The following is a 57,671-nucleotide window of genomic DNA, read 5'->3' as shown; positions in this document are numbered from 1 at the left end:
AAAGATAAGTTTGGGTGAAGATATAGACGAAAGTGCCTTTGAGCAGATTTTGGAGTTTATCCGACTCAGAGTAACAGATGTTTATGCTTACCCACCGGAGATAGTACAAGTAGATGGTATTACCATTGCTACGCTAGGAAACTTCAGTGCATCGACCGGAAAACCGAAGAGCAAGAAAACTTTCAACGTGTCGGCTATTGTGGCTTCTGCACTGTCTGGTGAAGAGGTGCTACGCTACAAGGCAATTTTACCGAAAGAAAAGCATAAAGTTCTATATGTAGATACAGAACAGAGCAAGTGTCATTGTCACAAGGTATTGGAACGGATACTGACTTTGGCCGGAATGCCTACTGATCGTGAGAATGAACGACTGGAGTTTTTTATGTTACGAGAGTATTCACCCAAACACAGAAGGCAGATCATTAACCTTGCACTGGATACAGACCCAAATATCGGGTTCGTGGTGATTGATGGGATTCGTGATCTCATGTACGACATCAACAATCCCAGTGAGTCGGTAGAACTTATCAATGACCTGATGCGGTGGTCTAGTATGCATGACTTGCATATCCATACGGTGCTGCATCTTAATAAAGGTGATGATAATACCCGTGGGCACATAGGAACAGAACTGAATAATAAGGCTGAAACAATACTCCAAGTTACGAAAAGTCCATTTGACAGCAGTATAAGTCAAGTAAAGGCCATGCATATCCGGGAGAAAGAATTTACTCCGTTCGCATTTAAAATCAATAGTGAAGCATTGCCGGAATTAGTAGATAATTATGCGTTTGAGACGGAACGCAAACCTCTCTTTGAAGTATTGACGGAAGAGCAGCATGTGAGTGCATTGGAAAGTGTGTTTTCGGAAGGGGTAATTGTCGGGTATGAGAATATGCTCAAAGCTCTGCAAAAAGGTTATGAGACTATTGGTTATAAACGAGGACGGAATGTGTGCGTGGAGCTGAACAAATTCCTGATGGGGAAAGGGGTAATAACCAAAAAGGATAAGACTTACTCTTACGACCCTAAAGCCTTTGAGAATGAGGGGTGAATATCGAATAGAAACAAGTTTAGTTTACTCCGGGGCTATATATGATAAATCAATGTCGAACCGCTTAAATTCCAAAGGAAGATATGAATATCGCTCAAATAAAACAGATTGACCTGGTGGACTATCTGAGAGCCATTGGCTTTTCATCCACAAAAGAGTCGGCTAAGTCGGCATGGTATCATGCCCCTTATCGGGAAGACAGAACACCGTCATTCAAAGTCAATAAAGATAAAAATCTATGGTATGACTTTGGAACGGCTCAAAGTGGTGATATCATTGATTTGGCAGAACTGCTCTACAAATCAAAAGATGTGTCCCGGCTGCTCAAACTTATAGAGAATGCGGCGCCGGCACTGGCTCCCCGTATACGAACACCAATATCTCAGTATGGAGAACGGCTAACAGATCAGTTCAGAAATGTAAAAGTGGTGGACTTGAATCATGGAGCATTGAAATCATACCTGCAATCTCGCAGTATCAATCTGGATATTGGAGAACGCGAATGTAAGGAAATCCATTATACCTGTAATAAAAAAGGATATTTTGCTGTTGCTTTTCCGAATATAGCCGGTGGCTATGAAATCCGTAATCCTTATTTTAAAGGATGTATTGCACCCAAAGATATATCCATCATCCGAAAATTGGAGAGGTCAAGAGGTGGCTATTGTTGCCTGTTTGAAGGTTTTATGGATTATCTTTCCTATCTGACTTTAGTAAAACTGGGAAGAATAGCTGAAGGCAGCGAATCTATGGATTATATAGTTCTGAACTCGGTAAGCAATGTCAGCAGGGTCATCGAACCAATCAAAAAATATGAAGTCATTCATTGTTATCTTGATAATGATGATGCCGGAAGACGGGTTGTGGATACTTTGCAGGAATTGTTGGGTGGTAAAGTATGCGATATATTTGCAGCGTATCCGCTCTATAAGGATCTGAATGACTTCTTACGGGATAAGAAGAAATTTCCATAATAGTAGTAATATATGGATATTATTTATTTAATTTGCAATTAAATAGTAATATTATACCATATATGAATAATACAAACTATATTACCAACCAAGATATTATGCTACTTTTAGCGAAACGCATAAAGGAGTACAGGCTTGCTGCGCGGATGAGCCAAAAGGAAATGGCGGAGAAATCCGGTGTGAGCCTTGCTACAATAAGCCATTTTGAACAGGGTGTCAATCAGAACATGACCCTGAATAATTTCATATCACTGTTGCGGATAATCGGCATGGAGCAACGTATAAGTGATTTACTGCCTGAGTTGCCCATGCCGCCAATGGCACTAAAAAAAATAAACAAACTCATTCCCAAAAGAGTAAGGAGGAACGATAATGATACAAAATCTTGATGTGTTTTTATGGAATCGGAAAGTGGGTACATTAGTAGCCTATAAGGAGAGATATACAGAAAAGGTAAGCTTCTATTTCGACAGTGACTTTATAAAGGGTGGTTATGATATCGCTCCATTGAAAGCCCCAATAAATGGTGTATCCGCTCAACATGGGCTGCCTGTTTATGGAGAGGATGATAAAATCTTTGGTGGTTTGCCCTCTTTTATAGCCGATTCACTACCTGATCATTGGGGAAATAGAGTATTCAATGAATGGGCCAAAGTGCATCATATAAAATCTCGTGACCTGTCATCACTTGACCGCCTGGCATACATCGGTAGGCGAGGAATGGGGGCTCTGGAGTTTATACCTCCTGCCGCTGAAGAAATGGAGAAGCCGTTCAAAGTAGAGATTGCCGACTTGTACAGGCTTGCCTGTGCCGCCTTGAACGAGGCTAAGGATTTTAAGGCAGAGATGCAACCTGACTTGATGATTGAAAGCCTGTTCAAGGTGGGGACATCTGCCGGCGGTCGTAGGGCAAAAGCGATCATTCATGTGAATACGGAAACTAATGAGTGTTATTCGGGACAGGTAAGTGCCCCCGCACCTGGTTTTACCCCGATGATTATCAAGTTTGATGAGCATCTTGATCTGCCGACAACACGTATTGAATACAGTTATTATCTGATGGCCCAGGACGCAGGGGTGAAAATGATGCCATCGATGCTTGTTGAGGGTGAAAAGGAAGTACATTTTCTTACCGAGCGGTTTGACCGTAAGGGAAATGAGAAAATTCATATCCAGACTTTGGCAGCAATGAAACCGACAGCGGACAGTTATGAGTCTCTGTTTGACACTGCTGGTCGTATCGGCATCGTACCGGCGGAAATGCAGCAGTTATTCCTGTCCATGGCCATGAATGTGCTTGGAGGGAATGTGGATGACCACAATAAAAATTTCAGCTTTATGATGGGGCAAGACGGAGTATGGCATATTACTCCCACGTATGATTTCACATTTTCGGTCGATCCGTCTGCACCGGGATATGTAAACCGTCATTGCATGACCATAAACAACAAAAACTCTAGTATTGAACGTGGTGATTTGCTTGAGGTAGCTAAAAAATACAATATAAAAAGTGCCGATTCCCTCATAGAAAAGGCAATCAGTGTTGTCAGCGACTACCCGCGATATGCACAACTGGCGGGGATTGATGGCTATTGGAGCCACCAAATAAAAGAGGAAGTAAATTATCGCATTGAGGTATTATCAGGAATGTCGTGACAGAGATACCATCGATGAAGTTCCTTAGCAAATAAAGGGTAAAATACGGCGGCCAGCCAATTTATTGAACAAGACCAACTACTTTTATGGAAAAAAATCGGAATAATTTTCACGTGTTTTTTAATTGTTCAAAGAGAAGTGCTATTTCTTTAGTGAAATAATTCAATATAAGCTTGATATAGATTAGAATGCAATAATATATTGCACCATCAATTTGTGGTTTTCATTAATAGATGAATTAAAAAAATGAGAGAACTATCTATCGTAAAAGATATTTCTGTAATTTTGGAACTAGATAGACCGTGTATTATCGAATTCAAATAAAATGTAATGATTGGTTTAGTAAGTTTAGTAGTATCTGTAGTCGCAATTTTATTCATATATTTCATACGAAAGCCTGAGATCTTTGAAGAAAAGTCTCCATGGATATGGAAAAATATTGGCAAACCGATATTTAACTATTTATTTGTCATCAGTGTACGCAAAGTGACACTTGCTTTTCTTGGTGTCATTGCTACAATTTGTGCAGGTTGGCCAATCACTAAATTAACAGTTGGTCTATCAAAAGAAGATAAAGACAGTGGTTTATGGACTGCATTGGAGTTCGAATACGGAGCTTTGGATTGGTTTGTCGTTTCGTTGGTGGTGCTTATTGTGCTTATGTACGCCTTATATATGCGGTATGAAGGTAAACTGCTGAATCCAAGTAGCGAGCAGCTGAGGGAAATTAGTGATACTACTGAAAGGACTGATAAAAAACTGGATGTAGTTTTGAAACGTATGACAAATAAGGACACGATAGACATTGTCAAAGAACTAGCACCTGCAATCAATAGTCTACACGTAAATACAGCTTATAGATTACTGGAAAAATTAAGGGTTGTTGTTACAAAAGAGAGCTATCCTGACCTTCCTTTGCTTGCTACTATTGATTATTTTATGGGTAACTGTAAGCGTTATGTTGATAGTAAGAAAGCACTGGAACATTATGAGATAGCTTACCAAGCCGCAGAAAGAGCAAACTATTTTGATTGTGATATTGTTGCAGGTCAGATTTATGTTTATTGCAAAAATAGGAATAAAGACAAGGCTTTGGAATTAGCTGAGAGTATTAAACTAAGGGATTCTAATAATGTTTGGGTGTGGGTCCCTACACTCGTTTTTGCGATTGATATAAATGAATCTTTGCAGAATGTACCAGAGAATGTAAAATCTGGAGACAATCTTATTGCTATAGTCAGTATGCTTGACAATGATATATTTAAGGAAATGCCCGTTAATCCAGATACTCATCCTATTAAAATATTGGACAATCTTACGATTGATAATATTCCTGTGTGGGTTTTCTACTTGAGCATCTCGTTGACACGTTTTCTAAAGCAATGGGTTTATAAACCTGCTGGCATCAATAATACTCCATTTAAGGAATCAGAGGATTTGTATGCCATGTCAGAAAAATATTATGAACTGCTTCATAAAACTGAATTGAATGATGTGCTTCCAGATTTGAGGTTTACTCATGCACTGGTGGCATATATCCATGATAATTCTATTTCATGGATTAATGAAATCAAAAACTGTACTTATACACCAGGCCAGAAAGATTTCTATTATCTGGCAGTTGCATCTATGCTAATGAGTGCCAACAGGGAACCTGAGGCTATAACATTTCTTGCTGCTTATGGTGCAGATGTCAGTGCATCTGTACTTCAACAGAGGTTTTCTTTAGCGTTAAAAGCGCAAAATAGCGATGATTTTATGGCAATTTTTCAAGACGCTTGCCAATACAATGTTGCATTCGACGATGATAACTTGAATTATGTACTTTCCTCAATTCAGTATTTTACTGAAGTTGCATCACCACACATTTCTCAGTTGAATATTGTAAATGTTGTGACTAAAAATGTGGTTTTGGAAATACTGGCTTTCTTTGAAGGCAAGCAGATCGATATCGAATACATTAAAATTCATGAGGGTGAACTTCATGATATTTTAAAGCCTTATGTCTCGCTTATCTATGAAAAATACATAGGCATTGATGATGCTATTAGAGTGATAGAGCCCATTGTTGATATGAATTATTATGATATAAGAACTCATGTTTATGTTCAATTGTTGCGAAAGGATAAAAAAAATGGAAGTAAATTATATGATTTTTGTAAACAATTACGTTTGAACAAAATTGAGACATCTGATACACTGAACATAGAACTTGGAATGGCAGAATCATTGCAAGATTTTGAACGTGCATTGCAGATTACAACGCTTTGTATTGATAAAAACCCTAAAAATGGCATTCTGATAGAGCATCATTTAATGGCATTGTATAGATGCAAAAAATATGATGATGTGGAGAAGTTCTTTGACAGACTTAAAGATGTAGATTTCCCCGAAACAGCTATTAGTAATATTACCAATACTTATCACTTCATCAATCGACCAGACCTGGCTGTTGAGTTCCTATATCAACAAATTCACAGGAATCCTACACAGCCTCTGCATGACCTTTTTTATCAATTTTCCGTTCAGAAATCATTAGGTGATATCATTCATCAACAATACGATGTCGTTACCCTAAATAGTTATGTGATGCTAGATGTGGATGGTCAAGAACAATATGATGATATCCTCTTAGGTTCTTATCTTGAAGATTTAGTTGGTAAGCATCCTGGTGAGACTATAGAACTGCACCATTTTCGTCGTATTAGTATTGTGACCGTAAAAGCCATTTTCAACAAGTACCATAAGTTGTGGATGGATTGTATGAAGGAAATCTCAGAGAATAGGAGTAAGACGATTAAGTCATTCACGATTGATGATCTAACTGGTGGTGATGGGATATTTGCTAACCTCAAAGAATTGTCGGGTCAACGTGATGGTTATGTTTCCGAAATGGAAGAAGCTAAAATCAATTATCAGAATGGTTCTATAACATTGTATAATTTTATTGGAGAGCATCAAATAATGAGTGATTTGTATGATAAATTATTTGGTGATTTCACAATCTGTATGATTCCACGGAAGGTTGTTGCTCAGCACATTGCCGCATGCAATTACAATATGAAAGATGTACAACCTGTACTTGAGCTAAGTTCATTGTTGATGATGCATGAGATTCATAAACAGTTCAATCTTTCGTTCACTAAACGCTTTATCTTAGCGAAGAGCATTGCGGTAGCGATTGATGATTCAATAATGAAGGAGTTAAAAGGTATGCCCACTTTTTTTAGTCAGAAACTATATGATATACTTGTGATAGAACAACATGAAGAAGAACCTGAGATTTCTCCTTTGGTTGCAAAACTCAAGATGGTGAAGCAGTGGATTGCTGACTATTGTGATATAGAGAATTGTGAGGAAATACTGAATCAAGATTTGTCGAAAATTGGTACGCAGTTACAGCGAATGTTTTTAGAGTCTACAATGATAGCCAATCAACCAAATCGTATTCTGATTACGGAGGATTGGACCATTTCGATGATTAATTTCAATGCATATAAGGCAGTAAGTTGCAATAACTGGCTATACTTTATGGATTACGAGGAAATGGAAAAAATTGATGTATTCTTTGCAGATTTAAACTATTTTGGTTGTGAAATGACAGCAGAATACATATGTGATCAATACCACAAGAACAGCCGTAAAGAACCAAATCATCTGCAGAACTGTTATCTGAACATAGAGAAGAATAAGTTGAATACCTACAATGTATTAAATGCAGGTCTTAGACTTCTCGACGGAATTACAGAACCAGGAGTGAACATATTTACCATGAACTTGTTTTCGCTCATGTTTAAGAATATGAATTATACTCAGGCACAGAGAGTTCTCTCCATGGCTTTTCGTATATCTAATGATACAGTATATAGACAATGTCTAGTGGATGCATATAAGATAACACATCCGTTGATAATGTAAAATTCGAATTATTCATCGACAAACTAATGTATATGTTTTCTTTACAGTAATCACGAACTTCATCTTAATCAGCTATGTATAGATGTTTTTTGCCGTTTTATTTAATTTCTTGCTGTTTGCAAGATTTTTGAAAACAATTAATCCGGCTATCAGACAATTACCTTACCATATCTTTTTCCGGAATGGACCATAAAAGAAGCCGAGCGGAAAAATCCGTCTCGTGCTTATGTTCCTGTTTCCTCGTTTTTTATATCCCATTGAGAAATATACCAAGTGTCATAGTATTTGTCTCCTAATAAGCTGAACCTGCCTGTCTGCCCTGTTTGATCTGCGTATTGTTTCGCTTCCAAGATAGAGGAAAACTCTCCTAACTTTTTGAAACCGATAAATAGCTTGTATTTATCACTGTTTTCCCTGTGATTTTTTACTTCTTCCTGTAACATTACATGTAATTTTTGATAATTATCTTTCTTTTCTTCTAACTTGCTGTATGCTTTTTGTAATTGCTCATCCGTTTCTATATTGAAAAACAGATTATTGCACTTATTATAGTCGATATATCGGGCAATAGCTCTTTCGACTTTGGTTATCTGTGCCTTTGCCGAAGCGACTTTTCCCAATATAAAGTCAAAACCCGTATGTAAGCCTGTTCGCTTGTCGTAATAGCAAAACAATAGGTCTATGTTCTTTCGTGGGTGCTTGCATATTAACTTAGCCTTTCGCCAGTTGACCAGCCACCGCCAACGGTCTAACATGTCACGGGGTATATCTATCGTATGAAGAACTTCCCGACTTCTGTCGGGGTTGCGGATTTCAAAGGAGATATATACCCAATGCTCAATTTTCAGTTCCCGTTCTGCTTTTGCAAGGTCTTTCGCATACTGCATCCAATCGTCCATTCTTTCCTGTGCCATGATGTTATCTATTAACCATTGTAAATTTGTTGTGTTTCGCTACCGTCATTCTTGCTGCATTGAAGATTTTATGCGAGAATAGATTAGCAACGATATTGTTTCGTATTGATATTTCTGTTCTTGTTTTCATAATCACGACCTTTTTTTATGCGGTGAATGAGTTGAGCGACTGACTTGTTTCGTGAGCTTTGCAAAGTAGAGGCGTTTTGCAGGAGCAATTTTTTTGGAAGAATACTACCCAAAGGCGTGGAGATTGTGATATGAAAAATTTGTTCAGATCAGCAAAACCCGATTTTACCTTTGCGCACGCAACAAGTTCGCCAGCTGCATCAACTTATTCTACTTTTTCGCATGAAGGGAGTGACGGCTATTGGAAACAGGATAAAGAAATAGGAACAGATGTTATGCTTCTAACTTCTAAAACAAACTTTCCTCCGAAGGGCTTGTTGCTACGCTAAGGAGAAGGCAGCGACTATTTTAATATCATTAGATACTAAAAAAGCGGATTGCTCCGCTTTAAAAAAAAGTTTCCGGTTCATTTATGAGTTCAGGAATACGTAACCATCATCGAACCAATAGTCGGTTATAAACAAATCTCGGGCGAACTTTTCATAGTCGAAGTAGGTTTTCGCAAATTCCGGCAGGTCGTAGCATTCTTCAACGACTTCATACGCATAATCTTCTTCATCCTTGTATGCGCCCTGAAAGTCATCTTCGAAAGAGGAAATCAGGTCATTTATGTCTTTAGAGCTAAGATCGTAGCTTTCGTGGTTAAGCCAGACCTCGAATGGTGCTTTTTTATCTTCGTCCATATCTTCTATGGCTTCGATAATTTCAAATATGTTATCGGACAGCCAGCTTTCACCAATCAGCCTGGAAGGTATATATTCCCAATCCTGAAACATCAATTCAGGGTCTTGTTCGTCCTTGTGTAACTCGCGGCAGGCCTCGTAAAATTCTTCTTTATCGGAATAATCTGAAAGGTCTAACCACTTACCGAAGATTGAACCTTCATTATACTTAGCGTAAGTTCCTACATAAATCCGTGCTTCTGATATATTTTCCATAACCTTAATTTTTAATCGGCATCTGCCGGGTTGATTTTTTATTCAGGTGCATTTCCGGTGTAGGGATTAGGTTTGTCAAGTATTCACGGACAAAATACTACCCTGAATTTATACGGAGTGGAGATTTTTTCGGGAACCTGCAAGGCTTGTGCTTTACTACCCGTGAAGATTCCGTAAACACCTTTGCACCATGATAGAAAATAACCAGTCAGGCAGTTGTCGTATGTGTTAAGGAGGAAAATTTAAAATGCTGGATTTTTAATGCTTACGCCTATTAGTGAAGGTGTTTATTTTATGAGTGGTTGCCTGTAGTAACTGGTAAGGAAGGTAAAGAGTGCTTCCCCTTCAACCGGGCGAAAGGAAGAATCGTTAATCGTATAAGATTGGAAATACCACCCGGCTTATGAGAATAATGCCGCTAATTATTGTAAATACGAATTTTATATAGGGACGAAAAGCTTATCTTTCCAGGCAATAAATGAATTGATATGGAAATCAAATTAAGATTGGGCGATGTATAAAACTAAACGGTCGTTTATATACTTATGGTCGAAATCTCTAAATCTGTCAATATCAGACTTGAATTACTTCTCATTTTCAATCGTAGCATTGCGATGATACCCGTGTCGAATAAAAGAATCTACGAAAATGAGCTCCTTATACCATTCACCCATTTCATTTTTTTTATTCTGTAGCCTAAAGAAACCTCTAACAAAAATATCATTATCATTGACTATTTTTCTAAACCATCGGGAATCCATGATGATCACTTCCTGCCCACTTTCATTTTTGATTTTTTCTTTAACCTTATATCCATGAACAGTATCATCAATCTTAGTAATCGTCCCAGTTGGCACAACTATCGTTTCAACCTTTACGTATTTCTTAACGGCCAGGAAAATCATTAGTTTGTTCGCTAGTGTGGCATACATTTCTTTTCTCCCCTCTTTATCGCCAGCGAAAAGCTGGTCATCATCTGTCAGGGTTGGCCATGTGAAAATTTTCCGTGTATTATCCTCTGCTGACTCTACATAAAAATACATATTTAATTTGCTTTCCCCTCTATCTTGCCTAAACAGCCAAACATATAATGTGTCCTTTCCGAAACCATACACTATGGTTCCGCAATCCTTCGATAGAAGAATACCACATACATTGTTGTTGTAGAACTCCTGAAAAAGCTGATGGTCAATAGTGAAAAATGACTTTGCACTTTTCTCCATAACCTTCTCAAATGAAGGCATAATCAGTTCAGGCAAACCCCAAGCAGGATTGCTTTTACGAACATCTGTAAGAACACCCATGCCATTGGCCAGATACTCGAAGTGTACTTTGTTATCTACCATTGGCACGCCCAATTTATTCTCATCCAAGACGCTATTTCTATCTAATAGCCATGATATTACAGGCTGTTTACGAATTATCATGATTTCAATATAGGGGTATTCGGTTTGACTATTTTAAACAAATTTCGGAAATAAAAGTAGGATATTTTTTTATCATATCAAAATGATAGCAGACGTTTTCTGGAACCTGTGTTAACAGCCCATTTTCTTAAGCCAGTTGGATAGATTTGGGGGTTGTCTTTTGTTTGAGTATGATTTTAGGTATGATTATTACTTGAAATTAGAATACAGGTTAAAAATGAAAGCTTTCCAAATAGATTCTGATTTTCCTGCCATTTTTCATCATTCATTTGCACCCGAAATCAAACAAAAACAGATTAATAACATGAGTCCATTTGTAATATTTGCCATTGTGCTGACCATAGCATACATCATCTACTATGGCGTAAACATCAGTCGGGACCTGTACGGTAAAAAGGGACAGGAGAATGAAACGGAAGAGATTTTCGATGTGAGTAATATGGCGCAGATTGAAGAACCAATTCCTGTAACAGAAGACGGGGACGGATTTGTCATAGGAACACCAACGAGCCTTGAAAATCTCTCGGAAGCGAATCAGATCAGGGAACACGGAGGAGAGGAAAAGGGGAATGATGATTTTTACAAGAGTGGAACAGCCACCCAAAGTGGAATGACTGAGAAAAGTAAAACTGAAGAGCAGGTTGATACTATCCGCCGGAATATGCTTGAAGGGGATATTCAGAGTGAAGTCGTCATGGATGAAAAACAGTTCGAGGACTATCTTATCAATCAGCAAGTTATCCTGTTCGATAACCAACGTCAGAACAAGGGGCTTAAAGAAGTGAAGGCTCCGGATAATAGGAAGTCTGAAAACAACGAATCGGAGATTAGAGATGCTATCTAAAATACTTAGGTCTTCTTTTGTTTTCATTGGCTTGTTTTCGGCTCAGTTCGCACTCGCCAAAAGTGGTGGTGTGGATTATAGCTGGGGGGCCGATGCATTGGCTTTGATGCACGATTATGTGGTAACGATGATGCTCTACGTGCTTTACTTAGGTTATGCTATAGCTGCCATCGTAGTGGTAATAGCAAGTTTTCAAATATACATAAAAATGAATATCGGGGAAGAAGGAGTAACGAAAGAAATACTCTTTCTGGTAGGTGCCTGTATCTTCATGATTAGTGCCTCCATCCTATTTCCTTCCTTCTTCGGATATCAGATATAAGAAACCGTTTCTAAAAAACACTCGACTGCGCAGAAGAGTAAAAACCGTGTATTAATTATTAATGTAAACAAATGATTCAGAAATTCAAGAAATTTATGAAGGGTATTTGCTCTTCCGAGAGAATCAAGATGATGTCTCTCATGTTGCTTGTCGGAACGGCAGCAGCGGTGGCTCAGAATTCGGCAGGCGACTATTCTGCGGGTACTACAGCCCTTGGGACTGTGACCACGGAGATAGCCAAGTATGTGCCGTATGTGGTCAAGCTTTGTTATGCTATTGCAGGCGTTGTGGCCGTGGTTGGGGCTATTTCTGTATATATCAAGATGAACAACGAAGAGCAGGATGTCAAGAAGTCTATCATGATGATTGTGGGAGCTTGTATCTTCCTTGTGGCAGCTGCACAAGCATTGCCGTTGTTCTTTGGTGTAAGTAGTTAAATCGTAATGGGCACTGACTCTAACTCTAACTCTGATGACCGGTATGCAGAATACCCGTTGTTCAAGGGGCTGCAAAAACCTCTTGAGTTCATGGGAGTCCAGGGCCGCTACATCTATTGGGCAGCAGGCGCTATCGGTGGAGCCATTATTGGCTTCATCGTGGCCTACTGTCTGATAGGATTTCTTGCGGGTCTGATTGTATTGGTTCTTGCGCTGGGTACAGGTGCAGCTTTTATCTTCATCAAACAGAAAAAAGGGTTGCATAGCAAGAAAAACAACAAGGGGGTATTTATTTACGCCTATTCAAAAAGAGTATGACAAAATTTAAAAGCCAAGATGCAGTATCTATTTATTTTAATCGGAACAATCTTGTTGTCATCCTGTGGCAAAAAGACATCAACGGAACATTTACTGGAAGCCCAACAGACAGCGGAAAAGACAAGAGAAAATTGGGATAACGCCAAACGCTCTTTTGAGATAAATATCGAAGGCTTGTCAACGCAGGAAATGGAAACGTTGCCCTCTATCGGGATTTATACGAATCCGAAGGATGCCACGGAGGAAGAATCGGCAGCTTTTCTGGGGACAGCATTTATAAAGAATGAGAAAGGAAGCTATCAGACAAGCGACCGGAATGCGGTGGCTACGGATTCGACAGCACAGCTATCCGTCTGTTATCCCCACCGCAAAGGGTTAAAAGAGAATGACAGCATTCTGCTGAATGCCCCTTTTGGGGAAAATCTGTACGGGAGGGAAGTGCAACGAGAATATGGTCGCACAGTTTCAATAAAGGTGAATATGGTTAGTGCGATGGCTTTACTTCGCATTACCTGTGGCAGCAACGATGTACAGGATTGGCTCGGAGGGTTGACTATCACCGGTGAAAGAATTTATACAAGGGTTATGTATTTGCCCTATCAAGGAAAGTGGTTTGGCATGACTGCGGATGGTCCCGTCAATGTTCAGCAAGCGGATTGCCTGCTGAACAATGGCAGATCGTTTGACTATTACCTGATTCCGACAGAAACAGCAGGTACGGTTGCCATTCATGCCAAAATAAACCATCAAAATTATACGGTAAAGACTACACTACCGCCTTTGCGTGCAGGGAGTCTGACCCAAATCAATCTTCAAAGGACGTCTGACGGACTGGCTGTAAGTAGCAGTTGGGTAGATACACGTCATGCAGTCCTTGGTAATAACAGGGTTACGGAGGTTGATACCGTGAAAGTTGGCTATTACCTGCAAAAGGGTGGATACATCAGCAGTAAGCGGGATACTTCATCTGTAGCAATTGTCATTCAGACAGACGGGAAGCGTGGTAAAGCGGTAGCATTAGAAGACTGCGAAGGGAAGTTCTGTTTTGGCAGCGGCTTCTTGACCAGTGGGAAGGTGTTCGCTACCATTGACGGAAAACGGAAGGAAGGAATTGTCAATCCTAAACAGGTTCAGGAAGTCGGTGATGCAGAGAAAATCATCTTCAAACCCGGCATTCCATACGGTACGGATTGTGCGCTTGGTTTTACAAACGGTGCGGAACTGACCACGTTGTTGATTGGAAAATCACAGCTGAAAGATGCGGGTGATAAGATGATTGATGAAACGCAAAGGCATCCGGGAAGCTATGTACCCTCTCTTGCTGAAATGACAGCGTTGTATTATCAACTTCGTTGTTCTGAAAGGGATGTTCCATGGAAACAGTTTACCATTCCAAGCGGTGAATACCTGACCAGCAGTGAATCTAGCAGCCAGTCATTCTATATGATGGATATGGAGAACGGTATCATTACCGGGACATTATCCAAACAGTACGCAAAGATGCAGTTGCGTCTTTTCTATCTATTTTAAATAGATAAATAAATAACTATTGCAGTCACTAAATAAATAAAATGCAGTAATGACAATCTATGTAATCCTTTTCTTCGTGGCATTGCTTATAGGCATGGCCGTATCGGTTTATGCTTTCGGTACGGGAGGTAAGCGCCAGCATATCTTTCAGGATATCTATTTTTCTGTGGAAGACACGAATGGGATTGGTGTTATCTATACCAAAACGGGAGAATATTCGGCGGTGCTGAAACTGGATAATCCGGTACAAAAGTATTCGGCGAACATTGACAGTTATTATGAGTTCACTCATCTATTCACCGCTATTGTACAGACATTAGGTGAAGGATATGCCCTGCACAAACAGGACATCTTCACACGAAACCGTTTCGGATTTGCAGGTACAGAGAACAAAGAGTTTCTTTCGAAATCCTATTTTGAATATTTCAAAGGTAGACAATACACGGATAGTTGTACTTATCTCACTATCACGCAGGAAGCCCGGAAGAGTAGCCTGTTCTCGTTCGACAATAAGAAATGGAAGGACTTCCTTGTAAAAATTCGTAAGGTGCAAGACCAGTTGCGTGACGCAGGCGTGCATTCGGAGTTTCTGGATAAAAATGCCGTGAATGAACTGGTAGACCGATGTTTCTCCATGAATTTTACGGACAAGAATACCTCCATGAGTAATTTCAAGGTAGATGAAGAAAGCATCGGGATGGGCGATCATAAATGCAAGGTATATAGCCTTGTGGATGTGGATAGTACCAATCTTCCCGGACTGATACGTCCCTATACCAACATTGAGGTGAATAACACCAGTATGCCGGTAGACTTGCTTTCTATGATAGACAGCATACCCGATGCGCAGACTGTGATCTATAACCAGATGATATTCATTCCCAACCAAAAACGGGAACTGGCCATGTTGGACAAAAAGAAGAACCGGCATGCGAGCATTCCTAACCCCTCCAATGAGATGGCGGTGGAAGACATCAAGCGTGTGCAGGAGACGGTGGCCAGAGAAAGCAAGCAGCTGGTTTATACCCATTTTAACCTGGTGGTATGCTGCGACAAGCAGGCGGACTTGCAGAAGCCGACGAACCATCTGGAGAATTGCTTCGGACGTATAGGCATCCATATCAGTAAAAGAGCCTATAACCAGCTGGAACTCTTTGTGAATTCATTCCCCGGAAATTGCTACGGTATGAATACAGATTATGACCGCTTCCTTACACTTAGCGATGCCGCCACCTGCTTGATGTACAAGGAACGCATCCAGCACAATGAGGAAACGCCTCTCAAAATCTACTATACGGATAGGCAAGGTGTACCGGTCGCGATTGATATAACGGGAAAGGAAGGGCACAACAAGCTGACGGATAATTCTAATTTCTTTTGCCTTGGTCCTTCCGGAAGCGGTAAGAGTTTTCACATGAACAGTGTGGTCAGACAGCTCCATGAACAGAATACCGATGTGGTAATGGTGGATACGGGAAATTCCTACGAAGGGCTTTGCGAGTACCTGAACGGCAGGTATATCAGCTATACGGAAGAGAAACCTATCACCATGAACCCGTTCAACATCCAGCGTACAGAGCTGAATATAGAGAAAGTCAATTTCTTGAAGAACCTGATTCTCCAGATATGGAAAGGCTCGGATGCTACGGCTACCGACCTTGAAATCCGTATTGCCGAACAGATGATTAGCGAGTATTACGAAGTCTGCTTCAACGGTTCCGGCGGTTATGATCCCGCACGCAGGGATGCTGTGACTAAAAAACTCGTAAACGGGGCGAAACGCAAGGCTGCCATACTGGGTGTGGATGTGGAAACCTTACTCGCTAAAGTGCCCGGAACGGTATCCATGCTGGAAGAGAGGCGCAGGGCACTGAAGGTGAAGGAACTTTCGTTTAACAGCTTTTACGAGTTCTCGATTGAGTTGCTTGACATCATCTGTATGGAGAACAACATCACCGAGATAGACTATGATAAATATGCCTATATGATTCAGCCTTTTTACAAAGGAGGGAAATATGAAAAGACGCTTAACGAGCAGGTGGACACCACGTTGTTCAACGAGAGCTTCATCGTATTCGAGGTGGATGCGATCAAAGATAGTAAGGAATTATTCCCGATAGTTACGCTCATTATAATGGACGTGTTTTTACAAAAAATGCGTCTGAAAACGAACAGGAAAGTCCTTGTAATCGAGGAAGCATGGAAAGCGATCGCCTCTCCGCTAATGGCGGAATATATTAAATTTATGTACAAAACCGCTCGTAAATTCTGGGCAAGCGTGGGTGTGGTGACACAGGAGATACAGGACATTATTGATAGCCCGGTGGTAAAAGAAGCCATTATCAATAACTCGGATGTAGTGATGCTGCTCGACCAAAGCAAGTTCAGAGAGCGGTTTGACAACATACAATCCATTCTTGGTCTGACAGACGTGGACTGTAAGAAGATATTCACCATCAATCGCCTTGAGAATAAGGAAAGCCGCTCATTCTTTAAAGAAGTGTTTATCCGCAGAGGATCGACCAGCGGAGTCTATGGGGTGGAAGAATCCAAAGAATGCTACATGACCTACACCACGGAGCGAGCGGAGAAAGAAGCCTTGAAACTTTATAAACGGGAGTTGAGATGCAGTCATCAGGAAGCCATTGAAGCCTATTGCCGGGACTGGAACCTGTCCGGGATTGAAAAATCACTGCCGTTTGCACAAAAAGTGAATCAGGCAGGACATGTACTTAATCTCGCACAAAAGAAACTGAAAGGATAAATAAAGGATTTGATAACAATGAAAAAAACTCTGTTCATACTCATAGCGATCTGTGCCTTTGCCATTCAGGTGAAAGCGCAGTATGTGCGTGTCAACTATGACAAAAAGACGATTGCAGCCATGGCGGGAGCATACGGAACAGAGACGGTTGCCGAAGTCTACTACAACGAGCAGGTACAGAAAATTCTGGATAAGTATAGTGCAGCAGAGGTAGCCACAGCGGGTATCTTTCTGTCCAAATACATGGATCGGAAAGGGTTGACCGAACTTGGTATACTTGCCAGCAGTACAGAGAATTATTATTACCGCCGCATCTACAATCTTGTCAGTGCGAAAATCATGCCTAAAATATGGACCGTGGCAGGGTTGATGCTCCGCTCTCCACAGACCGCTCTCTACTGGGGCAGCTATCTAATGAAAATCTGCACCGAGACGAAAAGCCTCTGTATGCAGTTTGAATCGGTAGTGACGAACAGTGAACTGTCGTTCAAGGACATTGCCTTTCTGGAACTTGATCCAAGAATCGCTGCCCTCTTCAAACTCTCCGAGTCCGGAGATATTGACTGGCAAACGATGTTTGATGATTTCGGTAATATCTCCAGTAATTTCACCAAAGAGAACCTTCAGGAAGATATAGACAAACTGTATAACATGGGAGTTGATTTGGCTACGACCGGAGGTGATAACCTGTCGGAGCGGATATTGGGTAGTAGCAGTTTCGACGAACTTCTTCAGGGAAAGACTAAAACGGTGATTAATGCCGCGAAAGGAAGCTATAAACTTTATGAGCAGATGGATAAATCCATCGGAGGCACGTTGCTGTCGTTGGTTGGTGTACAGGACAATGTAAGTAACCTGTTCAAGATGAGTGACTATAACCTGACCTCATGGATGACGGATTATCTGCATGAAGCAGTGGGACAATATTATACCCAAAGGTGGTATATCTATCGACGGGATGCCGGAAGTGAGACTCTTTGCAACTACAATCCGCCCACAGATGATAACAGTGTCATCAATGGCGGCGAATGGGTACGTTTTGAAACGGGTGATGCCGGTTTCTATCCCAATGCGGCACAAGTGGAACAGATATTGAGTAATTCGGAAAGATATGCCGGATGGTCGAGAACCAAGGTGAACGGGCTGAATAACGGCAATGACGGCTATACCTATTCAATCAACTACTGGCGTAACGGCTATGTCATTTCAAGAAACGGAAAGCAGACAAAGAAAGCATACGCTTACAGTATCTCCGTAACAAAGAACTGGAACCATACGGAAGTCATTTATGAGGATTTATTTGATTCCTACACCATGGACTTGAGTGCGTTCAAGGCACAACTGACCGCAAGGCTGTCGGAATACAACGACAACGAAGAGGGTTATACCTATTATATAGGTAGCGATGCCAAGAAATACTATCAGGCAACGGATGCCGCTAAGCTGAAAGGTTGCGAAAGTGTAATTATCAGCGTGACCTGTAGTGATGGTGCCACGCTTAACTCCGGTACCACTTCCTATAAATGTCGCACGTGTGGAGGTAGCCTGAATGCCCACACCAAAGAGTGTGTGATGCAAACCTCTCTTTCGGGAAACGAAAGTCTGGATTTGTCCGAACTAGATGAAAAAGAAAGAGAATACCAAGAGAAGATCGGTCTATTACAAAGTCAGATCGACCAACTGGAAAAGGAGAATGCCGACCTGATAAAGAAGATAGCGTCTGCCAGTGTGGAAGATGCAGCCAAATACAGGCAGCAATATAACCAGAATAAGAGCCAGATAACACAGTTGCAAACGGAGCTTGCCGCCTGGCAAAAGAAAATGGAAGATCTGGCGGAAGCCCGTGCTGAAGCGAACGAAGACAATTCCGTGCCGACAGATGACTATTACCGTATACCGGCTATCCTGCAAGATTGTAAGATAGCTTATAGCCTGACATGGCAAGGTGACGGGTGGTGGGAAGGCTATAGCTATCTGAGGAAAGCGACTGCTCCCAACATCAAGGGGACTGTCACTTTCAAAGCTACCGTGATCATTGCCCGAAAACCGAAATACTTCCTTGGCATCAAGATACACCGCGCCATCGTACAAATCAGTTGGGAATTGACCGCAGAATATACTGATACGGAGGTAGTGGATATATTGCAACTCGACCCTCAAAAGAGCGATGCTGACAAAGCTAAGGAAGTAAACAACCGGATATCGGAGATAGCCAGACAATATCCTAACTGCCAGGTAAACACGGAGTATATGAAGAGTGCTCCACCAGAAGAAGATCAGAGTGAAGATGTCTATCATCTATTGTGGTCGTCGGACAGATTGCAAGTTGCCCGACAGGTAGATACCCGGCTGACGAAAATCTATGCCGATCTGGTATCGTTGGAAAAGATGATGCACTACAAACGCTCGATCATAGATGTATTGAAAGACATTGCACCAGCTATCCGTGATGACCAAGGCAGGAGATTGACACTGGTAGAACAATGCCGGAAACGGTGGTTGCGTGGAGCCGCCAACAGTCTACACTCGGTGGATTATAATGGAAAATATGAGGAGGAATGATTATGAAAGAAGTACATATTATTATATTACTGACAGTAATCCTCCTATTTCCTATTAAGGCGAGTGCCCAGTGGGGATTTGATGTGCCGGCAGTGGAAGCCTATATCAATGACCACAAGCAACAACGAAGCTTATTGCTGGCACGTTCCACTCTGGAACTCAGCAACCAACTTCTACATGAATACAGTAGTGAGGCAACGGTGGACTATAAGAATCTGAATGTGGATCTGGATAAATATACCCGTGCCTTTGATGTGATAGATGTGCTTTACCAGTCGTTGCGTACCAGTCTGAATGTCTATTCCACCTATCAGTCTGTGAGCGATAGAATACAGGATTACAAAAACCTGTTGGAAGACTATAACAGCAAAGTGCTGAAACGCAACAAGCTCTCTTTGGGTGATACGCTACTGATCGGTATTAACCTGCGCTGCATACAAAAAATAAGCGATGAAGGTGATCAACTTTATCGCTCGCTCGGCGATCTTGTACTCTATGCTACCGGCGCGGCCGCCTGCTCCACCTTTGACCTGCTATTGGTACTGGAAAGTATCAACACCGGGCTGGACAATATAGAGAAGCATCTGAATAAATCCTACTTTGAGACGTGGCGGTATATCCAGCTACGCATGGGATATTGGAAGGAATCCATCTATCGGAGCAAAAGCAAATCCGAAATCATAGAGGATGCATTCGGCAGATGGAGAGAATCAGGATTGAACCCCTATAAAAATAAGTAAATGATGAAGAGAATCTTATTCCTATCGGCAATGGTAATGGGCATTTGCCCTTTGGCAAAGGCGCAAAGCGTCACGTATAATCACGATGATGCCAAGATGAATCAGATAACCGTAATGGAAATCGGTTCGGGAGGGTTGACTCCCTCACTGTACTATACCCTTCTGCATAAATCTTATCAGAAGAGCGCATTGAGCAAAAACAAGCTGGCTTACAGAACGACTGCCGGGCTAAACCTCTATGCACAGGTGGATGAAGCCGAAGCGCTGGACTCCGCCCTGAACCAACGGGCAAAGATTGAAGCCCTGAATGTGGCAGACCGAAGCGGAGGTGCACTGGACCTGGCATGGATGGCGGAGAGTGGCAAGCTGAATAGCAAGATGGCGGACTTTGAGCGGAATATTCGCCGGATATTGGAAGCGGGCGGTACAGCCAATGAGCAGGAACACTGGATAGCATATTATAATGTATATCAATGTGCCATCAAAGCGGCACAAAATGCCTATATGCCCAATGCCCAGCGAAAAAAGGAATACCTACGTATCTATGCGGATGTGGCACGGAAAAATGAAACACTCATTCTTTACATCGTGCGGCTCTCCAATGCCCGAAAGACTTCGGAACTACTGGCGGCTACGGGTAATAGAGAGAATCACAAAGCACAAATTGTGAGAAACGCACTCTCCCGTTGGAGAGATGCAGGTTGGAGTACCAGCAGACATGGATTGGAAGAATAATAACATAAAACAACAAACGTATGGCAAGTAACATACTTTCGGATTTTGGCATCAATATTCTCGAAGAAGAGATAGATGACATCATCTTTCAGACCAATGAATTTCTTTGTGATGCGACCTTCACTGGTTCGCAAGGTCCTTTTTGGTGGATATTGCAGATGTGTATGGCACTGGCGGCGCTCTTCTCCATCATCGTAGCCGGAGGAATGGCTTATAAGATGATGGTGAAGCACGAGCCTTTGGATGTGATGAAACTGTTCAAACCACTGATGATAGCCATCATTCTGTCATGGTGGTATCCACCGGCAGATACGGGCATGAACCGCAGCGGAAGTAGCTGGTGCGTATTGGACTTTCTATCTTATATCCCCAACGCCATCGGTTCCTATACACATGACCTCTATGAAGCGGAAGCCGCACAGATAACGGATAAGTTTCAGGAGGTGCAGGAATTGATATACGTGAGAGACACCATGTACACCAACCTACAGGCGCAAGCCGACGTAGCCCGTTCGGGAACCTCCGACCCCAACCTGATAGAGTCTACGATGGAGCATGCAGGAGTGGATGAAGTAACTAATATGGAGAAAGACGCGAGCAGGCTGTGGTTCACTTCACTGGTGAGCGGAGCAACTGTGTGCATAGATAAAATAGTGATGGTGATTGCTTTAATTGTATTCCGTATCGGGTGGTGGGCGACGATCTACTGTCAGCAAATATTGCTCGGTATGCTCACTATCTTCGGTCCGATACAGTGGGCTTTCAGCCTGTTGCCGAAATGGGAAGGCGCCTGGGCGAAATGGCTGACAAGGTATCTGACGGTGCATTTCTATGGAGCGATGCTTTACTTCGTGGGGTTCTACGTGTTGCTGCTTTTTGATATCGTGCTCTGCATACAGGTGGAAAACCTAACGGCAATAACCACTTCGGAGCAGACAATGGCAGCCTACCTGCAAAATTCTTTCTTCTCGGCAGGCTATTTGATGGCAGCAAGCATCGTGGCGCTGAAATGCCTGAATCTTGTACCGGATTTGGCGGCATGGATGGTACCGGAAGGAGACACAGCATTTTCTACCCGAAACTTCGGTGAAGGTGTGGCGCAACAGGCAAAGATGACAGCAAGTGGAGCGGTAACTTCAGTAACAGGAGGAATGATGAGATAGAAGCCTCCGTAGCCCTACGGAACCATGAACCTCGGGTCATTTGCCTCTCCGTAGGCCTACGGAACCATGAACGTCGGTCGGTTTGCCCTTCCTACTGCGGTAGGAACCATGAACGTCGGGTCATTTGCCCCTCCTACTGCAGTAGGAACCATGAATGTCGGGTCGTTTGCCCTTCCTACTGCGGTAGGAACCATGAATGTCGGGTCGTTTGCCCTTCCTACTGCGGTAGGAACCATGAACGTCGGGTAGTTTGCCCTTCCGACGACGGTAAATCAGATTAAATAAGCGTATAAACAAAGAAAAATATGGTCATTAAAAACTTAGAAAACAAAATCAGGCTTGTCACGATCATCTGCGGATTCTTTCTTGTCGGATGTATCCTGATTAGCATATCCAGCATCTGGACTGCACGGAGCATGGTAGTCGATGCCCAACAAAAAGTATATGTATTGGATGGGAATGTGCCTATCCTTGTGCAACGAACCACCATGCAGGAAACTCTTGATGTAGAAGCGAAAAGTCATGTGGAGATGTTCCACCACTACTTCTTTACCCTGGCACCTGACGATAAGTACATCAGATACACCATGGAAAAAGCGATGTATCTGGTGGATGAAACAGGACTGGCACAATACAATACCTTGAAAGAAAAAGGTTTTTATAACAATATCATGGGTACGAGTGCGGTGTTCAGTATCTTCTGTGACAGCATCAGGTTTGATAAAGAGAAGATGGAATTTACCTATTATGGTCGGCAGCGCATCGAGCGCAGGACAAGTATCCTGACTCGCGAACTGGTAACAGCAGGACAGCTTAAACGAGTGCCAAGAACGGACAATAATCCGCATGGGTTGCTGGTAATGAACTGGCGAACCTTATTGAATAAAGATATTGAACAAAAAACTAAAAATAACTACTGATATGAGCTGGAAGAAAATGATACTCGGCGAAAAGATGCCTGATAAGGACGATCCGAAATATAAGAAGCGGTATGAAAGTGAAGTGACAGCCGGTCGCAAGACCGCCAGACTACTGAAGATAGATAAGGCGGCTAGTGCTGTGCAGCAGTTTGCCTGCAAATATCCGAAATGGTTTCTGACCATCGTGTTTGCTATCGTACTGAGCAGCCTGGCATTTAATATCTACCGTGTGGTAGCCGTGAGCCGGATGCAGAAGACAGAGCAACACACAACCGCTACGGAGCGACAGGAAAAATTACTCAAACAAAAATATCACCGCAATGATAACAGATAAGATAAACTTCAAACAGCCGAAGTATATGCTTCCTGCCATCCTCTATCCCCTTTTGCTGATAGCCGGATATCTGATTTTCGACATCTTTGATACCGAAACAGCGGAAAAACCTAACGCGCTTCAAACCACAGAGTTTCTGAATCCGGAACTGCCACAGGCACAGATTAAGAATGATGGCATAGGCAGCAAGTACGAGAGCATGGTGAAGTCCTACGGAAAGATTCAGGACTACTCGGCCGTAGAGAACATTGACAGAAATGACGAAGACGAAAACAAAGAAGATTATGATTCGAAATACTCCAAAGATGATCTTGCCCTGCTGGATATGGAAGCAGCCCAACGAACAGAAGAGATACAGGAAAAGCTCCGGCAAAGTGCGGAAAAAGGGAAAATGCTGATGACGGACTCCACCGGCATTCAACCGCTCAGCGAAGCGGAACGGCTGGCACGCAGCAAGCAACGAGAACAAGAGGCATTGGCAGAATTGCAAAAAGCACTTGCCGAAGCCCGGCTGAGTGGTCAGAAAAGCGTGGGAGAACTGGCTGAAAATACAGACAATACAGGAAACAGGCAGGCCGCAGTGATAGGTAAAATAGAGGTGAACGAAAATGAAGTGAACAGTATCGACGAGAATGCTACAAGTAGTACGGTAGTAAAACTTGTAAAGAAACCATCGGATTATTTCCACACTTTGGCTGAGAATGAACCCGAGCCGAAACTGATAAAAGCCATTATTGATGAAGATATCAAGGCTGTGGACGGGTCGAGGATAAGGCTTCGGCTGTTGGATGATGTAGAAATCGGTGAGTTGGTGGTACCCAAAGGAGCTTATCTCTACGCCACGATGAACGGATTCGGTAGCCAACGGGTGAAAGGCAATGTGAAAAGCCTGATGGTGGCGGATGAACTGGTGAAGGTAAATCTTTCCATTTATGATACGGACGGATTGGAAGGCCTTTATGTACCCAGTAGCACATTCAGAGAGACAAGCAAGGATGTGGCAAGCAGCGCCTTGGGCAGCAATGTAAATATGAACAACGGGACAACCGGCAATAGTTTTACGCAATGGGGGATGCAAGCTGTACAGAACGCTTACCAGCGAACCAGTAATGCGATTTCCAAGTCAGTAAAGAAAAACAAGGCGAAGCTGAAATACGGAACATTTGTGTATCTCGTGAATGACAAAGAGAAGAAATGACAGATTAAATAATAACCAGATATGAATATTAAACAGAAGATTGCAGCCCTTGTATATGGACTGCTGGCAGTATCTCCCACCTTCGCACAACAGACTTACGAAGAGATGGAACAGATAACCGTAAATGAACAGGTGACTACCGTCATCACCGCTTCAGAACCGATTCGATTTGTGGATATCTCCACCGATAAGGTGGCAGGCGACCAACCCATCAATAATACCATCCGGTTGAAACCCAAAGAAGGTGGTCATGAAGACGGCGAGGTACTGGCCATCGTAACGATAGTGACGGAACGTTACCGCACGCAATATGCTTTATTATACACTACAAGGATGAAAGAAGCGGTGAGCGACAAAGAGATACAGCTTATGGAAAGACAGGCCTACCGTAATCCGGCCGTGAGCCTGTCCACCGAAGAGATGTACCGCTATGCCCGGCAGATATGGACTTCTCCGGCAAAGTTCAGGAATGTGAGTACCAGGCAACACCGGATGACCATGCGGCTGAACAACGTCTATGCCGTGGGTGACTATTTCTTTATCGACTATTCGGTAGAGAACCGCACGAATATCCGATTTGACATTGATGAAGTGCGCATCAAACTGGCAGATAAAAAAGTATCGAAAGCGACCAATTCGCAAATCATCGAGTTGAAGCCTGAAATGACCTTGGAACAGACAAAATCCTTTCTGCACGGGTATCGGAATGTGATGGTTATCAAGAAACTGACTTTCCCCAATGACAAGGTATTGACTATTGAGATGAGTGAGAAACAGATTTCCGGCAGAACTATTGTTCTCAACATAGACTATGAAGATGTACTGAGTGCAGACAGTTTTAATAACGCTTTACTAAGAGAGGAATGAAAAAGATAGTGATGATATTGGTAGTAACCTTGACAATGGCTACTACAGCATGGGCAGATGACCGGAACGGAAGAATACAAATAGGAACCGGACTGCTCTACGAGAATGGTATGGATTTGACTATCGGCTATGAATACGAGACAAAGTATCATAACGCATGGGAGTTTTTTGGCAATGCCTATCTGAAGTGGGCTGAATGTGCTTCCTGCGGACATGTCTGCCCTGAATCGTTTTGGAACAATTACAGAACATGGGGATTGGGTGTGGCTTACAAACCTTGCGTAGTGAGGGGACGCAACCATTATGGAAGTTTACGGTTTGGTGGTTCACTGGGTTCCGGCAGCAGTAGTATATTAGGTGGTATTCACGTAGGCTATGAACATAGCTATTCTCTGAAAAAAGGGTGGCAACTCTACTGGCAGGTGAAAAGTGATATCATGATCGAAGGTAAAGACCTGTTTCGCACAGGTATAGTAATCGGAGTAAAAATACCAACCAGATGAAAAATATATTATTAATATGTATGAGCGCCGTCCTCCTGACGGCTTGTGATAGTCATCAGGACTTTCCGGACACCGCTATGAAGGTAGGGCATATTCTGTGTACAGGCGGGCAGGTGCTATCCTATGGGGATTATAAGGAATCGGGTGAGGAAGCCATCGGAGTTGTGTTCTATCTGAACCGTGATTCGGAAACGGAAGGGAAGGGGTATGCCGTATATCTACATGATATAGCTTCCGAATCCTTTGCGGACAGTATCGGAGTAAATCAGGGTACATCGGTGGATGTGAATGCATTGGACGGGAACGCCAACACCTTTGCCCTTTTCACTACGACAGATGTGTCATCCCCTTTGGCAAAAAGTGTATTTGATATCTGGAGCTACGGACAGAGTGCCTATATCCCGTCGGTGGCACAAATGAGACTGCTCTACGGAGTGAAAGAGAGTGTGAACCGCTACCTTGAACTTTGCGGGGGAGATTTGCTACCTGATAATCCTGACAGATGTTGGTACTGGACATCTACCGAAGTAAAAGGACAGCAAATTGCCAAGGCATGGCTGTATTCCATGGGAAGTGGAGCCATGCAGGAAACACCGAAACTGCAAGCGCATAAGGCGAGAGCGATTATAACCATTAATGAATAACAAGTATATAATACATGGAAGAAAGCAAAGAACTGCAAGGAGCTTACAAGATATTCAGGGCGGTGATTTATATCTCTATCCTGATGGAATTTTTCGTGTATGCCATTTCACCGGAGATGCTGGACCATTGGAACGGCATACTCTGTGATGTGCATGATCGCATCAAGACGTGGTTTATCTACCAAGATGGAAATCTTGTTTACAGCAAGATAGCAACTTTTGCGCTTATCTGCATCACATGTGTAGGCACGAGGAACAAGAAGCATCTGGAGTTTGATGCCAGAAGGCAGGTACTCTATCCGTTGGTTAGTGGTGTAGCGTTGCTGATAGCAGCGGTGTGGCTCTTTGGTTTTACCATGAATGTACGGTTGTACAGCTTGCCACTGAATATCATCCTGTATATGGGAACAACTATAGCCGGAACTATCCTGGTGCATGTGGCATTGGATAATATTTCGAAGTTCCTGAAAGAAGGGCTGCTGAAAGACCGCTTTAACCTTGAGAACGAAAGTTTCGAGCAATGTACACAGTTACAGGAAAATCTATATTCGGTGAATATTCCAATGCGTTTCTATTATAAAGGTAAATTTCGCAAAGGATTCTGCAATATCTCCAATCCATTCAGGGGAACGTGGGTGGTAGGAACTCCGGGATCAGGTAAGACGTTTTCCATAATAGAACCATTTATCCGGCAGCACTCCGCCAAAGGTTTTGCCATGGTGGTGTATGACTACAAGTTTCCCACCTTAGCAGAGAAACTATACTATCATTACAGGAAAAATCAGGAACTTGGCAAGGTGCCCGAAGGCTGCAAGTTCAATATCATCAACTTTGTGAATGTGGAATACAGTCGGAGGGTGAATCCCATTCAGCAGAAATATATTCAGAACTTGGCTGCGGCCAGTGAAACGGCTGAAACTTTGCTTGAATCCCTACAAAAGGGAAAGAAAGAAGGAGGTGGGGGCAGCGATCAGTTCTTTCAGACATCGGCAGTCAATTTCCTGGCTGCATGCATCTACTTTTTTGTGAACTATGAACGGGAACCTTACGATGAGAACGGCAATCGGTTGTATGCGGAAAAGGCGCAAGACAAGGAAACGAAATTTTGGAAACCGACAGGTGTAGTGCGTGACAAAAAAGGTGGTGAGATTGTCCAGCCTGCCTATTGGTTGGGCAAGTACTCCGATATGCCGCATATCCTTTCGTTTCTCAATGAAAGCTACAAAACTATTTTTGAGGTATTGGAAACAGACAATGAAGTGGCGCCATTACTTGGCCCGTTTCAAACTGCACTGAAGAACAAGGCGATGGAACAATTGGAGGGTATGATTGGTACGCTGCGTGTTTATACCAGCCGGTTGGCGACCAAAGAGTCCTATTGGGTATTCCATAAAGACGGTGATGATTTTGATTTGAAAGTCAGTGATCCGAAGAACCCAAGCTATCTGCTGATAGCCAATGATCCGGAGATGGAGAGTATTATCGGAGCTTTGAACGCTTTGATTCTAAACCGGCTGGTTACGAGAGTGAATACAGGGCAAGGTAAGAATATTCCGGTGAGCATCATTGTAGATGAGTTGCCGACATTGTATTTCCATAAGATAGACCGGCTGATAGGTACTGCCCGGAGCAATAAGGTAAGCGTAGCTTTGGGCTTTCAGGAACTTCCGCAATTAGAATCTGATTACGGCAAGGTTGGTATGCAGAAAATCATCACAACGGTTGGTAATGTGGTTGCCGGTTCTGCCCGTGCAAAAGAAACGTTGGAGTGGCTGAGCAATGATATTTTCGGTAAGGTGGTGCAGCTCAAGAAAGGTGTCACCATTGACCGGGACAAGACCTCGATCAATCTGAATGAGAATATGGACAACCTTGTTCCGGCAAGCAAGATTTCCGATTTGCCTACCGGTTGGATATGTGGCCAAGCGGCACGTGACTTTATGAAAACCAAGGTCGGCAAGAACGGAAACATGAACATTCAGGAATCGGATGAATTCAAGACTTCGAAGTTTTACTGTAAGACGGATTTTGATATGGCGGAGATAAAGAGAGAGGAAGCTGATTATGAAAACTATCCACTTCCCCGATTCTATACTTTCAAATCGAAGGAAGAACGAGAACGGATACTTTACAGGAACTTCGTGGAAGTGGGGCAGGAGGTAAAGGCTATGATTGAGGATGTGCTGAATAAGAGAGGGGCTATCTGAAGTTTTGTATTATCAAAAGTTATTTTCAATAATGGAAGCATTGAATGGAGGGGAAAGAGTGATCTTAAACAAATTTGGGACATTTTTGACAAGAGAACGTCCCGAAAAGGAAAGTGTGAATCCAAAGACTAAAATACCAGTTTTTTTGGAGGCTGAAAAAATGTTAAATTTTGGGCAACTCCAGATTTTATAGGAAAAACAACCTCAAAAAAACATGAACAGGATAGCTAGTGTAAAGATTGAGTGAGATTGCGTATTGTCTGTGAGGTTTGTATAAATCTATTGCCCATAAATAGATAATATAGTTTTATAACTAATTCTTATTCTGCGTTGGAGGAATCCTATCCTCTACGTATTGAAAAAATATTTCCTTATATCCTTCTGTTACATGAATAACCTCATCTGCAATATAAATGCAATTGTTTCTATCAATTGCTTTTATCTGATTCAATGCTACGATATATGACCGATGAACACGCATAAATCTATCTTTTGGCAATAAACCTTCTACCGCCTTCATCGTTAAGTGAGTAATTAATGGACGCTTTTCATCCTTTAAATAAATACGTACATAGTCTTTTAATCCGCTTACATACAGAATATCGTTTATATCGACTTGCCTGAGTTGATTATCCATCCGGATATAAATGGAAGAGTTTTTTCTGTCTGGTTCATTTTTGTTGTTGATCAGATTAAACCATTGTTTGGCTTTCTCTGCTGCATTCAAGAATTTATGATACCGGATAGGTTTTAATAGGAAATCAAGCGCATTCACTTCATAGCTTTCAAAAGCGTATTCTTTGAAGGCAGTAGTAAAAATGATCTTTGTTTCGAGCGGAACCATGCGTGAAAGGTTCAATCCGTCGAGATCGGGCATCTGGATATCCAGAAAAACAAGATGGACAGGATTACCTTTCAAGGCAGAGAGTGCCTGTACAGGGTCGTCAAATGATGCCGACAACCTCAAGAAAGGAGTACGATTGATGTAATCTTCCAGCATTTTGATAGCCAATGGTTCATCGTCTACAACTATACAGGTGAGGTCTGTCATAAGCAATTCTGTAGGGTAATTTGTGCAAAATAAATATCATTCTTTACTTCCTGTACATATTGATACCTACCGGGGTAGGTTAGTTCAAGGCGACGACGGAGATTCTCTAATCCTATTCCAGAACCAATACGGTCGGACTCAATCTTGATGTGGATGCTGTTTTCGCAGGTAAATATAAGGTCGCTGCCTTGTGCTTTGAAATTGATATGTATAAAAGAAGGCTTGCGGCTATTGACACCATGTTTGAATGCATTTTCTATTAGCGAGATAAAAAGCAATGGCACTATCATGGACGGTTTTGAAGGTACGTTTAGTTCCACTTCTATGGTTGTTAGCTCATTGCAGCGGAGTTTCATCAGATCGATATAATTGTGCATGAATTCTATTTCTCCTTCAACCGGTACGAGATCGTGGTTGGAGTCGTACAACGTATAGCGCAATAAGTCGCTCAACTGACCGATGCTCTCTTGGGCACCATCTGCATTTATTTGCACGAGGCTTGAAATGTTGTTTAACGTATTAAACAGGAAGTGAGGATTCAATTGACTCTTTAGCCAAGCCAGTTCTGCCTCCGCATTCCTTTGTTTTTCTTCTTTCAGACGCATCTGCATATTGTTCCAGCGGATAATGTATCGAAACCCCGTGGCACAGCCTATCAAGAGAACGCTAAAAAGAAAAGCGACGCCTACAATGGACCAGAATGCTGGTCTTAATTCTCCTTGCATGTGTTGGAACATGCCGGTAAACATCCACAGATGGCTGACGATCAGGATTGCCACATTGATAAGGAAGAATGCCGGGAGATGCCTGCGAAAAAGGAACCGGGGTACCAACCAGTAGAAGTTCATAAAATAGATGAGAACGGAGGGCAGAACGTGCTTGAAAGTTCCTCTCAAAACACCTATAATGCGTTCTCCGCTACCGTGCGACACGAAATCAATCATGGCAGGTAGAAACAGGATGGCTACCCAGAATAATATCTGTGAACTGACAATAGCAAGGTTCTTACCCGAATGTGTCATATCGTTTATCTTTTTGCCAAAAATAGCCATTTATTTTGTTTTCTAGTTATTGTACAAGCATATTTCCTATACCTTCGGATTGCGACTGGTTATCTTTTATATCGGTATTATTTATGGAGCGTTTGGTTTGCTTCAGGGTTAGTTTTTTGCCGAAGGTATAACTAACACTGACGCTTATATTACGGATAGGTAGTGTGGTTACCGAGCGGCTTATGAAATCATTTCCTTTGGAGTAGGATTTGAGTTCCATGCCGCTACCCGACAAATTGGTCATTCCCGACAAGCTGACGCTCAGACGTTCCTGAAGGAATGCGCGTGAAAGACTTCCCATCATGGCATTGAAACCGCTTGACCATCCTTGCAAATTGTATGATTTACTGGAAGTCATCAGGTTCATGCTTAAACGGATATTCCAGGGAAGCGTTTGTTGGTATCCTAACATCAAATTAGCTTGCCAGCCGCTATTCTTAAGTTCCAGCTGATCACTTTTTATATTAGTATAAGAGCCGCCACCGTTTAGTGTGAAGCGTGTTTTTGGACTTGCGTTCCAGTTCATGTAAGCAGTTAACCGGCTCTGACTATTCTTCACTATGTTGCCATACGTAGAGTTTAGTATGTCGTCCTGATAAAAGCTGTATCCTTCAATAGCATTATTGCAGATGCTTTGGCGCAGGGTGATGTTCATCATCCATTTATGTGTGAATCTGTTATAAACCAGACTGATGTTATGTGCCTTCTCCGGTTCCAGGTTTGTATTTCCATAAGAAATGGCTGTCGGGTCGGAGTTATCAATGTACGGGCTTAGCAGTCCGATGCCGGGGCGACTGATACGCATGTTGTACGTCAACCCTATATTTTGTTTCTGATCAATGGTATAGCCGATATTAGCCGAAGGAACCAGATTATTGTAATCGAGTTTAAAGTCTGTTCCTTGTCCCGACTTGTAAGTTACATCCTGCCAGGTATGCTCGTAACGTAAGCCGGCTTTTGCGTTCCATTGCGCTTGTTTAAGACTATATTCCATGTATCCGGCCAATATATCGTTGCTGTGATTATATTTCAGGCTGCTTTGAGGGTCGTATTCGTACTGGCCGTCTATATCGGTATAATATTTAGAGTCGGAGGAGTTATTGCGCAAAATATATTTGGCGCCTACATCAAGCGTTTGCCCTTTTCCTATTGGGGTGGTATAATCAATCTGGAAAGTGTTTTCTACTGTATTACGGTATGCATCAGTATAGCGGTCGACCAGATTGAGGAATGAGTTTTCTTCGTTGGTATCATATAGGTTGTAACTATCTGAGTTATTGGGCGAGGTGGAGATCAGGTAAGAAAGCGTAAGCATCCTGTCTTTGTTTCCGGCAAAAGTACGTTGGTAATCTATGCTTCCGTTGATGGAGGTACGATCATTGTCGGAATCATTGCGTCCGCTATACCCAAATCCGTTGCCATAAATACCCCCTGTCATATGGGTTTGCGATTGAAAATCGCTCCCGTTGCTGAACCCCATTAAACCGAATGAGGCCGTAAGCAGACGAAGAGAGTCTATTTCATACCCCAGGTTTACATTTCCCATTTTCATATTGAAATCCGTATCGCCTGTCTGTGCATAACTCATCATGATGTTGTCTGATGTTCCGGTTTGTTCGCGCGATGTACGTACTTCCATATCTTTCATTTTTCTGTGCATTAAATTTCCATTCACGCTCAATGAAAGTTTACCTTGTTGAGTATTGAAATAGAATCCGCCTCCCACACCTTTATTGCTTGCCATGCCTCGTAAAGTGGCGTTGTATCCACTCATTTGGCTATTTGTGGCCTGGGTCTTTTCGGTTATCAGATTTAATACACCGCCTACACCCTCGGCATCGTACCGTGCTCCGGGATTGGTAATGACTTCAATGTTTTTTATGCTGGCTGCTGGCATATTTTTAAATATTTCAGCCGGATTGCTACTCATCATTACGTTTGGTTTTCCGTCTAAATACACTTTGAAACTACTGCTGCCGTTAACGGTTATGTTGTCGTTACCGTCAACCGTTACCATTGGTACTTTACGAAGCATATCGAGTATGGTATTGCTTTTGGAGTCTATATCGTCGGCTACGCTGTAGCTCATTTTGTCGACTTCCATCTTTACCAATGGTTTTTGGGCGATGATTTCTACTCCTTGCAGTTGCAGAACATCGTCTTTTATGTAAATCTCTCCCAGGTCTATCACGGCTTCGCCTTTTAGAGTAAACGGAACCGTTACATTCGCCTTTCCTACCGAGCTGAATTGTATATCATATTCTCCTTTTCCGTTAAGTTCTTGCTGGAATCTGCCTTGCATGTCTGTGATGGCCATTGCGATGGGTGTTTCGGGTTTCTTTTTCGCTGTTACCCGAATGGTGGCGTATGGTTCGGCTTCATGGCTTAGTGAATCTACCAACACCCCCCGGAGAACCGTTTTCTGAGCGTGTATGGTTGTTGGAATAGCCCATGTAAATAGGCAAATCGTTAGTAAGAAAATATTTCTTTTCATAGCTGTATCTTTTAAAATTTGATGTAAAGCTATGGTATGATCCTGCAAAAGTAATCCTGTTTTCGACGAACTGCCGGGATATATTCGACGAATGCAAACACATATCGTTTATACCATATTTATATATAAGCGCGCGTATATGTTCTTATGTTGAACCTGCATTAAACGTATCCTATTCATCCTTAATTATTCTGTAAAGGAGATTGTATACAAATAAAGCAAATACTGTATAAAATAAACACAAAATGTACCTAAAGTACAATTTCATATACATAAAGTACACTATACTCGCACTGTAAATTCGCATTTTTGCATTCGAAAGAAATTAAATCAATTAAAAATACGATGAGAGCACTAAAGATTACTTTGATAACATTATGCACTTTGCTGTTTATAGGCAGCAGTGCAATAGCCAGGAACCTGAAGGGTGCGAAACTGGATTTTGTTTATGAAGATACCGTGTTTAAGAACCCATTTATTGATGTAGATAAAACAATAAACAAACCCGTAAAGTGCCGTTACATACACGGTGGCTTTGACGATGGCACACGATTCTCATTTTATTTCCCCGAAAAAAAGGCTTATACAGGCCGCTTCTTTCAATACGTAACCCCTTTTCCCGATAGCGAAACCTCGGCACAAGCTTACCCTGACGAAATTAGCCCTATTGGCTTTAGTATTACTCACGGTGCTTATTTCATCGAAACCAATGAAGGCGGAAAGCTGGATTTTGCCGACTCTTCTACTTCAAGGGAATCTTCGATAGGAGCTTATCGCGCAAATGCCGCCTGTGCGGAACTATCGCGCCATATTGCAAAGTTAATCTATGATTGCGAGCGCCCTTATGGATATTGTTATGGCGGAAGCGGTGGTGCATTTCGTTCGGCTGGCAGTATGGAAATTACAAAAGGTGTATGGGATGGTGCTGTACCTTTCGTAATGGGATCGTCCAATGCTATCCCGAATGTATTTGGTGTACGTATGCATGCTCTACGCCTGCTTAAAGACAAAATGGATGACATTATTGATGCGCTGAAACCCGGAGGAAGCGGCGACCCTTACGCAACACTGACGGCTGAGCAACGCCAGACGCTACAAGAATGTACCCGGATGGGCTTCCCAATCAAAGCATGGTACGGATGGCCGTATATGGATGCCCATGGTTTTGTCGTCCTATACAGAACACTTGTTGCAATGGACGAATCCTATTTCCGCGAAGATTTCTGGAACAAACCCGGCTATCTGGGATATGATAATCCGGCTTCCTTACAGCGCGACCGTGTGCAGACCAAAGGGATTATAAAAAGAATCATAGGTCAGGCTGAAGCAGAACGCCTGAATCTCGTCAGACCACTTTCAGATACTGAACGTGGCACGGCCGATCGTGCCTGGGCGAGCATGGGTGCCGATATTAAGGACAAGCCTGTTGCTTATGAAATAGATGTAGATGTTAAAGATATAGGTATGGGAGGTGATATCATCATTCTTTCCGGACCGGGAAAAGGTAAACTTATCCAAATAACTAAAACAGAGGGTAAGTATGTTGCTTTGGCTGACGTAAATGATCCACAACTGCTTACCCTATTAAATGTCGGCGATTCCGTACAAGTAGATAATTCCGATTTCCTTGCCGTTCAAACATACTACCGCCATCAGGTACCTTCGATTGATTACTATGCCTGGAACCAATTCCGCGGTTACAATAACGTACCCATTTATCCGCAGCGGCCTTATCTGATAGGCCCTTACATTACCATGGGAGCTGCCGGATGTGTGCCCGACGGAAAAATTAACGGCAAGATGATTCTTTGTTGCTCGGTATGGGATAGGGAAGCCTTTGCCTGGCAGGGCGATTGGTACAGAAACAAAGTAAAACAACACCTTGGAGACGCGGCCGATGATAACTTCCGCCTGTGGTTCACCGACCGTTCTACACATGGCGATGTGGATGATCCTACAGAGGTTGTTTCCTATATGGGAATCCTTTTCCAGGCCTTGCTCGATATCAGTAGTTGGGTAGAAAAAGGTATTGAACCCTCAAAGTCATCCGATTACGAAATAATAGACGCACAGGTCATACTCAATGACGATGGCAAAGAGCGTGGTGGTATTCAGCCGGTTCCTCATGCCAGCATTGATGGCAAGGAACGCGCGGATGTTAAGCCCGGTCAGGAAGTTTCTATTCATGTAACGGTGGATGCTCCCGCAGGTACCGGTAAAATAATTGCAGCAGAGTGGTGTTTGGACGATTCGAAGCAGTTTACGCATCAGGTAGATATGAGCAAAGCGGTTTACAGTGCCGACGGCAGTCGTGTAGAATTTGACACCACAGTTAGTTATGATAAACCGGGAGTTTACTTCCCAACCGTTAGGGTATATTCAGAACGCAACGGAAACACGCAAGCCGTTTATACCCCCATTGCTAATCTCACTAAAGTAAGAGTTGTTGTAAATTAATATATGGAAAAGATGATGAAAAACACAGTCGTTCTTTTAGTATCTGTTATACTATTCGGTTGTACAGCGAGAACGCAGAAGAAAGAAGAAATTGAAATCCTCTTCCGGCATGTAGATACTCCCTGGACGGTGAATACCGTCACTGCCGCCCACGAGAACACAGTTCTAATATCTGCACCCGAATTGAAACAAGGCCGGTTTGTGTTGAACCTCGGCGAGGTTGACTCTGCTGCCGGAGTAGCAGTGAACGACATGGATTTCGGGACCCTCAATGAGGCACCTTATACAGTAGATATTACAGAAGCACTGAAAGCAGGTACCAACCAAATAGCCATAACGGTAACTTCCGAACTCGTTGGCCCTGTAGATATTTTTATTGTGCAAGAGAATCCGTTACCATATACCTCCGTTAAGCCGGGGCAAATCTGGCTCGACACAAATGGTAAGCCCATTCAGGCGCATGGTTTCCAAGTGCTCGAAAAAGATGGCATATTTTATTGGTACGGAGAGAATAAAGAATTCACTACCCGCGGCAGCCATGTCTGGACGTATGGCATCCGTTGTTATAAATCCGAAGACTTTTATAATTGGGAAGACTGTGGACTGATTATCGAACCCGATACCGTGAACCCTTTATCGCCCCTGCATTATTCCCAAAATTTGGATCGTCCACATATTATCCATTGCAAACAAACCGATAAATATGTGTGCTGGATCAAGAGTATGGACGAGGATGGTTATTTCGTAATTCTTCAGTCCGATGATCTGCTAGGGCCGTATGAATATGTACGCTCACTAAAACCGCAAGGCTACGGAGTAGGAGACTTCGACCTCTATGCAGACGAAGAAACTGGCAAAGGATACGTTTGGTTCGAGCGTCCGCACTGGGAACTAATTTGCTCAGAATTGACCGACGATTATACCGATGTTACACCCAAACACTCCACCCATTTCGTCGGCCTTCGCCCGCCTTATACGCGGGAGGCGCCCACACACTTCGTACATGATGGCAAGCACTTCATGTTTACTTCGGGAACCACCGGCTATTATGCCAACCTGTCCCTGATATCTACATTCACCGATTATCACGGCGAATATATCGACCTCGGCAACCCGCACCCAACGGATAAGTATAATCATTCATTCTGCTCGCAGATAACCGATGTGGTGAAGATTCCCGGCAAAGACCTGTATATAGCGGTTGCCGACCGTTGGATGCCACAACTGGCCGATACATACGAGCCCACCGAAGAAGCCGAACGGATGATACCCAAGTACAAAGACCATGAACCATTCCCCAAAGATTTCACAACGCCTACACCCAAAGACAAGCGGAACGAAGTACGCACCACATGGGATGTAACCTATAACGGCACGTACGTATTCCTTCCAATCGTTTTCAAAGATGGTGTTCCGCACATTGAATGGAAAGACGAATGGCGCATTGAAGATTATAAATAAACCAATTAAGACATAGAATATGAGAAAAAAGATACTGATGTTGTTTGTCATGCTCCCATTGTTGAGCATGGCCCAGAAACTGCCCTATAAGAATCCGAAGCTATCGCCTCAGGAGCGCGCCGACGATCTTCTGAAACGGATGACAACCGAGGAAAAGATTGCCCAGTTGCAATGTATCTGGACAGAGAATAAAAGGAAGCTCTTCACTAATGAAAAGTTTGATGAAAAGAAGGCTGCCGAGTATTTCAAACACGGCTTGGGATTTATGGCTCGGCCCAACGAGAACCTGTTTCCGCCAGAGCCTATGCACCATCCGGCTCTGCATCCGCGTCAGGCGGCCGAGTTGTACAATGAAATACAACGCTACTTCGTAGAGAAAACCCGACTGGGGATTCCTCTTACTGCGCAAGACGAAGGTGTACATGGACATTTAAGTCAGGATGCCACCAACTTCCCCGTTCCCATTGCCCTTGCCTGTAGCTGGAACGAAGAACTCATGCACGAGATCTTCACCATTACAGCCAAAGAAATCCGTTCCAAAGGTGGTTCGGAAGAATTGGGACCTGTGCTCGATATGGTTCGCGATCCCCGCTGGGGACGCACGGAAGAGATGATGGGTGAAGACCCGTATCTCATCTCACGCCTCGGCCGCGCCGCAGTATTCGGTGCGCAGGGTAAAGGCGAATATATAGATCAGGAACACGTTGGGGTAACGTTGAAGCACTTCGGCGTACACGGCTCATCCGAGGGTGGCAACAATACAGCCCCCAGTTATGTAGATGAACATGAGGCCCGCCAATCGTTCTTTTACCCCTTCCGTGAGGTAATACGCGATTGCGACCCGATGTACATCATGATTACCTACAACGAAATCTGGGGACGTCCCGCTCATGCCAGCAAACACCTGTTGCAGGATATCCTACGCAATGAATTTAAGTTTAAAGGCGCCATCGTAGCCGATTATGGAGGAATCTCAAACCTGCACTATGTAGATAAAATGTCGCCCACGCTGGCCGATGCCGCTGTCCAGGCCATCAACGCCGGTATGGATGCCGAGTTCCCCAATCCGGATACCTTCCCAACGCTCGCAGAATCTTTGAAAGAAGGCAAAGTGACAATAGAAACCATCGACCGTGCGGTGCGAAATGTACTGATCAGCAAGTTCCGTCTAGGACTCTTTGAACGTCCTTACGTTGACGTAGAGAAGGCCGAAGCCATTAACGGATGCGAGGCCCACCGTAAGGTAGCTTATCGTGCCGCCACCGAATCAATGGTGCTGCTCAAGAACGACGACAACTTCCTGCCGCTCGATAAGAATAAAGTTAAAACCATCGCCCTGATTGGCCCCAACGCCAACCGTTGCATACTTGGAGGATACTCCGGCATGCCGCGTGATACCATCACTCCGTTGCGTGCCATACGCGAAAAATACGGCGACCGCATGAATATACTCTATTCCGAAGGCGTACGCATTACCGACGAGCACAGCCCGTTCCCGGCCATCATCAAAGCCTTTACATACGAGGATAACGCCTCAAAAATACAGGATGCTGTTGAAGTGGCGAAGAAAGCCGACGTTGTTGTACTCTTCGTTGGTGCCAACGAAGGCGCGAGCCGCGAAGCCTACGGGCCCGAAGCTCCGGGCGATTTACCAACCCTGGAAATGCTTGCCGGACAGAAAGAACTGATAGATCAGATTGTAGCCCTTGGCAAACCCACCTGTGCCTTTGTAAACAGCGGCACCACCCTCAGCCTGGGCGAACTGGAATCGAAAGTTCCTGCCGTAATGCAATGCTGGTACCTGGGTCAGGAAGGCGGCTATGCTATGATCGACGCCTTGTTCGGCGATGTTAACCCCAGCGGAAAGCTGTCCATCTCCTTTCCCCGCAGCGCGGGCCATATTCCGGCCTATTACAACTACAAACCCACCTCGCGCCGCGGATATAATCTGGGATTCGATGTCACCCCGCTGCATCCCTTTGGCTATGGGTTGAGCTATACCACATACGCTTACAGCAACCTGCGCATAGATAAATCTGTGATGGGAGAGAACGATACCGCAACCGTTACCGTAGATGTGCAGAATACCGGAAGCCGCGACGGTTCGGAAATTGTTCAGCTCTACATCACCGACGATTATGCTTCGCTGACCCGCCCTGTTAAGGAACTGAGAGGCTTTAAGCGAATCCATCTGAAGGCGGGCGAAAAGCAAACTGTAACCTTTAAGGTCGATAAAGATGCCCTGGCCTATTATGATATGGACAACAACTGGCAGGTAGAACCGGGAATGTTCACCATTGCCGTGGGGCCATCGTCCGATAAAAACGAAAAGCTGAAATTGGAAGTAAAATAATGCAGGTTCACACTTCTTACCGCGGTAATTTGGGCAAACCGGGCCCGGTTCTCTATTCTTACCGTGGTAATTTAGGCAAACCGAGCTCCGTTCATCATTCTTACCACGGTAAGAGGGGCAAACTGAGCTCCGTTCACGCCTCTTACCGTGGTAAGAACCCTGCCGGATGGCAATTTGTAAACTCCCAACGTGTTGGGAGGCATGCCCTGACCTCGGTTTGCCATTCCTAACAGGTTTGGAGGCATGAACGGATGTCATTTTGACAATTCCACTTCCGACTATGATTAAAAAACACTATAAATAACCAGATTTACCATGTCAATACTCCATTCCATAGCTAAAACAAGCCTTCTGCTGGCCTGCCTCATAACCATCGGATGCACCCGACAGGAAACCGTCGACCTCTCCGGTCGCAACCGACTGTTCAACACCCAATGGAAATTCGTGCGCGACTCCGTTGCAGGAGCCGAAGCCCTTGCGTACAACGATTCCGAATGGTCCATCATCGACCTACCGCACGACTTTAGCATAATGGATCTCCCCGGCGAAGATACCTCGGAGCAAATAGGGCCCTTTACCAAACAATCGCCTGGCGGAAACCACACAGGCCACGTACTGGGCGGCACCGGCTGGTATCGCAAAACATTTGTGACCGACGAGAAGGACAGACATAAAATCTTTACCCTGCACTTCGACGGCGTATACATGGAAACCGAGGTGTGGGTAAACGGCCAGTCGATGGGCAGCCACGAAAACGGCTATACCCCTTTCTCTTACAACATCACTTCCGTCCTGCGGCAACCCGGTGAAGAAAACCTGATAGCTGTGAAAGTCGATAACATCGGCCGCAACTCACGCTGGTACTCCGGCTCCGGCATTTATCGCAACGTGCATCTCATCGTCACCGACGCTGTACATATACCCCAATGGGGCACCTACATCACAACCCCCGAAATATCGGCAGATGCCGCCCGGATAAACATCGAAACCACCATTCGCAACAGCGAACCGACCGATGCAACCACACACGTTACGATTAATATACGCGATATAAAAGGTAAGATTGTTGGCAGTGTAAATGAGGAGACCAGGGTAGAGGCTCAGGCAGATTACAGCTTCCAGAAGCAACTGACTGTAGACTCCCCCCTGCTCTGGTCTATTGATGCTCCCAATCTGTATACGGCCGAGATCATCCTCCAACGCGACGGAAAAACAGTCGATACCTACCATCAAACATTCGGCATCCGTTCCATCGAATTTACCGCCGAAAAAGGATTCTTGCTGAACGGCCAATCCGTCCTTTTAAAAGGTGCCTGCTTGCACCACGACAACGGTTTCCTGGGAGCAGCCGCTATTGATAGAGCCGAATACCGCCGCGTCGAACTCATGAAGAAGAACGGATACAACGCTATCCGCTGCTCCCACAATCCCCCTTCCGAAGCCTTCCTCAATGCCTGCGACGAACTCGGCATCCTCGTCATCGACGAATTTACAGACATGTGGGACCTTTACAAAAACCCGAACGACTATTCGCGCTTCTTCAACACACATTGGGAGAGTGATCTCACAGATATGATGTTGCGCGACCGCAACCACCCGTCCATCATCATGTGGAGCATCGGCAATGAAATCCCCAAGATGAACCTCGAAGAAGGCGTTCGCATCGGCCGTATGCTGGCCGATAAAGTCAAGCAACTCGATAGTACACGAGCCGTAACCGAAGGTGTACCCAGCTTCCTCATACACGGCGGATGGAAAAACACCAACGCCTACTTCGACCTGCTCGATGTATCCGGCTACAACTACATGCGCTCCGTTTACGCCTCCGACCATCAACATTATCCCCACCGCATTATGTACGGTTCCGAATCATATCCTGGCGAAGCCTACGAATACTGGAAAGCTGTAGAAGACAATCCCTACGTAATCGGTGATTTCGTTTGGACAGCCATGGACTACATCGGCGAAGTGTCCGTAGCCAGCTCAAAGTACGTAAAGGAAAGAAACACCCTTCAACTTCAAACCCGCGACGGCATACCCGAAGGCATTAATCCCACCATCATATTCGACATGATGGAAAAGTACAGCGCCTCTAAATGGCCCGAATACCTCTCCTGGTGCGGCGATTTAGATATCATCGGTGAAAAGAAACCCCAAGGCCATTACCGGGACATACTCTGGGATAGAAGCATCATCGAAATGAACGTACACGAACCCATCCCCGCCGGATACATCGAAGACCTTTCCCTCTGGGGATGGCCCCGCGAATGGTCGTCATGGACATGGCATGGAAACGAAGGTCAGCCGCTTCAGGTGCGCGTATTCACCAAAGCCCCGCAAGTAAAACTTGAACTCAACGGACAGGTCATTGGTGAAAAAACACTCTCCGAAGCCGATAAGTATATCGCAACCTTTGACGTACCCTATCAGCCGGGTAAACTTACCGCCATAGCCCTGGTAGATGGCAAAGAAACAGGCCGGAAAGAACTCCTCACCACCGGAGAACCACAGTCCATCCAACTCACTGTAGACCGGGAAACCATATCGGATAACCGCAACGACCTTGCATTCGTGAAAATTGAAGTAGTAGATAAAGACGGACTGGTTGTACCTACTTCTACAGCAAAAGTTGAAATTACTGTTACTGGCTGTGGAGAATTAGTAGCCTCCGGCAATGCAGATCCTGCTGGCATACGAAGTGCTAATAGGCCGATTGTTGAATTATTCAGAGGGCAGGCGCAAGCTATTATCCGTCCATTTGAAAAACAAGGCATAATAACTGTTAGCGCAAAAGCTGAAAACATGAACACTTCTGCGATTCAAATGCGTGTAAATGCTTCTTTGATTTCGTCTTCCTATTCTTCTCCAGGCTTTCTTTACCATTAATTTAATGCCTATTAAACAGAGTAATACGGGAAATCTAAATGAAAAACAGAAGTAATAAAATGAATTATAATATGAAACGAATAGGCTTATTCACATTAGTACTTACCATCTCTTTATCGGTTGCAGCACAATTTAACTTTGGCCATCAAAGCAAGGTCGAAACCAAAACCATTCAAAGCAAAGTGCTAAACGCTGGACGAGAATATAATATTTTCCTGCCCCTATCCTATGAGCAAGAACCCAACCGAAAATATCCAATTCTCTATCTTCTGCATGGAGTAATGGATACAAATACATGTTGGAGTGATCGCGGGCATCTGAAAGATGTCATGGATCAACTCGTCGCTTCGGGAGAAACTGAAGAAATGATAATCGTTACCCCCAACGCCGGAGGCAACATCTACGGAGGAGCTTGGAATGGCTATTTCGATATGCCGGGCTGGAAGTACGAAACCTTTTTCTTTACTGAATTTCTACCGCAGATTGAATCAACCTACAGGGTAATCGGTAACAAAGAGAACCGTGCCATAGCCGGACTGTCAATGGGCGGTGGAGGCGCTACCGTTTACGGGCAAAAGCATCCTGATATGTTTTCGTCGGTTTACGCCATGAGTGCGCTGATGTCAATCCCCGAACAAGGTGTGATGCCGTCACAGTCACCGGGCGACAAAGTGGACCTGTTAGTTAAATCAGTACAGGAAAACTGTGCTATTCGTTATTTACAGGAAGCTGATGAAGTACAGGTAAAAGCATTGAACTCCGTAAAGTGGTTTGTGGATTGTGGCGATGATGATTTTCTGCTTGACCGCAATATGGAGTTCACTCAGGTTATGCGCAAAAAGGGCATCAAACATGAGTTTCGCGTTCGCGATGGAGGCCATACCTGGGAATACTGGCATTCGGCGTTATACACCTGTCTACCTTATGTATCGCGTAATTTTGGAAAATAATAAAATGATCTCTTTATCTATTAAAGTCATCCCGATTTGATTATGAAAAGCAAGCATACCATAACATTTGTACTCTTTATGCTCCTGGCCTGTAATGTTGTAACAGCTCAGACCGCCAGGTTTAGCCACTTTACTTATAACGGCAATGATGCCAGATTCGATAAGACGATAGATCGCAACAACCAATATTTTAACCCCATCCTGGCGGGTTATTATCCCGATCCATCAGTCTGTCGCAAAGGCGATACGTATTATCTGGCCACATCATCTTTCAGTTTCTTCCCCGGTGTGCCTATTTTCACAAGCAAGGACTTGGTAAACTGGACACAAATCGGTCATGCACTTGATCGTGATTCGCAGGTTTCCTTGCATAACCTTGGTGTCTCCGATGGACTTTTTGCTCCAAGCCTCACCTATAACAAAAAGAACGACACATTCTATATGCTTACCATGAATATGGGCAAGAGAGAAGTGTTTTTTGTCAAAACCAAAGACCCCGCAAAAGGTTGGAGCGAACCCATTCGGCTGAAAGCAGGCGGCATGGACGCTTCCTTTTTCTTTGATAATGACGGCAAAGCCTACATTGTTTACTGCACCCTCCCCATCGGTGGACAGAATTACCAGGGCGAGATGGCCATTCACATGAATCAATTCTGCCTTAGCGGCGACTCCGTTCTGGGCAACAAAACAGAACTCATCAGAGGCGGAACCCACATCGAGCGCGAACCCCAATGGATAGAAGGCCCCCATTTATACCACATCGGAAAGTACTATTACCTGATGTGTGCAGAAGGTGGAACCCGATCACAACATAGCGAAGTAATCTTCCGCAGCAAAACCCTCTCAGGACCCTGGGAAGAATTTGAAGGAAACCCCATACTAACCCAACGTAACTTAACCAATGCCCATCGCCCCGACATAGTAACAAGCACCGGCCACGCCGACTTGATACAAACCCCCAAGGGCGACTGGTGGGCTGTATTTTTAGGCTGTCGTCCCTACGAAGAAGACTTTTACAACACTGGTCGCGATACATATTTGCTGCCCGTAAAATGGGAAAACAATTGGCCTATCATCCTCGATGCTGGCAAAGCTGTTCCCACCGTTGTAAATAAGAAGGGACTGCAACCCTCTGGCACCCACTTCACCGGAAACTTCACTTATACTGATAGATTCGAAAGTAACAAGCTGGATACGCAATGGATTTTCCTCCGCAATCCGCAACCGGACTTTTATTCACTTGTCGGCAATGGAATCAGTCTCAAATCCCTGCCTGTCAATATTATGCAGAAAGAATCGCCTGCTGCTATTTTTCACCGTCAGCAACATACCTCTTTTACTGCCGAAACGGAAGTTATATTTACACCACAATCAGAAAAGAACCTTGCAGGCTTTGTATTGCTACAGAACGAAGAGTACAATTTCGTATTTGGCAAAACGATGCTAAACGGTAAACCTGCTATAACCCTATCGCGTACGGAAAAAACAACGATTGTGATAGGTTCCGTCATTCTTTCGGATGATCAGGCTAGTCAGCCAGTAAAATTGAAAATATCTGGTAACGGACGTTACTATAATTTCTATTATGCTGTGGAAGATGGAAAGTGGCAACCCATTGCACAAGGCGTAGATGCTGTAAACCTAAGTACCGACCGAGCAGGCGGCTTCACTGGAAATGTGATTGGATTATATGTTAGTTCAAATAACTAAAAAAATATGATTAGAAAAAAGAGTGTGATTGGTGTTGATTTGGGAGGAACTAACATTCGGGCGGGAAAAGTTAAGGCAGGAATAATAGAGACTACTGCTGAAACTACAACACCTCAAAATTCGCAGACTGCACAGGATACAATAGATAAGTTGATTGATATTATTCAGTCAGTTTTAGCCGAAGATGTTCAAGCAATCGGCATTGGTGTACCTAGTGTAGTAGATAAGAAAAAAGGAATTGCCCCTTAAAGATATATTAGAGAATCACTTTTCCATATCGGTTTCTATTGATAATGATGCCAATTGTTTCGCTTTGGGTGAACGATGGTTCGGGGTTGGAAAAGAATTTGAAAATTTTGTAGGTCTAACATTGGGAACCGGATTAGGGGGAGGCATTATTCAACATGGAAATTTACTTGACGATGCTAATTGCGGATCTGGTGAATTTGGAATGCTCCCCTACAAAGATCAAATATTAGAATACTATTGTAGTGGCTCTTTTTTTCAGAACATATACCAAATCGACGGAAAAGAAATGTACCAACGTGCAAAAAGTGGAGACCCGAATGCTTTGGCCGCTTATGAACAATTAGGCTATCATATAGCACAAACTCTCCAGATTGTTATGTACACAGTAGATCCGGAAATGATTGTTTTAGGAGGTTCTGTAGCTGCTGCACATCCCTATTTCGAAAAAAGTATGTGGCATCATCTTAAACAATTTGCCTATCCTAAATCAGTGGAACGGTTACAAGTCAGATTTTCAGAATTGCACAACTCAGGCATTCTTGGCGCTGCTGCTATTGCTCTGAGAGCATTGTAAGTTATCAATAGCATTTTGTCATTCCAGATCTTGATATTGTTTTGGTGAATAACCTGTGAATTTCTTAAAATATCGTCCAAAGAGTGATTGGCTGGTAAAATTTAACATCTCACTTACTTGAAGAATCGTATATTTCTTACTACGCAGGAGTTGTTTTGATTCGGCAATAACAAAGAGATCAATGTGATTACTAGCAAAATGACCACTAACCGAGTGTATAATGCGTGATAAATAGCGTGGTGTAATACACAAACGCTCAGCATAATAGTTTAAATTACGTTCTTTAGTGTAATTCTCTTGGAGCAATTCCATGAACTGATTAAAAATATCTTGTTGGCGAGTTAGTTTTGGTTGATTCCCCTTATCGTTTTTGGAAGCCATCATGTATTGTGAATACACATTAAATATTAATGCTTGAAGGTATCCTTTTATTATTTCTTCCTGGAGCAAATCATTCTTATGATGATTCAGTCGTTCTTTTATCATATTGTACAGAGTAACACATTCTGTTATACTGTATTCAGGAAGTGAACAAACTGGATTGCTAACTAAATTCTTTTGAAGCTTTGACATATCAAAGCTATTTAATATTGGGTAATAGAAATCTTCGTTCATTGCAACGAAAGCGAATTTGATATCTTTGCTCATATTGTTGACTTCTCCAAATAATCCGCTTTTGGCAAAAACTACATCGTTTTTTTTCATGACAAACTCTTTCATACTACCGCGTAAATGAGCCTCACCATCAAGACAAAAGAACAAAGTCATTGTAGATGAAAGTTTTATTGGGATATCTCTAAAGTCGGTTGTCTCGGCATGATCCCACCTAATTTTCCGCTCGAAGTTGTCATGTAGGATTAATGAACTACCTAAAATTGCCGCACGAGGGCTTTCAGGAAGTTTAAATAAATCAAGTGTTATATATGGGGTTTTCATAGTAATGAATTTAATGGCTACTAACAAAGTTACATAAAAAACATGAAAAAACAAGGTGGTGCCAAAGAAGTGGCACAACTTTGCCAAAGGGATGACGCTGTTGTGCCAAGGGTGTGGCACCGCTGTGTCAATAGGACGACACTGCTGTGTTAGACTAAGAGTAAGGTAAAAGAATCATATTATAGATTCTTGCCATTCTAAATTCTGATACTGAGTAGGCGAATAGCCCGTGTTTTTTTTGAAATAACGTCCAAAGAATGAAAGGCTGGTGAAATTTAGCATCTTACTTATTTGCAGTATGCTATACTGTCGGCCACGCACTAGTTGCTTCGCCTCTGTAATCACAAAGTTATCTATATGTTCACTAGCATAATGACCACTTTCTTTATAGACTACTTGCGACAGGTAACGTGGGGTAATGCATAATTGATTTGCATAATATTTAATATTGCGTTCACGAATAAAATCTCTTTGTACAAGTTCCATGAATCGGTTATATAGGTCTTGTTTCCGGGTGATTTTATTCTCTTCTATATTTCTGCCTTCTTCCTGAGTGATATACCCGGAGTAAAGATTGTAAAGTAATGCTTGTATGTATCCCTTGATGATTTCACCCAATAAAATGTCTTGTGAAGACTCCGAAAGTCTATTTTTAATTAACTTATAGATAAAAACACATTCTTCCATATGTATATCAGAAAGAGAACATATCGGATTCTTTACAAAAGACTTTTGAAGGGTTGAAGAAACAAAATTGTTAAGAACGGGATAATAAAATTCCTCATTAAGTACAATAGAACAGAACTTGGCACCATCACTCATGCCTTGCAGTTCACAGATTATCCCACTCTTCATAAATAGAGAGTCATTTTTTTCCATGCGGTAATTTTGTAACCCTAAACCAAAGTCTATTGTTCCATCAATACATAGCAAGACAGTCATTGTAGAAATGTATTTGATGGGATTGTTCATGTGTATGCTTTTTTCCTTCTCTGACATAATGATGTCTTTTTCCAGGTTATCGAGCAAAATAATAGAATTGCTCAGGGAAGCTAAGCTTGGGTGGCTTGACATGGATTCTGAAGTAAGATTCCTATACGGCTTTTTCATAAGGTAATTAGTTCTTTTTGTACACAAATGTAGCATTTAAAATTAAATTTGAGTGACTGTGTGTACCTAAAGACCACATTTGTGTACAAAAAGTGTATAATCCTACCAGTCAGGATTCGCACTTTTGCATAAACAATCGTTAATACTAATATTTTTATTATGAAGAACTATGTAAAACTCACTTTAGTACTTAAGTATTCAATACTTGCTGTATTGCTTACTTTGTTCCCATCTGTGTATGCTAACGATGGAAGTACTGCAAAAGTCACAAATGTTACTGACGTAACTCAGGTTAAAAAAGTAACGGGTATTGTTAAAGATGAAACAGGGCAACCAATGATTGGAGTTACCATATCTCTTGGTGAAGGTACAGGGACAATTACTGACCTTGATGGCGTTTTTACGCTTAACAATGTACCAGAGGATGCCATTCTAACGATTTCTTACGTTGGATATAAAGAGGTCAAAGTATCTGTTGCGGGAAAAAGTTCGATAAATATTACGCTCGAACCCGATCACCAGGTATTGGACGAAGTTGTTGTTATTGGCTACGGCGTTCAGAAGAAAAGTGATGTTACGGGTGCTATTAGTAGCATAAAGGCCGATGATTTAAAGAATAGCCCTATTTCCAACGCAGCTTCTGCACTACAAGGTAAGGCTGCCGGAGTACAAGTTGTGAATAATTCCGGATCTCCTGGTGCGGCTCCCACTATTCGCGTACGTGGTTATAGTTCTAATGGCTCAAGCGATCCTCTATATATAGTTGATGGGTTGAAAGTAAGTGATATTAGCTATCTGGAGCCAACTAGTATTCAAAGTATGGAAGTTCTCAAAGACGCTGCCAGTGCTGCTATTTACGGTGCAGAAGCTGGTAATGGCGTTATCTTAATTACAACAAAGACGGGCGAAAAAGGATTGACCAAAGTATCGTTTGATGCCCAGTGGTCTTATGCCACTTTAGCTAATAAAGTAGACCTTCTTAATGCAGAGCAGTATACAAAGTATTACACCGAAGCAGCCGGTGCCGGATTTACTTCGCTCTATGACCAGTTCCATATAGCTGGTACCGATACTGACTGGCAAGATGAAATGTATGAAACAGGCCAGACTCAGAAATACAATGTAAGCGTACAAGGTGGAAATAACGATGCGAGCTTCTTTCTCAGCTTAGGCTACCTGAACAATGATGGTATGGTAAAAATGGACAAGGATTACTATCGTCGTTATACCGGACAGATTAATGCCAGTTATAAAATTAAGCCATGGTTAGAAGTAGGTACAACTAATACCATTGTGAGTATGAAGAACTCGGTAATTTCAGAAAATGAAGTTCAATATGGTGTAATGAAAGACGTAGTGCTTGCAGACCCGTTAACACCGGTTTTTTACACATCCAGTAATATACCTAGTAGGATTCAGGCTGCAATAAACAATGGATTGCATCCTATACAAAATAATAATGGAGATTATTATGGTTATAGCTGGCTTGGTACAACCAATCCTCTGGCAGCTATACAATCCAATAATGAAACATACCGGACTTTCTATATCAATGGTATGACTTATGCGAATATAAAACCGATAAAGAACTTTGTTTTTACCTCCCGTTTGGGATATACACTGGGCAACCGGGCTTTTGATTTGTATGTTCCTACCAGACTAGGTGACTTCTTTAATGATACGGATACGGATTTGGATTTAAGATCGTCTCAAACAACAGTTCAATACTATCAGTGGGAAAACTTTGCCAATTACACGTTGGAAACTAAGAACGTTGGTAATTTCTCCGTTATGGCAGGTATGAGTTTTAGCAGTAATCAAAGTAATAATATTGGTACACGAACTAATCAGCTGACTAGCGAAGCCCCCAATTTTATTTATATGGACTATTCTACAAATAGTGCAAATGATTATGTGCTTGGAAATCTGGCATACAAACGTCAGATAGCGTATTTTGGCCGTTTAAGCTGGGATTATAAAAGTCGTTATAACCTTCAAGCAAACTTTCGTGCCGATTCGTATGACTCTGCCTATTTAGATTTGGATCATAATTGGGGCTATTTCCCTTCTATCTCTGCCGGTTGGACTTTCACTAATGAGAAGTTTATGGAAAATATCGTAGGTAAAACCTTTACTTATGGGAAATTGCGCGCTAGTTATGGGGTGAATGGTTCTATCAGCAACCTTAGTAACTACATGTATGCTGCTACATTAAGAAGCGGACAATATGATCTTTCAAACAATACGGCGAATATGGCCTATTGGCTGGATGGAAAATTGTATCAGGGAACTTATCCAAGTTCAACATTGGCCAATCCTAAATTGCGTTGGGAACGCTCAAAACAATTCGATTTGGGACTTGACTTGCGATTCTTTAGTGGCCGCCTGCATGCTACAATTGATTACTATAATAAATTAACAGATGGTTTGTTGGTGCAATCTGTAGCTCCACTTACAACCGGTGCATCAACTGTATATCAGAATTTAGGAAAAGTAACTAACAGCGGTATTGAAGTAGAACTTGGCTGGAAAGATAAAATTGGAGATTTTGGCTACGAGGTGAAAGGAAATATCGCCACAGTGAAAAATAAAGTAAAGGAATATCGTGGAGAAGGAACTCGCATTGAAGGTTCTTCTATGCTGGGTGGTAGTGCCATGACTTTCTTTGAGGAGGGATACCCGTTGTGGTATATCCGTGGTTATAAAATGACAGGTGTTGACCCGGCAACCGGTGAAGCTATTTTTGCAGACCTGACCGGTGAAGGAGAGATTACAGATGCAGACCGTACAAACCTCGGTTCTGGTATCCCTGATCTTACTTATGGTTTATCTCTATCGGCCAGTTATAAGAATTTCGATATCAATATATATAGCGCAGGGGCTTCGGGTAACAAGTTAGTATATGGTATGATGAGCACTGACCCATCCTCACGTGCCAACAGACCCGAATTCCTTTACGAAGGACGTTGGACTTCAACAAATACACAAGCCACTATGCCATCAGCGGTTTATCAGGTGAATGACCAACGTTTTTACAATTCGGATGCTTTTGTTTTTGACGCTTCATACTTTAAGATTAAGCAGATACAGTTAGGCTATACCATGCCAAAGAAATTGATGAGACCGATTGGAGTAGAATTGATTCGTTTGTATGTATCGCTTGATAATTTCTTCACATTTACAGATTACCCTGGTAGTGATCCGGAAACCAATGCCTCCTCTAATACATCAAGTGCAATGGCAATTGACTACGGTGGTTATCCAATGGCTAAATCTGTATCTTTTGGTTTTAATGTTACATTCTAAAAAGACAAAGACAATGAAATATATATTCAAACCCATCTTAGCAATACTTTTGGTTGCTATCGTTTTCACCTCTTGTGACGACAAACTTGACATAGAACAACAAGGTGTTATCAAGGTAGATAAATACCAGACTGCTAATGATGCTGAAACTTATCAATTTATAGCGGCTATCTATGCTTTGATAAAAGGAGATGCTTACCAGGCGGTTTTGGCAGGCGGACAGGCATGCTATCTGGCGGTAAATTATGAAATGGCACGTATGAGTGGAGAATCTGCTAATTATTATGCATACAATGAAACCTCTACCGCCAATACTTATGCCTATATCTGGTCTTATTATTATAAAGTGGCCTATTGGTGTAATATGATTCTTGACGGACTGCCTGCAAACAATGTAGCTTCTGAAAGCGTAAAGAACCAAGTTTTGGCAGAAGCCCGTGCTATCCGCGCCATTTGTATGATGAATTTAGTGCAACTATATGGTAATCCACCTCTTGCTGATCACATTCTGAACGGGAGCGAAGGGAATACACCAGCCGCGGAATCATGGATATTTATTGAAAGTGAATTGCAAACGGCAGCAGAAGCCCTACCTAGCAAGTTGGGCAAAGATGGACAGTCTACAATCGGTGGCCGTATAACTAAAGAAGCTGCGTATGGCTATCTTGGCAAAGCCCAGTTATGGCAAGGAAAGTACAATGAAGCAGCCAATACATTATACAATAAAGTTATAGCTACGAACAAATATGAATTGAATCCTGATTTTGCAACCTTCAACAGTTCTGCCGGTGATTTTAGCCCGGAAAACCTATGGGAATTCGACTTTGCTGATGATCCAAGTGTTTCTAATTCGCAATCAGGAACTTTTGATTTAGCTGCTTTTTCTCCAAATATTGCCGTATGGTATGCTAAGTATGGTAGTATATTGATGGGCTTTGGTATGGGTTCTTATCCATCTAGTTCCTTTGCCACATTTATGGATACGCATGATGGGCAAACTTCGCCACGCTACCAGGAAACTCTTGTAGGATATGCCACTGCCCAATACATGGGATACATTACGCTTCCTATTGCAGAATGTGAAGGATACATTAAAGTAAAAGAATTGTGTTTGGCAGAGGACTTGTCCGGAGACTTCCCTTATTATTATACCAAGCGGAATACCCCTTATATGCGTTATGCCGAAGTGTTGCTTAACTATGCCGAAGCTGTAGCTATGGGAGGAACTCCGGGTGCAATATCTGGTCTTGAAGCACTCAACCTGGTTCGCAGCCGCGCAGGTTTGGGAGACGCTCCTACATTGGATATGAATAATGAACAATATGGAGTGAAGGCAGAACGCCGTGCCGAATTATTTGGTGAAGGACACCACTTTATTGACCTTGTTCGCTGGGGAGATGCAGCAACTAAACTGGCTGATTGCGGTAAGGTGATGTACACATTGATCGGTCTTAAAGAAGATTGGACTTACGACGTTACCACTTCTAATACAGGAGGTAATGGATTTAAAAGTGGGAAAAACGAATTGTTCCCCATACCGGCAAGCGATGTGAATGGAAATCCGAATTTGAAACAGAATCCAGGTTGGTGATTTTATTGATAGGTTTGACTGTTTTTTCTACCCATAGCAAAATTGTTATGGGTAGAATTACCAATATTTGAAAAATAACAATATGAAAAAGATTTTATTTCTGGTGCTTGGTCTTATCACACATGTTACAGTGATGGCGCAATCCGATATTAGGCGTGATACTTATGTTTATGCCATAAAAGGAGACGACACACTTCACTTGGATGTATATATAGATCATTCAATACCAATTAAAGAACTCCGACCTGTTATGATTCATGTACACGGGGGAGGATATTCGGCCGGGAGTCGTAAAAATGTGGCTCAAGAAATGTTTAACCGGCATTTTGCGGAAATGGGGTTTGTTTCTGTATCCATAGACTATCGCCTTGGTGTTAGAGAAGACAACAAGTACAATGTGACAAATACAAAAGAGATAATGCGCCTTGCCACGGAAGATTTGGTATCGGCAACTAATTTCATCTTGAGCAAGGAAAAAGAATGGCATATCGACCAGTCTACTGTATTGACTTCGGGAGGTAGTGCAGGTGCCACTACGATTCTTGCATTAGAACATGATATTTGTAACAATGTCAATTATACAAAAGCATTACCGAAAGACTTCAATTATGCTGGTATTATATCCCATGCAGGTGCAATAATAATGGAGGGCGACACTCTTAAATGGGATAAGAAACCATGCCCGATGCTGTTATTCCATGGAGATAAAGATTTTGCAGTACCTTTTGATGTAGCAGAAGCAGCTGGTTTCACTTTCGTGGGAACATCGTATTTGCACCGGCAATTCAAGGATATGCAGATACCTCATTGGGCTTATGTTGAGAAAGGTGCTGATCACATTATGGCCATGAAGCCTTTGACTAATAATAACGAAGAAACTGATAAATTCTACCATGAATTTATAAAGGGTAAATGTAAATCATACGTTTATACCGAATGGGTAGACGAGGAGCCTTCAGATATGACTTCAGTAGATCAAATGCTGAAATATGTTCCACTTTATATTCTTGGTTTCGGAAAATACTTGGAAGAGATGATGGTTGCTCCAATAGAAAGACCGGAGAATATCGTATTCTAACATACAGTAATTAAACTTCAATAACAAAAAACAAATGAAGAAAATAACACTCTCATTGCTCGGATTAATAGCTTTCGTTGCAGTTATGGCTCAATCCAATATCACGCGCGATACGTATGTTTACGCTATCAAAGGCTCTGATACCCTTCACTTAGACATCTACCTCGATCATTCAATCGCTGTAAAAGAGCTTCGTCCCGTAATGATTCATGTACATGGCGGAGGATTTTCTGCCGGAAGCCGAAAGAATGCAGCCCAGGAAATGTTCAACCGCCATTATGCCGAACATGGATTTGTATCCGTATCGATTGATTATCGTCTGGCTGCTACCCCCGATAACAAATACAAAGTGACAGGAATAGAAGATGTCGTTCGCATTGCCACTGAAGATTTAGTCTCTGCTACAAACTTCATCTTGGGTAAAGCCAACGAATTGAAAGCAGATCCTGCAACAATATTGATTTCTGGTGGAAGTGCGGGTGCCATTACCTGTCTTACATTGGAGCATGACATCTGCAATCATGTTGAATATACTAAAGCTTTACCTAAAGGATTTAATTATGCAGGTATTATATCGCACGCAGGATCCATTGCAATTCCGGGTGGAGGCAAGACCTTAATTTGGGCCGAAAAGCCATGTCCTATGTTGCTTATTCATGGTGACAAAGATTTTGCTGTACCTTTTGATAGCGGAGAAATGTTGGGACTAACCTCGGTAGGTACAAAATACTTGCATGAACAGTTTAAGGAAATGAAAGTTCCTCATTGGGCTTATGTTGCGAAAGGCGCCGATCATATCATGGCCATGAAAGCTTTGACTGATAATAATGAAGAAAGCGACCGGTTCTTTCGCAGCTTCATCGTAGACAAATGCCAATCCATAGTATATACAGAGTGGGCAGATGCAGAGCCAGCTGATATGTCGTCTGTAGATCAAATGGTTAAATATGTTCCTCTTTATATATTAGGGTTCGGAAAATATTTGGAAGAGATGGAGAATATGCCGATAGAAAAGCCAAAGAATATCGTGTTTTGAAATGTTACAGCTAGATAATATATAGCAAAAGGAAATATGAAAAAGTTCTTCAAATTCTTATTTGTTCTTTTTAGTTGCCATTCATCTTTTTGCTTGGCGCAGAATCAGACTAAAGAAATGGATCAATTTGTATCCAACCTTCTGAGCCAAATGACTTTAGAAGAAAAGATAGGTCAAATGAATCTTTCTTCTGGAAGTATGGGTGCTGTTCTGGGTGGCGGAGAATTGCTGTCAGAAGCAATTCAGAAAGGAGAAATAGGTGCTACCGGGGGCTTTTCATATGATGCCGCGAAGAAAATCCAGGATGCTGCCCAAAAATCTCGACTAAAAATTCCTATCCTTATTGGCATGGATGTAATTCACGGCTATAAAACAATTTTTCCAATACCACTTGGGTTATCATGTAGTTGGGATTTGGAACTTATAGAACAAAGCGCTCGTATTGCAGCAATCGAAGCTAGTGCTGCGGGGGTCTGTTGGACCTATTCCCCAATGGTTGACATTTCCCGTGACCCACGTTGGGGAAGAGTTTCCGAAGGTTCAGGAGAAGACCCCTGGTGGGGAGCACAGGTTGCAAAAGCTATGGTTCGTGGTTATCAAGGTGATGATCTAACAAAGAACAACACGATAATGGCTTGTGTAAAACATATAGCACTATATGGCGCGGGAGAAGCAGGACGCGATTACAACACAGTAGATATGAGTCATCTGTCCATGTTTAATGATTATTTCCCTCCTTATAAGGCTGCTTTTGACGAAGGGGCAGGCAGTGGAATGACATCTTTTAATCTAATTGATGGAATCCCAGCTTCTGGTAGTAAATGGATGATGACAGAAGTGTTGCGCAATCGTTGGGAATTCAATGGCTTTGTAGTAACTGATTACACCTCAATACCTGAAATGATAAATCATGGGTTGGGCAATTTAAAGACTGTATCTGCATTGGCATTAGATGCAGGGGTCGATATGGACATGCAGGGAGACGGGTTTATGGGAACCTTAAAAACATCGTTGAATGAAGGCACAATTACGATGACACAAATAGACCAAGCTTGCAGGCGAATCCTTGAGGCTAAATATAGACTCGGGTTGTTTGATGATCCCTATCGATACCTGAATCCTGAACGTTGGGAAAATGAAATTCAGACAGAAGACCATCTGGATGCCGCCAGAAAAATTGCAGCGCGTTCCATGGTATTATTAAAAAATGACCGTAATACCCTGCCTTTGAAAAAGAAAGGTAAAATAGCTGTTGTCGGACCATTTGCTGAAGCGAAACCGGATATGTTGGGCGCTTGGGTTCTAATACGTGATGCCAAATCCATTTCTTCTGTTGTTGAAGGGATAAAAAATGTAGGGGGTAATGCTGTTGAAGTTGTTACGGCTAAAGGTTCCAATATTACCGATGGCCCTTATCTGAAGACGAATTTGAACTCTCCATTTGCAGCATTCATGGGAGTAAAGATGGAAGATGAACCCAGGACACCACAAGAAATGCTGGAGGAAGCGCTCCAGGTTTCAAGTGATGCAGATGTTATAGTAGCTGTTTTGGGTGAATCATCAGCAATGTCGGGCGAAGCTTCAAGTCGTGCCGAAATTGATATACCTAAGAGTCAGAGAGACTTATTAAAATCTTTGATAAACACAGGAAAGCCAGTTGTTTTAGTTCTTATCAATGGGCGTCCTTTGACCTTAAATTGGGAGGTAGAAAATGTACCTGCTATCTTGGAGGCGTGGGCACCTGGTACTGAAGCTGGAAATGCGATTGCCGATGTGTTATTTGGCAATTATAATCCTGCAGGAAAATTGACTATGACTTTCCCAAGGAGCGTTGGGCAAATACCACTTTATTACAATCATAAAAACACAGGAAGACCCTTCGATGAAAATAATAAGTTTACATCTAAGTATCTCGATATACCTAATGAAGCTCTTTTCCCGTTTGGATTTGGTTTAAGCTATACAACATTTGAATATGGTGATATCGCATTAAATAAAACGAAACTAAGCGGCAATGATAAATTAACTGCATCTGTTACATTAACAAACACAGGCGGTATGGCTGGTGAGGAGGTAGTACAGTTATACATCAAAGACCCAGTAGCAACTATTTCCAGACCAGTTAAAGAATTGAAGAATTTCAGGAAAGTGATGCTGCAACCGGGTGAAAAGAAAGAAATTATTTTCGAAGTGACCTCCGAGGATCTGAAATTCTATAATTCGGAACTTTTCTATGATTGGGAACCAGGCGAATTCGAGATTCAAATAGGAACCAACTC

At 42.7% G+C, this 57,671-nt stretch carries 45 protein-coding genes and 1 pseudogene (2 of these 46 cut by a window edge); 36 read left to right on the top strand and 10 right to left on the bottom strand.

All coding sequences use genetic code 11. The features are described 5' to 3' along the window. The 5 genes from D0T85_RS02955 to D0T85_RS02935 all read left to right on the top strand — a co-directional run. Positions 1-1,054 carry the 3' portion of an AAA family ATPase gene (locus D0T85_RS02955; RefSeq protein ID WP_163210088.1) on the top strand. It extends 14 nt beyond the left edge of the window, so the window shows 1,054 of its 1,068 coding nt (coding positions 15-1,068); the start codon falls outside the window, past its left edge; its stop codon occupies positions 1,052-1,054. A gap of 83 nt (positions 1,055-1,137) precedes the next feature. After that, the gene (locus tag D0T85_RS02950) at positions 1,138-2,028 is read left to right on the top strand and encodes a toprim domain-containing protein (RefSeq protein ID WP_163210086.1); all 891 of its coding nucleotides are present in this window, start codon (positions 1,138-1,140) and stop codon (positions 2,026-2,028) included. Between the two features lie 62 nt (positions 2,029-2,090). Continuing rightward, positions 2,091-2,417 (top strand): helix-turn-helix domain-containing protein, encoded by a 327-nt coding sequence (locus tag D0T85_RS02945; RefSeq protein ID WP_163210084.1) that lies wholly within the window; start codon positions 2,091-2,093, stop codon positions 2,415-2,417. Then, a complete protein-coding gene (locus D0T85_RS02940; RefSeq protein ID WP_163210082.1) occupies positions 2,401-3,684 on the top strand; it encodes a type II toxin-antitoxin system HipA family toxin in 1,284 nt (427 codons plus the stop codon). The genes D0T85_RS02945 and D0T85_RS02940 overlap by 17 nt, the downstream gene beginning before the upstream one ends. A gap of 330 nt (positions 3,685-4,014) precedes the next feature. After that, positions 4,015-7,602: a lipopolysaccharide assembly protein LapB gene (locus D0T85_RS02935; protein ID WP_163210080.1), complete on the top strand. Its 3,588-nt coding sequence runs from the start codon at positions 4,015-4,017 to the stop codon at positions 7,600-7,602. A gap of 224 nt (positions 7,603-7,826) precedes the next feature. On the opposite strand, the gene D0T85_RS22690 is transcribed toward D0T85_RS02935, so the two are convergent. The 4 genes from D0T85_RS22690 to D0T85_RS02920 all read right to left on the bottom strand — a co-directional run bounded on the left by D0T85_RS22690 (position 7,827) and on the right by D0T85_RS02920 (position 11,010). Further along, positions 7,827-8,516, bottom strand: coding sequence for a hypothetical protein (locus D0T85_RS22690; protein ID WP_163210078.1), 690 nt, complete (start codon positions 8,514-8,516; stop codon positions 7,827-7,829). Positions 8,517-8,520: 4 nt separating this feature from the next. Then, complete coding sequence (locus D0T85_RS22995; protein ID WP_255495682.1) at positions 8,521-8,646, bottom strand: hypothetical protein; 126 nt, start codon at positions 8,644-8,646, stop codon at positions 8,521-8,523. 409 nt (positions 8,647-9,055) lie between these two features. Further along, complete coding sequence (locus D0T85_RS02925) at positions 9,056-9,583, bottom strand: antirestriction protein ArdA (protein WP_163210076.1); 528 nt, start codon at positions 9,581-9,583, stop codon at positions 9,056-9,058. A gap of 584 nt (positions 9,584-10,167) precedes the next feature. Further along, positions 10,168-11,010, bottom strand: coding sequence for a hypothetical protein (locus D0T85_RS02920; protein ID WP_163210074.1), 843 nt, complete (start codon positions 11,008-11,010; stop codon positions 10,168-10,170). Between the two features lie 217 nt (positions 11,011-11,227). On the opposite strand from D0T85_RS02920, the gene D0T85_RS02915 reads away from it, so the two are divergent. The 19 genes from D0T85_RS02915 (at position 11,228) to D0T85_RS23160 (ending at position 29,291) form a co-directional block, all read left to right on the top strand. Next, the gene (locus D0T85_RS02915) at positions 11,228-11,854 is read left to right on the top strand and encodes a hypothetical protein (protein ID WP_203558405.1); all 627 of its coding nucleotides are present in this window, start codon (positions 11,228-11,230) and stop codon (positions 11,852-11,854) included. Further along, positions 11,844-12,176: a DUF4134 family protein gene (locus D0T85_RS02910; protein ID WP_163210070.1), complete on the top strand. Its 333-nt coding sequence runs from the start codon at positions 11,844-11,846 to the stop codon at positions 12,174-12,176. Before D0T85_RS02915 ends, D0T85_RS02910 begins: the two co-directional genes overlap by 11 nt. Before the next feature lie 71 nt (positions 12,177-12,247). Beyond that, positions 12,248-12,613 (top strand): DUF4134 domain-containing protein, encoded by a 366-nt coding sequence (locus D0T85_RS02905; protein ID WP_163210068.1) that lies wholly within the window; start codon positions 12,248-12,250, stop codon positions 12,611-12,613. 6 nt (positions 12,614-12,619) lie between these two features. Next, positions 12,620-12,931 (top strand): DUF4133 domain-containing protein, encoded by a 312-nt coding sequence (locus D0T85_RS02900; protein ID WP_163210066.1) that lies wholly within the window; start codon positions 12,620-12,622, stop codon positions 12,929-12,931. Positions 12,932-12,949: 18 nt separating this feature from the next. Continuing rightward, positions 12,950-14,461: a hypothetical protein gene (locus D0T85_RS02895; RefSeq protein WP_163210064.1), complete on the top strand. Its 1,512-nt coding sequence runs from the start codon at positions 12,950-12,952 to the stop codon at positions 14,459-14,461. Between the two features lie 49 nt (positions 14,462-14,510). Then, the gene (locus D0T85_RS02890) at positions 14,511-17,225 is read left to right on the top strand and encodes a conjugal transfer protein TraG (protein WP_163210062.1); all 2,715 of its coding nucleotides are present in this window, start codon (positions 14,511-14,513) and stop codon (positions 17,223-17,225) included. Between the two features lie 18 nt (positions 17,226-17,243). After that, entirely contained in the window at positions 17,244-19,787 is a 2,544-nt protein-coding gene (locus D0T85_RS02885; protein ID WP_163210060.1) for a hypothetical protein, read from the top strand. 2 nt (positions 19,788-19,789) lie between these two features. Beyond that, positions 19,790-20,527, top strand: a complete 738-nt coding sequence (locus tag D0T85_RS02880) for a hypothetical protein (protein ID WP_163210164.1) — start codon at positions 19,790-19,792, stop codon at positions 20,525-20,527. A gap of 3 nt (positions 20,528-20,530) precedes the next feature. Then, positions 20,531-21,262: a DUF5045 domain-containing protein gene (locus tag D0T85_RS02875; protein ID WP_163210162.1), complete on the top strand. Its 732-nt coding sequence runs from the start codon at positions 20,531-20,533 to the stop codon at positions 21,260-21,262. Positions 21,263-21,282: 20 nt separating this feature from the next. After that, positions 21,283-22,425 (top strand): hypothetical protein, encoded by a 1,143-nt coding sequence (locus D0T85_RS02870; protein ID WP_163210058.1) that lies wholly within the window; start codon positions 21,283-21,285, stop codon positions 22,423-22,425. Positions 22,426-22,491: 66 nt separating this feature from the next. Next, the gene (locus D0T85_RS02865) at positions 22,492-22,674 is read left to right on the top strand and encodes a hypothetical protein (protein ID WP_163210056.1); all 183 of its coding nucleotides are present in this window, start codon (positions 22,492-22,494) and stop codon (positions 22,672-22,674) included. A 56-nt stretch (positions 22,675-22,730) separates the two neighbouring features. Continuing rightward, positions 22,731-23,345 (top strand): conjugative transposon protein TraK, encoded by a 615-nt coding sequence (gene traK, locus D0T85_RS02860; protein ID WP_163210054.1) that lies wholly within the window; start codon positions 22,731-22,733, stop codon positions 23,343-23,345. A 1-nt stretch (position 23,346) separates the two neighbouring features. Continuing rightward, entirely contained in the window at positions 23,347-23,679 is a 333-nt protein-coding gene (locus D0T85_RS02855; protein WP_163210052.1) for a hypothetical protein, read from the top strand. After that, a complete protein-coding gene (gene traM / locus D0T85_RS02850) occupies positions 23,666-24,877 on the top strand; it encodes a conjugative transposon protein TraM (protein WP_163210050.1) in 1,212 nt (403 codons plus the stop codon). Before D0T85_RS02855 ends, traM begins: the two co-directional genes overlap by 14 nt. A gap of 21 nt (positions 24,878-24,898) precedes the next feature. Then, on the top strand, positions 24,899-25,744 hold the full coding sequence (gene traN / locus D0T85_RS02845) for a conjugative transposon protein TraN (RefSeq protein WP_163210048.1): 846 nt from the start codon (positions 24,899-24,901) through the stop codon (positions 25,742-25,744). After that, the gene (locus D0T85_RS02840; protein WP_163210046.1) at positions 25,741-26,247 is read left to right on the top strand and encodes a hypothetical protein; all 507 of its coding nucleotides are present in this window, start codon (positions 25,741-25,743) and stop codon (positions 26,245-26,247) included. The genes traN and D0T85_RS02840 overlap by 4 nt, the downstream gene beginning before the upstream one ends. A gap of 20 nt (positions 26,248-26,267) precedes the next feature. Next, positions 26,268-26,891: a DUF1566 domain-containing protein gene (locus D0T85_RS02835; RefSeq protein ID WP_370459922.1), complete on the top strand. Its 624-nt coding sequence runs from the start codon at positions 26,268-26,270 to the stop codon at positions 26,889-26,891. A gap of 14 nt (positions 26,892-26,905) precedes the next feature. Further along, on the top strand, positions 26,906-29,098 hold the full coding sequence (locus tag D0T85_RS02830; protein WP_163210041.1) for a type IV secretory system conjugative DNA transfer family protein: 2,193 nt from the start codon (positions 26,906-26,908) through the stop codon (positions 29,096-29,098). A 31-nt stretch (positions 29,099-29,129) separates the two neighbouring features. After that, entirely contained in the window at positions 29,130-29,291 is a 162-nt protein-coding gene (locus D0T85_RS23160; protein ID WP_163210039.1) for an HU family DNA-binding protein, read from the top strand. A 120-nt stretch (positions 29,292-29,411) separates the two neighbouring features. On the opposite strand, the gene D0T85_RS02820 is transcribed toward D0T85_RS23160, so the two are convergent. The 3 genes from D0T85_RS02820 to D0T85_RS02810 are packed head-to-tail and all read right to left on the bottom strand — an operon-like array spanning position 29,412 to position 33,695. Continuing rightward, complete coding sequence (locus D0T85_RS02820) at positions 29,412-30,149, bottom strand: LytTR family DNA-binding domain-containing protein (RefSeq protein WP_163210037.1); 738 nt, start codon at positions 30,147-30,149, stop codon at positions 29,412-29,414. After that, positions 30,146-31,201: a sensor histidine kinase gene (locus D0T85_RS02815; RefSeq protein WP_239060626.1), complete on the bottom strand. Its 1,056-nt coding sequence runs from the start codon at positions 31,199-31,201 to the stop codon at positions 30,146-30,148. The genes D0T85_RS02820 and D0T85_RS02815 overlap by 4 nt, the downstream gene beginning before the upstream one ends. A gap of 16 nt (positions 31,202-31,217) precedes the next feature. Further along, positions 31,218-33,695, bottom strand: a complete 2,478-nt coding sequence (locus D0T85_RS02810; protein ID WP_163210035.1) for a TonB-dependent receptor domain-containing protein — start codon at positions 33,693-33,695, stop codon at positions 31,218-31,220. Between the two features lie 345 nt (positions 33,696-34,040). Here D0T85_RS02810 and D0T85_RS02805 point away from each other — a divergent pair, with 345 nt between their 5' ends. Genes D0T85_RS02805 through D0T85_RS02795 form a run of 3 tightly spaced genes read left to right on the top strand, consistent with a single transcriptional unit; the run spans position 34,041 to position 39,966 of the window. Next, entirely contained in the window at positions 34,041-36,152 is a 2,112-nt protein-coding gene (locus D0T85_RS02805; protein WP_163210033.1) for a hypothetical protein, read from the top strand. A gap of 12 nt (positions 36,153-36,164) precedes the next feature. Further along, positions 36,165-37,613 carry a glycosylhydrolase-like jelly roll fold domain-containing protein gene (locus D0T85_RS02800; RefSeq protein WP_203558404.1) on the top strand — a complete coding sequence of 483 codons (1,449 nt, stop codon included), beginning with the start codon at positions 36,165-36,167 and terminating at the stop codon, positions 37,611-37,613. A gap of 19 nt (positions 37,614-37,632) precedes the next feature. Then, positions 37,633-39,966, top strand: coding sequence for a glycoside hydrolase family 3 N-terminal domain-containing protein (locus tag D0T85_RS02795; protein ID WP_163210031.1), 2,334 nt, complete (start codon positions 37,633-37,635; stop codon positions 39,964-39,966). Between the two features lie 71 nt (positions 39,967-40,037). Here the strand turns inward: D0T85_RS02795 and D0T85_RS02790 are convergent, their stop codons facing one another. After that, the gene (locus tag D0T85_RS02790) at positions 40,038-40,190 is read right to left on the bottom strand and encodes a hypothetical protein (RefSeq protein WP_163210029.1); all 153 of its coding nucleotides are present in this window, start codon (positions 40,188-40,190) and stop codon (positions 40,038-40,040) included. A 91-nt stretch (positions 40,191-40,281) separates the two neighbouring features. Here D0T85_RS02790 and D0T85_RS02785 point away from each other — a divergent pair, with 91 nt between their 5' ends. From D0T85_RS02785 to D0T85_RS02770, 4 genes and pseudogenes are all read left to right on the top strand, one after another. Beyond that, the gene (locus tag D0T85_RS02785) at positions 40,282-42,852 is read left to right on the top strand and encodes a glycoside hydrolase family 2 TIM barrel-domain containing protein (protein ID WP_163210027.1); all 2,571 of its coding nucleotides are present in this window, start codon (positions 40,282-40,284) and stop codon (positions 42,850-42,852) included. 71 nt (positions 42,853-42,923) lie between these two features. After that, positions 42,924-43,802: an esterase family protein gene (locus tag D0T85_RS02780; protein WP_163210025.1), complete on the top strand. Its 879-nt coding sequence runs from the start codon at positions 42,924-42,926 to the stop codon at positions 43,800-43,802. 42 nt (positions 43,803-43,844) lie between these two features. Beyond that, the gene (locus D0T85_RS02775; RefSeq protein WP_370459920.1) at positions 43,845-45,512 is read left to right on the top strand and encodes a glycoside hydrolase family 43 protein; all 1,668 of its coding nucleotides are present in this window, start codon (positions 43,845-43,847) and stop codon (positions 45,510-45,512) included. Positions 45,513-45,518: 6 nt separating this feature from the next. Then, positions 45,519-46,335: pseudogene (locus D0T85_RS02770) on the top strand (ROK family protein). Positions 46,336-46,353: 18 nt separating this feature from the next. On the opposite strand, the gene D0T85_RS02765 reads toward D0T85_RS02770, so the two are convergent. Together D0T85_RS02765 and D0T85_RS02760 are read right to left on the bottom strand one after the other, a co-directional pair. Further along, a complete protein-coding gene (locus D0T85_RS02765) occupies positions 46,354-47,271 on the bottom strand; it encodes an AraC family transcriptional regulator (RefSeq protein ID WP_163210023.1) in 918 nt (305 codons plus the stop codon). 174 nt (positions 47,272-47,445) lie between these two features. Beyond that, positions 47,446-48,381 (bottom strand): AraC family transcriptional regulator, encoded by a 936-nt coding sequence (locus D0T85_RS02760; RefSeq protein WP_163210021.1) that lies wholly within the window; start codon positions 48,379-48,381, stop codon positions 47,446-47,448. Between the two features lie 159 nt (positions 48,382-48,540). Between D0T85_RS02760 and D0T85_RS02755 the strand changes: the two genes are divergently transcribed. From D0T85_RS02755 to bglX, 5 genes are all read left to right on the top strand, one after another. Continuing rightward, complete coding sequence (locus tag D0T85_RS02755; protein WP_163210019.1) at positions 48,541-51,687, top strand: TonB-dependent receptor; 3,147 nt, start codon at positions 48,541-48,543, stop codon at positions 51,685-51,687. 13 nt (positions 51,688-51,700) lie between these two features. Beyond that, positions 51,701-53,278 (top strand): RagB/SusD family nutrient uptake outer membrane protein, encoded by a 1,578-nt coding sequence (locus D0T85_RS02750; RefSeq protein WP_163210017.1) that lies wholly within the window; start codon positions 51,701-51,703, stop codon positions 53,276-53,278. 82 nt (positions 53,279-53,360) lie between these two features. Then, complete coding sequence (locus D0T85_RS02745; RefSeq protein WP_163210015.1) at positions 53,361-54,356, top strand: alpha/beta hydrolase; 996 nt, start codon at positions 53,361-53,363, stop codon at positions 54,354-54,356. Between the two features lie 34 nt (positions 54,357-54,390). Further along, entirely contained in the window at positions 54,391-55,392 is a 1,002-nt protein-coding gene (locus tag D0T85_RS02740) for an alpha/beta hydrolase (protein ID WP_163210013.1), read from the top strand. 36 nt (positions 55,393-55,428) lie between these two features. Then, positions 55,429-57,671, top strand: the 5' portion of a protein-coding gene (bglX, locus tag D0T85_RS02735; RefSeq protein WP_163210011.1) for a beta-glucosidase BglX. It continues 40 nt past the right edge of the window; only the first 2,243 of its 2,283 coding nucleotides appear in the window; the start codon lies at positions 55,429-55,431; its stop codon lies off the right edge, out of view.

Origin of the sequence: Bacteroides sp. 519, assembly GCF_010500955.1 — a bacterium.
Lineage (GTDB): Bacteria > Bacteroidota > Bacteroidia > Bacteroidales > Bacteroidaceae > Bacteroides.
The sequence above is the reverse complement of the archived record's forward strand: the minus strand, read 5'-3'. Positions and strand labels throughout refer to the sequence as shown.

Excerpts from the sequence above, each read along its gene's own strand:
- D0T85_RS02950 (WP_163210086.1), top strand. The coding sequence starts at position 1,138 with ATGAATATCGCTCAAATAAAACAGATTGACCTGGTGGACTATCTGAGA.
- D0T85_RS02945 (WP_163210084.1), top strand. The coding sequence starts at position 2,091 with ATGAATAATACAAACTATATTACCAACCAAGATATTATGCTACTTTTA.
- D0T85_RS02940 (WP_163210082.1), top strand. The coding sequence starts at position 2,401 with ATGATACAAAATCTTGATGTGTTTTTATGGAATCGGAAAGTGGGTACA.
- D0T85_RS02935 (WP_163210080.1), top strand. The coding sequence starts at position 4,015 with ATGATTGGTTTAGTAAGTTTAGTAGTATCTGTAGTCGCAATTTTATTC.
- D0T85_RS22690 (WP_163210078.1), bottom strand. The coding sequence starts at position 8,516 with ATGGCACAGGAAAGAATGGACGATTGGATGCAGTATGCGAAAGACCTT.
- D0T85_RS22995 (WP_255495682.1), bottom strand. The coding sequence starts at position 8,646 with ATGAAAACAAGAACAGAAATATCAATACGAAACAATATCGTTGCTAAT.
- D0T85_RS02925 (WP_163210076.1), bottom strand. The coding sequence starts at position 9,583 with ATGGAAAATATATCAGAAGCACGGATTTATGTAGGAACTTACGCTAAG.
- D0T85_RS02920 (WP_163210074.1), bottom strand. The coding sequence starts at position 11,010 with ATGATAATTCGTAAACAGCCTGTAATATCATGGCTATTAGATAGAAAT.
- D0T85_RS02915 (WP_203558405.1), top strand. The coding sequence starts at position 11,228 with ATGAAAGCTTTCCAAATAGATTCTGATTTTCCTGCCATTTTTCATCAT.
- D0T85_RS02910 (WP_163210070.1), top strand. The coding sequence starts at position 11,844 with ATGCTATCTAAAATACTTAGGTCTTCTTTTGTTTTCATTGGCTTGTTT.
- D0T85_RS02905 (WP_163210068.1), top strand. The coding sequence starts at position 12,248 with ATGATTCAGAAATTCAAGAAATTTATGAAGGGTATTTGCTCTTCCGAG.
- D0T85_RS02900 (WP_163210066.1), top strand. The coding sequence starts at position 12,620 with ATGGGCACTGACTCTAACTCTAACTCTGATGACCGGTATGCAGAATAC.
- D0T85_RS02895 (WP_163210064.1), top strand. The coding sequence starts at position 12,950 with ATGCAGTATCTATTTATTTTAATCGGAACAATCTTGTTGTCATCCTGT.
- D0T85_RS02890 (WP_163210062.1), top strand. The coding sequence starts at position 14,511 with ATGACAATCTATGTAATCCTTTTCTTCGTGGCATTGCTTATAGGCATG.
- D0T85_RS02885 (WP_163210060.1), top strand. The coding sequence starts at position 17,244 with ATGAAAAAAACTCTGTTCATACTCATAGCGATCTGTGCCTTTGCCATT.
- D0T85_RS02880 (WP_163210164.1), top strand. The coding sequence starts at position 19,790 with ATGAAAGAAGTACATATTATTATATTACTGACAGTAATCCTCCTATTT.
- D0T85_RS02875 (WP_163210162.1), top strand. The coding sequence starts at position 20,531 with ATGAAGAGAATCTTATTCCTATCGGCAATGGTAATGGGCATTTGCCCT.
- D0T85_RS02870 (WP_163210058.1), top strand. The coding sequence starts at position 21,283 with ATGGCAAGTAACATACTTTCGGATTTTGGCATCAATATTCTCGAAGAA.
- D0T85_RS02865 (WP_163210056.1), top strand. The coding sequence starts at position 22,492 with ATGAACGTCGGTCGGTTTGCCCTTCCTACTGCGGTAGGAACCATGAAC.
- traK (WP_163210054.1), top strand. The coding sequence starts at position 22,731 with ATGGTCATTAAAAACTTAGAAAACAAAATCAGGCTTGTCACGATCATC.
- D0T85_RS02855 (WP_163210052.1), top strand. The coding sequence starts at position 23,347 with ATGAGCTGGAAGAAAATGATACTCGGCGAAAAGATGCCTGATAAGGAC.
- traM (WP_163210050.1), top strand. The coding sequence starts at position 23,666 with ATGATAACAGATAAGATAAACTTCAAACAGCCGAAGTATATGCTTCCT.
- traN (WP_163210048.1), top strand. The coding sequence starts at position 24,899 with ATGAATATTAAACAGAAGATTGCAGCCCTTGTATATGGACTGCTGGCA.
- D0T85_RS02840 (WP_163210046.1), top strand. The coding sequence starts at position 25,741 with ATGAAAAAGATAGTGATGATATTGGTAGTAACCTTGACAATGGCTACT.
- D0T85_RS02835 (WP_370459922.1), top strand. The coding sequence starts at position 26,268 with ATGAGCGCCGTCCTCCTGACGGCTTGTGATAGTCATCAGGACTTTCCG.
- D0T85_RS02830 (WP_163210041.1), top strand. The coding sequence starts at position 26,906 with ATGGAAGAAAGCAAAGAACTGCAAGGAGCTTACAAGATATTCAGGGCG.
- D0T85_RS23160 (WP_163210039.1), top strand. The coding sequence starts at position 29,130 with ATGGAAGCATTGAATGGAGGGGAAAGAGTGATCTTAAACAAATTTGGG.
- D0T85_RS02820 (WP_163210037.1), bottom strand. The coding sequence starts at position 30,149 with ATGACAGACCTCACCTGTATAGTTGTAGACGATGAACCATTGGCTATC.
- D0T85_RS02815 (WP_239060626.1), bottom strand. The coding sequence starts at position 31,201 with ATGGCTATTTTTGGCAAAAAGATAAACGATATGACACATTCGGGTAAG.
- D0T85_RS02810 (WP_163210035.1), bottom strand. The coding sequence starts at position 33,695 with ATGAAAAGAAATATTTTCTTACTAACGATTTGCCTATTTACATGGGCT.
- D0T85_RS02805 (WP_163210033.1), top strand. The coding sequence starts at position 34,041 with ATGAGAGCACTAAAGATTACTTTGATAACATTATGCACTTTGCTGTTT.
- D0T85_RS02800 (WP_203558404.1), top strand. The coding sequence starts at position 36,165 with ATGATGAAAAACACAGTCGTTCTTTTAGTATCTGTTATACTATTCGGT.
- D0T85_RS02795 (WP_163210031.1), top strand. The coding sequence starts at position 37,633 with ATGAGAAAAAAGATACTGATGTTGTTTGTCATGCTCCCATTGTTGAGC.
- D0T85_RS02790 (WP_163210029.1), bottom strand. The coding sequence starts at position 40,190 with ATGGCAAACCGAGGTCAGGGCATGCCTCCCAACACGTTGGGAGTTTAC.
- D0T85_RS02785 (WP_163210027.1), top strand. The coding sequence starts at position 40,282 with ATGTCAATACTCCATTCCATAGCTAAAACAAGCCTTCTGCTGGCCTGC.
- D0T85_RS02780 (WP_163210025.1), top strand. The coding sequence starts at position 42,924 with ATGAAACGAATAGGCTTATTCACATTAGTACTTACCATCTCTTTATCG.
- D0T85_RS02775 (WP_370459920.1), top strand. The coding sequence starts at position 43,845 with ATGAAAAGCAAGCATACCATAACATTTGTACTCTTTATGCTCCTGGCC.
- D0T85_RS02765 (WP_163210023.1), bottom strand. The coding sequence starts at position 47,271 with ATGAAAACCCCATATATAACACTTGATTTATTTAAACTTCCTGAAAGC.
- D0T85_RS02760 (WP_163210021.1), bottom strand. The coding sequence starts at position 48,381 with ATGAAAAAGCCGTATAGGAATCTTACTTCAGAATCCATGTCAAGCCAC.
- D0T85_RS02755 (WP_163210019.1), top strand. The coding sequence starts at position 48,541 with ATGAAGAACTATGTAAAACTCACTTTAGTACTTAAGTATTCAATACTT.
- D0T85_RS02750 (WP_163210017.1), top strand. The coding sequence starts at position 51,701 with ATGAAATATATATTCAAACCCATCTTAGCAATACTTTTGGTTGCTATC.
- D0T85_RS02745 (WP_163210015.1), top strand. The coding sequence starts at position 53,361 with ATGAAAAAGATTTTATTTCTGGTGCTTGGTCTTATCACACATGTTACA.
- D0T85_RS02740 (WP_163210013.1), top strand. The coding sequence starts at position 54,391 with ATGAAGAAAATAACACTCTCATTGCTCGGATTAATAGCTTTCGTTGCA.